The following is a 57,262-nucleotide window of genomic DNA, read 5'->3' as shown; positions in this document are numbered from 1 at the left end:
CCCTGTGCGGTTGGCGGAGGACACGGCAAGGGGTCCGGTAAGCGTCAGGAGGTCCTGCGCGATCTCGTCAGCCGGGATCCGCAGGGCCACAGTCCCCTTGGTCTCGCCGAGATCCCAGTCCAGCGACGGCTGGGCATGCAGGATCAGGGTCAGGCCGCCGGGCCAGAAAGTCTCGGCCAACCGCCGCGCCTCAGCGGGAACTTCCGTGGCCAGACCGTCCAGGGCATTGAGCCTGGGGATCAGCACGGGCGGCGGCATCTTCCGGCTCCGGCCCTTGGACGCGAGCAGCAGGGTCACGGCCAGGGGTGAAAAGGCGTCGGCGGCAATGCCGTAGACCGTGTCCGTGGGGAAGACCACGCACTTGTTCTCACGGATGGCCCGCTGGGCATGTTCGAGTCCTGCGGCGCGCTGCTCAGCTGCCGTGCAATCGTAGCTAGTCGTCACTGGCCTATTCTTTCATCACTTGTCACACGATTCGGACGGTGTCCGCCGACGCTGTCAGATCTGACACTGTCAGCACAGCACTGGTCGCACGGTCCTTGCCATTGAGGTCCCGGTGCGTCGTCACCTCGGACCATTTCCCGGTGCGGGTGAGCATCCCGGCGATCCATTCCGACTGCACTTCAGCGTGCTCCATCACGAAGTAGCCGCCGGGGACCAGCAGCCGGGCAGCCGAGGCGGCCGCCGCCGTCGGAAGTTCCATGCCGTCCGCTCCCCCGCCGTACAGCGCCTCGGGCGGGTCGTGCAGCGCCACTTCCGGTTCGTTCGGGATCGCTTCAGCGGGAATGTAGGGCGGGTTGGAGACGACGACGTCGAACGTGCCGTTGTGTTCCGGCAGCGCGTCGCGCAAGTCGCCGCGGACGAGGTGGACGCCAAGGGGAGACAAGTTTTTCGCCGCCCAGGCGTGCGCGAAGACGCTATATTCCACCGCATGGACCTCGGCGCCGGGGATCTCGTGCGCGATCGAGCCTGCGATCGCACCGGATCCGGTGCCCAGGTCCACCACTTTGGGGTGCGCCATGCCCTGCAGCCGGTCAATCACCAGTTGCACCACGGATTCGGTTTCCGGCCGCGGAATGAAGACGCCGGGGCCGACGGCGAGTTCGAGGTAGCGGAAGTGCGCCACGCCGGTGATGTGCTGCAGCGGTATCCGTTGCGCCCGTTCGGCGACGAGGTCGGCATACCCCTCCGGTGCCGGGGCGTCGCCGAGCATCAGTGCGCGCAGCCGGCCGAGCCCGACGCCGAGCAGGTGCTCGGCCAGGAGCTCGGCGTCAACGCGCGGGCTGGGCACGCCGGCCGCGGCCAGGACCTCGGTCGCCTCGCGGACGGCCTCCGCAAGGCTGGGACCATTGCCTGCTGTCATCACGTGGTGCCCCGGGGCCTATTCGCCGATGGCGTCGAGCCTGGACTGCTCGTCCAGTTCGATGGCCGACTGGATGACCGGTTCCAGGTCACCGTTCATGACCTGGTCCAGGTTGTAGGCCTTGTAGCCGGTGCGGTGGTCCGCGATCCGGTTTTCCGGGTAGTTATAGGTGCGGATGCGCTCGGAGCGGTCCATGGTGCGGATCTGCGACTTGCGCTGGGCCGAGTTCTCGGCGTCGATCAGCTCCTGCTGGTGCGCCAGGATGCGGGCGCGCAGCACGCGCATGCCGGCTTCGCGGTTTTGCAGCTGCGACTTCTCGTTCTGCATGGCCACGACGATGCCGGTGGGAAGGTGGGTGATGCGCACGGCCGAGTCGGTGGTGTTCACGGACTGCCCGCCGGGACCGGAGGACCGGTAGACGTCGATCTTGAGGTCGTTCTGGTTGATCTCGAGTTCCTCGGGCTCGTCCACTTCGGGGAGCACCAGCACGCCGGCGGCCGAGGTGTGGATGCGGCCCTGGGACTCGGTCACGGGGACGCGCTGGACCCGGTGGACGCCGCCTTCGAACTTGAGCCGCGCGTACACGCCCTCTGCGGGGTCGTTCGAGTTGCCCTTGACGGCCATCTGGACGTCCTTGTAGCCGCCAAGGTCCGATTCCGTGGCGGAGATGATCTCTGTCTTCCAGCCGCGGGATTCCGCATAGCGGCTGTACATCCGCAGGAGGTCCGCGGCGAACAGGGCAGCCTCGTCGCCGCCTTCGCCGCCCTTGACCTCAAGGATCACGTTGCGGGCATCGTCCGGGTCGCGCGGGATCAGCAGCCGGCGCAGTTTGGCCGCAGCCGTCTCCAGCGCAGCCTCCAGCTCGGGTACCTCAGCGGCGAACTCGGGGTCCTCGTCCGCCATTTCCTTGGCAGCGGCCAGGTCATCGCGGATGCCCTCCCAGCGGTGGTAGGCCTCCACAATGCCGTTCAGCTGAGCAGAACGCCGCCCCAGTTTCCGGGCCAGCCGCTGGTCAGCATAGACAGCAGGATCCCCAAGCTGGGCCTGGATAGCGTCATGCTCATCCAACAGGCCCTGTACGGACTCAAACATTTTCAAAACCTCTTTCGACTCTCTCAAGTCTAGTAACGCGACAGCGAAGGTGGGCAAACAGCGAAGCCGTTCGGTTTTGCCGCCACAGTGAGCGGGCGCATCGGCCCCTGCGCCGCGCGGGTTTTCCGCCCCGGGAGTGGCATCGGGCCTGCCGAAGCGTGGAGGCTCAGATCCGCAGGATCGAGCCTCCACGCGAAGGGGCGGGGGCGGAAAACCCGCGCGGCGAACCACGCGAGGAATCCACTCCCCGCCCCTACGTCAACTACTTGTCGTTATCGGACTTCGCACCAAGCGTCGTCTTCTGCACCTGCATGAGGAACTCGACGTTGCTCTGGGTCTCCCGGATCTTGTTGGTCAGCAGCTCAAGGCTCTGCTGCGTTTCGAGTCCGGAGAGGACGCGGCGCAGCTTCCACATGATCTTGACTTCCTCGGGGGAAAGCAGGTTCTCTTCGCGGCGGGTACCGGACGCGTTGACGTCCACGGCCGGGAAGATGCGCTTGTCAGCCAGCTGGCGGGACAGGCGAAGTTCCATGTTGCCGGTGCCCTTGAACTCTTCGAAGATGACCTCGTCCATCTTGGAACCGGTCTCGACGAGAGCGGTGGCCAGGATGGTGAGCGAGCCACCGTTTTCGATGTTGCGGGCTGCACCGAAGAAACGCTTCGGCGGGTACAGCGCTGCGGAGTCCACGCCACCGGACAGGATGCGGCCGGAGGCCGGTGCTGCCAGGTTGTAGGCGCGGCCCAGACGGGTCATGGAGTCCAGGAGCACAACGACGTCCATGCCCATTTCCACGAGGCGCTTGGCGCGTTCGATGGAGAGTTCGGCCACGGTGGTGTGGTCGTCGGCGGGACGGTCGAAGGTGGAGGCAATGACCTCGCCCTTGACGGTGCGCTGCATGTCCGTGACTTCTTCGGGGCGTTCGTCAACGAGCACCATCATGAGGTGGACCTCAGGATTGTTGGTGGTAATCGCGTTGGCGATGGACTGCAGGATGAGCGTCTTGCCGGCCTTCGGCGGCGAAACGATCAGGCCGCGCTGGCCCTTGCCGATCGGGGCCACGAGGTCGATGACACGGGGGCCGATCTTCTTCGGGTCCGTCTCGAGGCGCAGGCGCTCGGAGGGGTACAGCGGGACGAGCTTCGCGAATTCGACGCGGTCCTTGAGTTCCTCGGGGGTCTTGCCGTTGACCGAGGTGACGCGGACCAGCGCGTTGAACTTCTGGCGGGCGGACTGCTGGCTGCGGTCCTCGCCTTCGCGCGGTGCACGGATGGCACCGACGACGGCGTCGCCCTTGCGCAGGTTGTACTTCTTGACCTGGGCGAGCGAGACGTACACGTCATTCGGGCCCGGCAGGTAGCCGGACGTGCGGATGAACGCGTAGTTCTCGAGCACGTCGAGGATGCCGGCGACCGGCAGGAGGACGTCGTCCTCCGTGACCTCGACGTCGTCGACGTCCGGTCCCTGCGCACGCCCGCGGCGGCGGTCGTTGCGGTCGCGGAAGCGGTCGTTGCGCGAGGAGTTGTCGCGGCTGTCCTGCTGGCCCTGGCGGTCACCGCGGTCGTTACGGTCACGTCGGTTGCGGCGGTTCCGGCGGCTTCCGCCGTCGGTTTCTTCGCTGTCGCGGGTGTTGTCGCGGGTGCCGGCGGCTTCGCCACGGGTGCGGGTGGTGTCGCGGCGCTGGCCGTCTTCACTGCCCGGCTCGGCCTGGCGCTGTTCACGCTGTTCAGTGCGCTGTTCACGCTGTTCAGTACGCTGTTCACGCTGCTCGGTTGCGGGCTGTTCGGCCTGGACTTCGCCGGCGTTCTGGCCGGCGGCCTCGCTGACCTGGGCTGCGGCTTCGCCGCGGCGGCGGTTGCGGGTGCGCGGCTGCCGCGTGCGGTCGCTGCCTTCCGTTGCGGAAACGGCCGGGCCGGTCTCGGCTGCGCGAATTCCGGCAGTGGGGCTTTCGGCCGCGCCGGGTTCGGTAGAAACCGCAGGGGCTTCTGCCGGAGCCGCGGCGGGTGCCTCTGCGGCGGCCGTCGTGACGACGCCGTCGCTGCCTGCACGGCGGCTGCGGCCGCGGCGGGCCCGGGGGCTTTCCTGGGCCGGGCTTTCCTGGGCGGCGGCCTCGTTGCCGGCGGCGGGCACGGTTACCGGTGCAGCTGCCTGCGAAACGGTGCCGTTGTCGGTCGCCTTTTCAGCAGCACGGGCCGGAGCCTTGCTGACCGGGGTGCCTGCGCGGTGGGCGGAAATGGCCGTGACCAGATCGCCCTTGCGCATGCGGGATCCGCCGGAAATCCCCAGCTGGCTGGCGAGGGCCTGGAGCTGGGCGAGCTTAAGGCCTGCAAGGCCGCTGCTCTTGGCGGGTGCTGCCGTTGATCCGGCAGCAGAAGATGTATCCACAGCCGGAGACAGCTCAGTGGTTTCGGTCACGAAGGATCCTTCCCCCTCGACGGCGTCCAGGCTAAGAGCTGGACGCGGTGATTTGATCTGGGCTGCAGTTCAGATCTGCAGCCGTGATTTCGGCCTTGCCGGATGGATTTCGGCCAGCAGGGCCGGATACTGCTTCACCATGCACGATCCGAGAAATGAGGAACGGCGGGCTGACGATTTCAGGGGGCAGAGCAATTCTGCTGATTCCTGCGTCAGACCGAAAGCAGGTGGCACCGGAAAATATTGCGCAGTGAAAGATGAGAGAGGCTACGTGGCCAACATCGCGGTCTTAGAACGGTTACTAATTTACCGCCTGCGTATTTACCGCCGGTGCACTTCCACTTTAGCACCTTCAACGTCCACGGCCAGTTTCATCACTCGCCAGCCCACTTCCGGCGTGTTGTCCGCCGTGTGGGCGCCGATGAAGTCGACAACCTCGCTGGCTTCGGCTTCCCCGTTGGCCAGGACCAGCACGGTGGGCCCGGCACCGGAGACGACGGCGGCGTGCCCTGCCTGCCGCAGCACGGCAATCAGCTCGGCGCTGGGCCGCATGGCTTCGGCACGGTAGCTCTGGTGCAGGTAATCCTCGGTGCCCGGCAGCAGGAATTCCGGATTGGCGGTCAGTGCGTGGATCAGCAGGGCGGCGCGGCCGGAGTTCATGGCCGCGGCGTGGTGGCCCACCGAGGCCGGCAGAAGCGCCCGCGCGGCTTCGGTGGAGAGCTCGTAGTCCGGAACGGCGACGACGGGAATCACCGAGGGGGCCACAGCAGCGCACGTGCTGCTGTACTGGTCACTGTCCTGCCATGACAGCGCCAGTCCGCCGAAAATGGCGGGTGCGACGTTGTCCGGGTGGCCTTCCATTTCGCTCGTAAGCTGCAGAATCCAGTCGCGGCCGCGCCGGGACGCCTCCGGAACCAGGGCGTTCGCGGCACTGACGGCGGCCACGACGGCCGAGGCCGAGGACCCCAGGCCGCGCCCGTGCGGGTTGACGTTGTCCGCCGTGATCCGCAGGCCTTCGTGCCGGAAACCGAGGCGGTGCAGCGCCTCGGTGAGGGCCTTGACCACGAGGTGCGTGGCGTCGCGGGGCAGCGACTCGGCACCCTCTCCGCTGAGCTCGAATTCAAGTTCACCGCTGGCCAGGGTTTCCACGGTGAGCGTGTCATGCAGCGTCAGCGCCAGGCCGAGGCTGTCGTACCCCGGGCCCAGGTTGGCACTGGTGGCAGGCACCCGCACGGTGACAAGCTGGCCTGCCGGAACGGCGGGAGTGCCTGCCGCTGATTCGGCCGGGACGGTGAGGGTGGTTTCCAACGCTATTTTTCTTCCAGTCCCAGAGCTGCGGCGACGGTGACGACGTCGTTGGAGACCTTGACCGGCTGCACATCGCTGCCGTCCTCGGTGCGCAAGGCCCACTGCGGGTCTTTGAGCCCGTGACCAGTCACCGTGATCACGATCGTCTTGCCGGCCGGAACCTCCCCGGCCGCGTGCTTCTTGATCAGGCCGGCGACACCGGCAGCCGAACCGGGCTCCACGAAGACGCCTTCCCGGGCGGAGAGCCAGCGGTGCGCGGAGAGGATTTCCTCGTCCGTGACGGCCTCGATCACGCCGCCGGATTCATCCCGGGCCGCCACGGCGGTGTCCCAGGAGGCCGGGTTGCCAATACGGATGGCGGTGGCAATGGTGTCGGGTTCGGTGATGGGGTGGCCGGCCACGAACGGGGCAGCCCCGGCAGCCTGGAAGCCCCACATGACCGGGGTCTTCGTGGCGACGGCGGGAAGCGAGCCGGCGGTAGGCGACTCGTACGCCGCGGCGTACTCCTTGTAGCCCTTCCAGTACGCGCTGATGTTGCCGGCGTTGCCCACCGGAAGCACGTGGTAGTCCGGGGCGTCGCCGAGGGAATCGACAACTTCAAAGGCGCCGGTCTTCTGGCCCTCGATCCGGGCCGGGTTGACGGAGTTGACCAGGAACACCGGGTAGGACTCGCCGAGCTTGCGGGCGATGTCGAGGCAGTTGTCGAAGTTGCCGTCCACCTGCAGCAGCGTGGCCCCGTGCGCGATCGCCTGGCTGAGCTTGCCCATCGAGATCTTGCCCTCTGGGACCAGGACCGCGCACTGCAGCCCGGCCGCCGTCGCGTAGGCCGCGGCGGAAGCTGAGGTGTTGCCGGTGGAGGCGCAGACCACGGCCTTGGCGCCGGCCGCCACGGCTGCCGTCATGGCCATGGTCATGCCGCGGTCCTTGAAGGAACCGGTCGGGTTCATGCCCTCGACCTTGAGGTAGACGGTGCTGCCGGTCAGCTCGGAGAGGTGGCGGGCGTGCACGAGCGGGGTGCCGCCCTCGCCCAGGGTGATGACCTTAGTGGCTTCCGTGACAGGAAGACGATCAGCGTATTCGCGGATGACACCGCGCCATTGGTGAGCCACTTAGACCCCTTCTACCCGCAGTACGGATGTGACGGAATTGATGACGTCCAGGCGCTTGACGGCCTCGACGGTTGCTGCAAGTGCGGCTTCGCGTGCACGGTGTGTCACGATCCGCAGCTCGGCAGACTCCACGTTGGAGTCGGCGTCGCGGTGGATGGTCTGCCGCATGATTTCGATGGACACGCCGTGCTCCGCGAAGAGCTGGGCGATCCGGGCCAGGACGCCGGGCTGGTCCGCGACGTCGAGTCCGATGTAGTAGCTCGTGATGGCTGCATCGATGGGCAGTGCAGGCACGTGCCCGGTGGTGGTTTCGGTCCGGCCCGGGCCGCCCAGGACAATGCGGCGGGCCGCGGAGACGAGGTCGCCCAGCACGGCGGACGCCGTCGGGGTTCCGCCGGCGCCCTGTCCGTAGAACATGAGTTCGCCGGCGTTCTCGGCTTCGATGAAGACGGCGTTGAACGCACCGCGGACAGCGGCCAGGGGGTGTTCGCGGGGCAACAGCGTCGGGTGCACGCGGACGGAGACGCCGGTCCTGCCGTCCTCGTCCGTCAGCTTCTCCGCAATCGCGAGCAGCTTGATGACAAAGCCGGCCTCCTTCGCGGCGGCGATGTCCGCCGCGCTGACGGCCGTGATGCCCTCGCACGAGACGTCTTCCAGGGCGAACCGGGTGTGGAAGGACAGCGAGGCAAGGATCGCTGCCTTGGCGGCGGCGTCGTAGCCCTCGACGTCGGCGGTGGGGTCGGCTTCCGCGTAGCCCAGTCGCTGGGCTTCGGCCAGGGCGTCGGCGAACTGCGCGCCGGTGGAGTCCATCTGGTCGAGGATGAAGTTAGTGGTGCCGTTGACGATCCCGAGCACCCGGGTGATCCGGTCGCCGGACAGGCTGTCCCGGATGGGCCGCAGGATGGGAATGGCACCGGCGACGGCGGCCTCGTAGGAGAGCTGCACGCCGGCCTTGTCCGCTTCCTCGTAGAGCGTGGGACCGTCCTGGGCCAGGAGCGCCTTGTTGCCGGTGACCACGCAGGCCCCGTGCCGCATGGCCGTCAGGATCAGGGTCCGGGCCGGCTCAATCCCGCCCATGAGCTCGATCACGAGGTCGGCGTCCTTGACGAGGGTTTCGGCGTCGGTGGTGAACAGCTCCTGGGGCAGATCGACGTCGCGTTCGGCGTCGAGGTTGCGCACAGCGATGCCGCCCAGTTCGAGGCGGGCGCCTGTGCGCGCCGCGAGGGCGTCGGCGTCGTCAATGAGAATCCGCGCAACCTGAGCCCCGACGTTGCCACAGCCCAGCAGGGCCACTTTCAGGGTTCGCAATTCGGTCATTCAGACTCCCATGTCGCGGTTGAGCAGATCTTCTTCGGTTTCCCCGCGGACAATCAGCCGGGCAGATCCGTCGCTGACAGCGACGACGCCCGGCCGGGCCAGATAGTTGTAGTTGCTTGACAGGGCCCAGCAGTAGGCGCCGGTCCCCGGTACAGCAAGCAGATCACCGGCTGCCACGTCCTCGGGCAGATATACATCTCTAACAACTATGTCGCCGCTCTCGCAATGTTTGCCCACTACTCGGGACAGCTGCGGGGCCGCCTCGGAGCTCCGCGAGGCGAGAATTGCCGAATAATCCGCGTCATACAGCACCGGGCGAGGGTTGTCGCTCATCCCGCCGTCCACCGACACATACCGGCGGGGGTACGTAACCTCGTTGCCGACTCCCCCGGCTTCGGAACCCGGGGCGTCCACACGGACGGTCTTGAGCGTGCCGACCTCGTACAGCGTGAACGTCGTGCTGCCGACGATTGCGCGGCCCGGTTCGATCGAGATCCGGGGGGCGGAAATACCCAGCGCGGCGCACTTGGAACGGACGACGGCGGCCATCGCCTGCGCGATCTCAGCGGCCGGGCGGGGCGTGTCAACGGGGGTGTAAGCGATGCCGTAGCCGCCTCCGAGGTCCAGCTCGGGCAGCACGATGGAGTACTTGACCTGCATTGCGGCCAGGAAGTCCAGGAGCTTTTCGGCGGCGAGGGCGAAGCCGTCGGGTTCGAAGATCTGGGAGCCGATATGGCAGTGCAGGCCCAGCAGCTCGATGCTCTCGTGCCCAATGGCCGCGGCCACGGCTTCCTCAGCGGCGGACAGCCCGGCCTGGTCGGTGGAGTCCGGCGCCATGGAGAGACCGAATTTCTGGTCCTCGTGGGCGGTGGCGATGAATTCGTGCGTGTGGGCGTGCACTCCGGGGGTCAGCCGGAGCATGACCTTCGCGGTGTCGCCCCGGTTGGCCGCGATCGCCGCGACGCGTTCGAGCTCGTCGAGGCTGTCCACCACGATCCGGCCCAGTTGCATGTCCAGGGCCCGGTGGATTTCGCCGTCGGACTTGTTATTGCCGTGCAGGGCGACGTCGGCGCCCGGGATGCCGGCGCGGGCGGCGACGGCGAGTTCGCCGCCGGATGCGGTGTCCAGGCGCAGCCCTTCTTCCTCGACCCAGCGGACCACGGAGGTGCACAGGAAGGACTTGCCGGCGTAGTAGACGTCCACTCCCCCACAGATGTCCGCGAAGGCGTCGTTGAACGCGTCGCTGAACGCCCGGGCGCGGGCCCGGAAATCGGTCTCGCTCAGCACGAACAGCGGCGTCCCGTACTCGCGTTGCAGTTCGCTGACCGTCAGCCCCTCGATGGTGAGCTCGCCGGCGTCGTTCCGGGCCACGCCGCCGGCCCACAGCGGTTCGTGGAGGGCGTTGAGGTCGGCGGGGACCTCAAGCCAGCCGGGTGCGAGCGGGGACTGTCCTGTATTTGCGGTCATGACGATTACATCCGTTCCGGCGCCGAGACGCCCAGCAGTTCCAGTCCGTTGGCCAGCACCTGGCTCGTGGCGTCGTTGAGCCACAGCCGGGTCCGGTTGGTGTCGGTGATGGGTTCCTCGCCCTGGGGCGCCACCCGGCAGGCGTCATACCAGCGGTGGTAGGCGCCGGCGATGACCTCCAGGTGCCGGGCCACGCGGTGCGGTTCGCGCAGTTCGGCGGCCTTGGCCACCACCGAGGGGTAGCTGCCCAGGTGCGAGAGCAGCTCGTTTTCGGTGGCGTGGTCCAGCAGGGCGGCGTCGAAGCAGTCTTTGCCGTCGACACGGCGCTCCACGCCGGCGGCCACGGCATTGCGGGCGGCGCCGCGGGAGCGGGCGTGGGCGTACTGGACGTAGAACACCGGGTTTTCGTTGCTGTGCTTCTTGAGCAGCTCGGGGTCCAGGGTCAGCGGCGAATCGGCCGGGAACCGGGCGAGCGAGTAGCGGACCGCGTCCTTGCCGAGCCAGTCGATGAGGTCCTTGAGCTCAATGATGTTGCCGGCACGCTTGGACAGCTTGGCGCCGTTGACGGAGACCAGCTGGCCGATCAGGACCTCGATGTTGACCTCGGGGTCGTCGCCGGCGGCGGCCGCGATGGCCTTGAGCCGGTTGATGTAGCCGTGGTGGTCGGCGCCGAGGAGGTAGATCTTCTCCGTGTAGCCGCGGTCCTTCTTGGACAGGTAGTAGGCGGCGTCGGCGGCGAAGTACGTCGGCTCGCCGTTCGCGCGGATCATCACGCGGTCCTTGTCATCGCCGAAGTCGGTGGTGCGCAGCCACACCGCGCCGCCGTCGTCGAAAACGTGGCCCTGTTCGCGCAGGCGGGCGACGGCGTCTTCGATCGCGCCGGCGTCGTGGAGTTCCTGTTCGGAGAAGAAGACATCAAAGTCGACGCCGAACCCGGCCAGTGTCTGCTTGATGTCGTGCATCTGCGCCTTGTACGCGGCGCCACGGATCACCGGCAGGGCTGCGACTTCGGTGAGTTCACGGATGCCGGGGTGCTCGCTGAGCACCTCATGGCCGAGGTCGGCGATGTACTGGCCAGGGTAACCGCCTTCGGGCACGTCCCGGCCGTGCAGCCTCGCGAACACCGAGTTGGCGAACACGTTCATCTGGGAGCCGGCGTCGTTGATGTAGTACTCGGCCGTGACGTCCGCGCCGGAGGCGCGGAGGACGCGGGCGATCGCGTCGCCGAGGGCCGCCCAGCGGGTGTGGCCGATGTGCAGCGGACCGGTCGGGTTGGCCGAGACGAACTCCATGTTGACCACGTGCCCGGCGAGCGCGGTGTTGGTGCCGTAGTCCGCTCCGGCTTCGACGATCGCCTTGGCGAGGGCGCCGGCGGCCGCGGCGTCCACGGTGATGTTCAGGAAGCCCGGGCCGGCGATGTCCACGGCGGAAACGCCGTCGATCGTTTTCAGCCGGGCGCTCAGGACGGACGCGAACTCCCGCGGGTTGGTGCCTGCCGTCTTGGCCAGCTGGAGCGCGACGTTGGTGGCCCAGTCCCCGTGGTCCCTGTTCTTCGGGCGCTCGACGCGCACCTCGTCCGGGATGTCGGCTGCGGAAAGGGCAATCTCGCCTGCCGCGACGGCGTCCTTCAGGCAGGCGGATATGGCGAGGGAGAGTTCTTCTGGGGTCACAGTTCTAGCCTACCGGTGGGCCCGAGGTGTGGCGGAATCTGGCGCCCGGCATGACGGGCCGGCGGGCAGCTAGTCCGTCTGTCTGTCCCGCGCGTGACCGCGTTCATTGCCTACTCAGCACGGGCTCGGCACGCGCTCTGCACGCGCCCCATGCGCCTCATGGGCGCCGATTTTCCGTTGGAGGCCACCTTCCTGCTAAGCTCTAGGACGTCCCGCCGGAAACGGCAGGATCCCTGACTGCCCTCGTAGCTCAGGGGATAGAGCGTCTGCCTCCGGAGCAGAAGGTCGTAGGTTCGAATCCTATCGAGGGCACAGAAGAATAGGCAGTACAGCAGTCAGACAGTACAGATAGACCCCGTCGTTTCATTGAAACGGCGGGGTTTTTTGTGCCGGGCCTTTTGCACGGAATCCGGCGGAAAGAACGCGCAAAACCAGCGGCTCTCGCCCTGCCGATTGTCGGTGCCGGCTCGTAGGCTGTGTTCATCGGTGGCGGGCTACCGGGCACGCCCCGAAGCATGAAGGGGGTCTCACATGTTCCGTTCCGTCTCTTACCGTTCCGGTGGTTACTGTTCCGGTGGTTACTGTTCCATCGTTCCGCCCTACTTGCTCCGCCGCTTGGCCGCCCAGCAGGAACCGGGGTTCTCCGGCGCTGCAGAGGCTGCACAGAAGGCGCTGCTGCACGTCAAGAGTTTCCAGGCGGCCCGCGCTGAGCTGACCCTGCTGGCGGTCCCCGCCGCACGGGGGCTCAAGCCCGGGGCACCGGAACGCACCATCTATGACGCCCGGTCCCTGGAGCAGTTGCCCGGCAGCCTGGTCCGCAACGAAGGCAAGCCACCCAGCGGGGATCCGGCCGCGGACGAAGCTTACGACGGACTGGGCCACACCCACCGTCTCTACGCGGACGCTTTTGGCCGCGACTCCATTGACGGGAAGGGCCTTCCCCTCGAGGCCACAGTCCATTACGGCAAACGCTACGACAACGCGTTCTGGGACGGCCGGCAGATGGTGTTTGGCGACGGCGACGGCGTTGTCTTCGAACGATTCACGAAGTCGCTCAGCGTGATCGGCCATGAACTCGCCCATGGCGTTACGCAGTTTTCAGGCGGCCTGAACTACCGCAACCAGGCCGGCGCGCTCAACGAATCCCTGTCCGACGTCTTCGGCGCCCTCGTGGAACAGTACGCCAAGCAGCAGTCCACCGCGGAGGCGAGCTGGCTGATCGGCGAAGGACTCTTCACAGACCAGGTTCAGGGTGCCGCCCTGCGGTCCATGAAGGCGCCGGGTACCGCGTACGACGACGACGTCCTCGGCAAGGATCCCCAGCCGGACTCGATGGATTCCTATGTACGGACGAGCGCGGACAACGGCGGGGTGCACATCAACTCCGGCATCCCGAACCGTGCCTTCTGCCTCGTTGCCACGGCCCTCGGCGGCAACGCCTGGGACGCCCCCGCGCAGATCTGGTACGACACCCTGACCGGCGGCACACTGGCGCCGAATGCCACGTTCGGCGCCTTCGCCAAGGCCACTGTCGCCTCCGCTAAGGAGCTTTTCGGGGCGGATTCCAAGGAGCATGACGCCGTGCGGTCCGCGTGGGAAACTGTGAAGGTGAAGCTGTAGCGCAGCGCAATCTAAACGCCGCAGCATCCCAACCCAGCCACCAGGTCGTGAGGATCGCAGACTCATGAAGATAATCGTCCAGCGCAGCGGCGGCGTGGCCGGCATGAAAAGGACATGGACCGTCCGGCCCGAGCCGCCTGAGGACACCGACCGGTGGCAGCCGCTCATTGAGGCATGCCCGTGGGACGACGTCGCCGGGCCCGGCGAGGCCACCGGCCAGCCGGACCGGTTCATGTACAGCATCCGGGCCGATCAGCGCCGGGCGGTCCTGCCGGAGCGTGAGCTGACGGGACCCTGGCGGGACCTTGTCGAGTGTGCCCGGGCTGCCGCCGAGGAGGCCGGCCCGCCGGACCTCACGTAGCCGCCGTCATCCTGTGCTGCCTATGCCGTTGTCCCTGGCGGTGCCGCTTATGCCGTTGCCAGGTGCCCCCGGAACGTGCGCCGGTAGGACTGCGGGCTGGTGTCCAGCGCCTTTGCGAAGTGGTGCCGCAGCAGGACCGAATGCCCGAAGCCGGCTTCCCGCGCGATTTCGTCAATGTTGAGTTCCGTGGTCTCCAGCAGTTCCTGGGCGCGCAGGACCCGCTGCGAGTTGAGCCACGCCGCCGGGGTCGCCCCCGTTTCCGAGCGGAACCGCCGCGCGAATGTCCGCGGCGACATGTGGACCCGGGCGGCCAGCTCGTTGACCGGGTGTTCCTCGTCCAGGTGCCGGACCATCCATTGCAGTAGCTGTTCCATCGGTTCCGAACCGCATTGTGGGATGGGCCGGTCGATGTACTGGGCCTGGCCGCCGTCGCGGTGCGGCGGGACCACCATGTCACGGGCGATGCCGGCGGCCACCTTGGCACCAAATTCAGTGCGGATCAGGTGCAGGCAGGCATCGATCCCCGCGGCCGTCCCGGCACTGGTGATGATCCTGTCGTCTTCGACGTAGAGGACGTTTTCATCCACCAGGACGGCAGGGTACCGGCTGGCGAGTTCCTGTGAGTAGTGCCAGTGCGTGGTGCAGCGGCGGCCGTCGAGCAGCCCCGCCCGGGCCAGGGCAAATGCGCCGGAACAGATGGACATCACCCAGGCACCGCGCGCATGGGCGGCGCGCAGCGCGTCCAGGACGGACTCCGGGACATCCTCGTCCCGGCCGTAGGGCGCCATCACCACCAGGTCCGCGTCGGCAGCGGCTTCCATCCCGAAGTTGACGTGCATGGACAGTCCGGACTTGAGCGGGACGTCCCCGGGCTCCGGGGTACAGACCCGGAAATCGAAAACGGGCACGCCGCTTCCGCGCTCTGAGCGGTCAATCCCGAAGACCTCGAATGCGGTCGCAAACTCGAAGATGGAGAAGTTGGGAACGACGATCATTGCCACTGATTTGATCATGATTCCAGTGTGGCAGAAATTATAGCTTTTTGGTCATTTCTGCCACTTTTTTTCATCTACGGGCGGGAGAACCATGGAGGTATGGAACTCCTCGGAATCGCCCTCATCATCCTGATCATCGCCATCATCACAGCCACCATCGGCGCCCTGCGCAAGGATGGCCTCGGCCACAACCCGCCCGTCCGCTCGGAAGAGTACTGGATGGCCCGGGATCTCCCCAGCGTCAACTACACCCTGCGGATCTTCTGAGTCCGCACACCCGCACTGGGCCCGGCTCCACCAGCCGGGCCCTCACTATGCGCAGGGCCCGGCGGACAGTCCGTCCCAGTAGACTGTCTCCAGCCATGACATTGCATATTTCCTACCCCGCCGAGCTGCCGGTTTCCGAGCGCCGCGAAGATCTGATGGCCGCCATCGCGGCCAACCAGGTGACCATCATCGCCGGCGAGACCGGTTCGGGTAAGACCACCCAGATCCCGAAGATGTGCCTGGAACTCGGCCTGGGCGAGAACGGGCTGATCGGGCACACCCAGCCCCGCCGGCTCGCGGCCCGCACCGTTGCCGAACGCATCGCGGAGGAACTCGGCGTCGAGATCGGCCAGGAGGTCGGCTTCCAGGTCCGGTTCACGGGCGAGGTCAGCCGCTCCACCAAGGTCAAGCTCATGACCGACGGCATCCTGCTGGCAGAAATCCAGCGCGACAAGCTGCTGCGCAAGTACAACGCCATCATCATTGACGAGGCCCACGAGCGCAGCCTCAACATCGATTTCATCCTCGGCTACCTCAAGCGGATCCTGCCGCAGCGCCCGGACCTGAAGATCATCATCACCTCGGCCACCATCGATCCGGAACGCTTCGCCAAGCACTTCGGCAGCGAGGATGAGCCCGCCCCCATCATCGAGGTCTCGGGCCGGACCTACCCGGTGGAGATCCGCTACCGGCCACTCTCCCAGCCCGCCGGCGCGCGCCGGTGCCGGCGCCGAAGACGGAGACGGCGAGGGCTCAGGCTCGGACGACGAACTCGAAGAGGACCGCGACCCGCTCGACGCGGTGTGCGACGCCGTCGACGAGCTCGCCCTGGAAGCCCCCGGCGATATCCTCATTTTCTTCTCCGGGGAACGCGAAATCCGGGACGCGGCGGAGGCCCTCAACGCCCGCATCCAGTCCAACCGGCGGCTGGCCGGCACCGAGGTCCTGCCCCTCTTCGCCCGGCTGAGCCTGCAGGAGCAGCACAAGGTCTTCCACCCCGGCAGCAAACGGCGGATCGTGCTGGCCACCAACGTCGCCGAAACCTCGCTCACCGTCCCGGGCATCAAGTACGTGATCGACACCGGTACAGCCCGCATCTCGCGCTACTCGCACCGCACCAAGGTCCAGCGCCTGCCGATCGAGCGCGTCTCCCAGGCCTCGGCCAACCAGCGCTCGGGCCGCTGCGGCCGTGTTTCGGACGGCATCGCCATCCGGCTGTACTCCGAGGAGGACTTCGAGTCCCGGCCATTGTTCACGGACCCGGAGATCCTGCGCACCAACCTCGCGGCCGTCATCCTGCAGATGACCGCCATGGGTGTGGCCCGCGGACCGAAGGACGTGGAGAACTTCCCCTTCGTCGAACCGCCGGATTCACGCGCCATCAACGACGGCGTCAGCCTCCTGCGCGAACTCGGCGCCCTCAGCCCCGTGCGGACCCAGGGACAAAGGAGCGGGGAGCCGAGTGGCGAGGAGCAAACGGGCGACGGCGGCGGACGCCCGGGCCGCCGACAGGCTGCCGGCCGCGGCGGCGGCAGGAACGGTGGCGGGCTGACCGCCGTCGGGCAGCAACTGGCCCAACTGCCGGTGGACCCCCGTCTGGGCCGGATGATCGTCGAATCCGGCAAGCGCGGCTGCGTCCGCGAAGTCATGATCCTGGCGGCCGCCCTGACGATTCAGGACCCGCGGGAGCGTCCGACCGATAAGCAGCAGCTCGCCGCGGAGAAGCACGCCCGCTTCCGGGACGAAAACTCGGACTTTACCGGCTACCTGAACCTCTGGAACTACCTTCAGGAGAAGCAGCAGGAACTCTCCTCCACCGCGTTCCGCCGGCTCTGCCGGACCGAGTTCATCAACTACCTGCGGGTCCGCGAATGGCAGGACCTCTTCGCCCAGCTGCGCCAGCTCGCCCGGCCGCTGGGCATCAGCCTGGACAACAAGCGACTGGCCGATCCCGTGGGCAACCATGACGGCATCCACATCAGCCTGCTTTCCGGGCTGCTGAGCCACATCGGAATTCTGGATGAGCGCAAGCGCGAGTATGCCGGCGCCCGCGGCAGCCGATTCGCGATCTTCCCGGGTTCGGCGCTGTTCAAGAAGTCCCCCACCTTCGTCATGGCCGCGGAGCTCGTGGAGACGAGCCGGCTCTGGGCCCGCGTCGCGGCGAAGTTCGATCCGCTGTGGGCCGAGCAGGTGGCGCCGGACCTGGTCAAGCGCAGCTACAGCGAACCGCACTGGTCGAAGAAGATGGGCGCGGTGATGGCCCACGAAAAGGTCACTCTTTACGGCGTGCCCATCATCCCGAGCCGGCGGGTCAACTACGGCAACGTGGATCCCGAGCTCTGCCGCGAGCTCTTCATCCGGCACGCGCTGGTTGAAGGCGACTGGCAGACCCATCACAAGTTCTTCCACCGCAACCGCGCCCTGCTCCACGAGGTCGAGGAGCTCGAGGCCCGGATGCGGCGCCGGGACATCCTGGTGGATGACGAGACGTTGTTCGAGTTCTACGACGCCCGGATCGGCAAGGAGGTGGTCTCCGAGCGGCACTTCGACAAGTGGTGGAAGGACGCGCGGCAGCGGGACCCCGAGCTGCTCGACTTCGACCAGTCCCTGCTGATCAGCGAGGACGCCGCGGCCCTGGACGATTCGGCCTACCCCAAGACCTTGCTCCACAAAGGTTTTGAGCTGCCGCTGAGCTACGAGTTCCACCCCGTGGCGCCCGGCTCGGCGCCGAATCCTTCCGACGGCGTCACCGCCGAAGTCCCGGTGCTGTTCCTGAACCAGCTCGACGACGCCGCTTTCCGCTGGTTGATCCCCGGGCAGCGCGTGGAGCTTGTCACCGCGCTCATCAAGTCGCTGCCCAAGCAGATCCGCAAGAACTTCGTGCCCGCGCCGGACGTGGCACGCCAGGCCGTCGCGGCGCTGGAAGCCGACTTCGATCCCGCGGAGGACGAACTCGAGCCGTCGCTCGAACTCGTGCTGCGCCGGATCCGCGGCCAGGTCATCCCGCCGGGATCCTGGAACTGGGACGCCGTGCCGGCGCATTTGCGGGTCAGTTTCCGGGTGGTGGATTCCCGCGGCAAGGTACTGGATGAGGGTAAGGACCTCACTGCGCTGCAGGAGCGGCTGGCACCGGCCACCCGCCGGGCGATCGCGGAATCCCTCGGTGCCACCCCGGCCACGACGGCGCCCGCGGCCAGGGGGAAGGCCGCACCTAAGGGGACGGGCACGTCGTCGGGCGCCTCACGGGCTGCAGGGCCGGGATCGGCCGCACCGGCGGCCGCCGCCTCCGCCACCCCGGGCGGGTTCCGCGAAGTGTCCGGCCTCAAGGACTGGACTTTCGGAACCGTGCAGCGCCAGGTCCAGGGCAACGTCGGCGGGCACACCGTCACCGGTTACCCGGCCGTGGTGGACGAGGGAACATCCGTGGCACTGCGGCTTTTTCAAACCGCATCCGAACAGCAGGAGGCCATGCGGGCCGGCGTCATCCGGCTCCTGGCCCTGAAGGTGCCGCCGCCGGACCGCTACGTCCTGGAACACCTGAACAACACCGAGAAACTGACGTTCAGCCAGAATCCGCACGGCTCCGTGACCGCGTTGATTGCGGACTGTGCCCTGGCCGCCATTGATAAGCTCACCCCGGCCGAGCTGCCGTGGGATGAGGCCTCGTTCAAGGCACTGTACGAGACCGTGCGGGCCGAGCTGATCGACACCGTCTTCACGGTCACCGCCGTCGTCGAACGCATCCTGGCCAGCACGCGCCGGATCGAAAAGCAGCTCAAAGGCACCACCAGCCTTGCCCTGATCAGCGCGCTGAACGACGTCAAGAGCCAGCTTGAGCAGCTTGTCTATCCGGGCTTCGTGGCACGCACGGGCTACGCCCAGCTCAGCCAGCTGCCCCGCTACCTTGCGGCCATCGAGAAGCGCCTCGAGAAGCTGCCGGGCAATGTCCAGCGGGACGCCCAGCACATGGCCGCGGTCCAGGCCCTCGAGGACGACTACGACGACGCCGTCTCCGCGCTGCTGCCCGGACGGCGGGCCGGCGCGGAGTTAACCCACGTGCGCTGGATGATCGAAGAATTCAGGGTGAGCCTCTTCGCCGTCGAGCTCGGGACCGCCTACTCGGTGTCCGAAAAGCGCATCCGGGCGGCGCTTAACAAAGTACTGGCACCGGCGTAGACCCCTTGGGGAGTGCTGCGCCGGCGCCAGCCCGTGATGCATCGGGTGCGCCGGGGTGCCCCCGGCGTGTCTGAACCTAGGCGTCCGGGACGTGCTCCGAATGCCCGGCTTTGCGGAGGCCTTCGCGGAGCTTCTCCGCGTTGGCGTCCAGCTTTGCCGGATCCGGGTGCTGGTCGACCGAGCCGAAATCAAAGTCCGCCATGGAGTTCGAGGGCCACACGTGGACGTGCATGTGGTTGATTTCGTAACCCGCGACGATCAGGCCGGCCCGGGCGGCATCGAAGACGTCCACCTGCACAGCGCCGATCTTGCGGGCGACCTCCATGACACGGCCGAGGACCTCGGGTGAGGCGTCCGTCCAGCGGTCCACTTCCTCGACCGGCACCACGAGGGTATGGCCGTCAGCCAGCGGGCCCACGGTCAGGAACGCCACGACGTCGTCCTCGCGCCAGACGAAGCGGCCCGGGATCTCGCCGTTGATGATTTTCGTGAAGAGAGTGCTCATGCGTCCGCCTTTTCCGCCGGGGACCCCAGGGTGCTGACGTCCAGGACAAAACGGTACTTCACATCTCCAGCCACCATGCGGTCGAAGGCCTCGTTGAGCTGGTCCGCCCCGACCACCTCGACGTCGGACACCACACCGTGCTCGGCGCAGAAGTCCAGCATCTCCTGGGTCTCGGCCATGCCGCCGATCATCGATCCCGCGTACGCGATCCTGCGCCGGATCAGTGCGCCGGGGTTGACGGGCGGCATCGCTTCCGAGGGGAGGCCCAGCTGGAACAGCGCGCCGTCCACGCGCAGGGTGCGGAAGTACGGGTTGAGGTCGTGCGGTGCAGCGACGGTGTCGATGATGACATCGATGCTGCGGTCCGCGGCCTCCATCGCGGCCGGGTCCGTGGAAAGGATGACGTGGTCGGCGCCCAGTTCGCGGGCCGCCTCGAACTTTTGCTCCGACGTCGTGAACACCGTCACCTCGGCGCCCATGGCCTTGGCGATCTTGACGGCCATGTGTCCGAGGCCGCCGAGCCCGACAACGCCCACGACGTCACCTTCCTCAACCTCGAAGTGGTTCAGTGGGGAATAGGTGGTGATGCCCGCGCAGAGCAAGGGAGCGGCGGCGGCCGGGTCCATGCCCTCCGGAACCCGCAGGACGTAGTTGCGGTCCACGACGATCGACGTCGAGTAGCCGCCCTGGGTGATCGCGCCTCCGTTGCGGGGATCCTTGGATCCGTACGTTCCCGTTATGCCGTTTTCGCAGTACTGCTCGAGGCCGTCCAGGCAGCTGTCGCATTCGCGGCAGGAATCGACCATGCAGCCCACGCCCACGCGCTCACCGACCGTGAAATCTTCGACGGCGGAACCGACCCGGGTGACCCGGCCGACAATCTCGTGGCCCGGGATCAGCGGATACGTGTCGCCGCCCCATTCGCCGCGCGTGGCGTGCACGTCCGAGTGGCACAATCCGCAAAATTCGATGGCGATCTCAATGTCGTCCGCCTTCGGCTCCCGGCGGGACACCGTCAAGGGAACGAGTCCGCTGTCCGGCGCGGTGGCGCCATAGGCGGCGACCAGCGTGGCACCGCCGGCGTGTGCGGCGTTGATCGCGGTGGTGTCGGAGGCCTCGGAGTTCGGCAGCGGCTTGGCAAGGGGCGGGGGTACAGGACGTCCAGGTGTCATGTGTCGACGCTACCCCCGGTCCCGGCGACTATTCCACTTTGGAGCGCCAGGCCACACTGCGGGCCGGCTCCTCCGGGAGAACTTCACGGGGTTCAGTCATAGCCACAATGATTCTCCAATCAATCAGCGACTACAGCCCTCCTACACAAACAAGCTGACACCCCCCAGGGCTTCGCTGCTGCGGACGAGCCAAGGCCGCGCATGACTCCCGTGGCTTGTCTACCCGCCTCGGCCCTCATTTTGTCGGTGGTCGACGGGAGACTGGATTCATGGACGGCAAGCAGGGGCCCGAGACGGGGCCGGCAGACACGGCACCGGCAAGTGCCGTGACGGTCGCTGACCTGGCCCGGATCCTGGCCTTCCTCCCGTCCCCGGACAGTGCCGCCGCACTGATCGACGAGATCCGGGATCTGGAGGACCTGAAATCCGCCGCGGCCGCACAACAGGCCCGCCTGACGGTGGCCTTCGATGCGCTTCAGCGCCGCGAGCAGGCTGCCGCCGGGGTCCCGGCCGACAAGCTCGGCGCGGGTGTCGGCGCGCAGATCGCCCTGGCCCGGCGCGAATCCCCCGCCAAAGGCAGCCGCCTCCTGGGCCTGGCCAAAGCCCTCGTGACCGAAATGCCGCACACCCTCACCGCCCTGGAAACCGGGATCCTCAACGAATGGCGCGCCACCTTGCTCGTGCGCGAAACCGCCTGCCTGACCGCCGCCGACCGGGCCGGGGTCGATGAGGAAATGGCCGCCGACACCGGCGCCCTCGCCGGGGCCGGAGATCGGGGCCTGATCGCCGCGGCCCGCACCGCCGCCTACCGGCGCGACCCGCGCTCCGTCACCGACCGCGCCGCGCACGCCGCCACCGACCGGCACGTCAGCCTCCGCCCGGCCCCGGACACCATGACCTGCCTCACCGCCCTGCTCCCCGTCGCCCAGGGCGTGGCCGTCTACAACGCCCTGACCCGGCACGCCGACTCTTGCCGCTCCGCCGGCGATCCCCGCACCCGCGGCCAGGCCATGGCCGACGCGCTCGTCGAACGCATCACCGGCACCCCCGGCGGGATCGCCGGCATCGAACTCCAACTCATCATGACCGACCGCACCCTCCTCCAGGCCGACTCCGAACCCGCCCGCCTCCCCGGCTACGGCACCGTCCCCGACGGATGGGCCCGCAAAATCCTGACACCGGACGAGAACCCAGCCCCGGACATCTGGCTCCGCCGCCTCTACACCCGCCCCGGCACCGGGGACCTCGTCGGGATGGACTCCCGGGCCCGGATCTTCCCCGCCGGGCTCCGCCGCTTCATCCAAACCCGCGACGACACCTGCCGCACCCCCTACTGCGACGCCCCGATCCGGCACCTGGACCACATCATCCCCTGGCACCACGGCGGAGAAACCACCGGCACCAACGGCGCCGGGCTCTGCGAAGCCTGCAACCACACCAAAGAAACCCCCGGCTGGAACGCCCAGCCCCGCCCCGGCCCCAGACACACCATCCAGCTCACCACCCCCACCGGCCACACCTACCAGTCCACGGCCCCGCCGCTGCCGGGCACGCCGCTCAGGACGGAAGCGGCAGAACGGCCACGAACAAGACACCGGCTGCGGCATCGCGCCAAGACCTTCAAGCCCGCACGGCTGGTCGGCGGCTTGTCGGGGGTGACCAAAGTGAGGACAGGTGCACTCAGTGCGTGGACCGGCAAGAAGGAGCTCTAGTTTGAAGCCGCGTCCTCGCCATACGGGGCGGCTCCGGTGATGACCTCGTTCGAGGCGCTGTGGCACCACTCGGAGAACGAACCGGGGTACAAAGCAGCGGGAAAGCCGGCGATCTCAAGGGCGGCGATTTCGTGGGCCGCCGTCACCCCGGAACCGCAGTACACGGCGGTGGGGACGCCTGCACGGTAGCCGAGCCGTTCGAAGCGTTCCCGCAGCTCGGCCGGGGGCAGGAATCGCCCGTCGGGCTGCAGATTCCCGGTGGTGGGGGCACTCACGGCGCCCGGAATATGACCGGCGCGGGGATCCACGGGTTCGACTTCCCCGCGGTACCGCTCCCCCGCCCTGGCATCGAGAAGCAGCCCGCGCCGACCCCAGGAAGCCGCCTGGCCGGCGTCGATCGCGGGCATGGCTCCCCCGGACAGCGTGACGGTCCCCGATGCAGGCTGCTCGGCTCCGGCTACCAGATCGAACCCGGCAGCGCGCCAGGCGGCCAGGCCGCCGTCGAGCATCTGGACGGAACGGAAGCCGGCGTTGCGCAGCATCCACCACAGCCGGGCGGCGGCCATGTTGCCGCTGTCGTCGTACGCCACGACGGCGTCGCCATCGTTGATGCCCCAGCGGCGCGCGGACTCTTGGAACTGCTGCGGCGTCGGCAACGGATGCCGCCCGCGGCTCGGTTCCGCGGGGCCGGCGAGTTCGGTGGCCAGATCCACGAAGATGCCTCCGGGGATGTGTTCGCGCAGGTAGTGGTCGTGGCCGTGAGGGTCACCCAACGCCCAGCGAACATCCAGGAGCACTGTGCGGCGGCCCGTTTCTCGGGCGCTGTCCAACCGGTCTTTGAGGGCAACTGCATCGATGAGGGTGTCCATGCGCCCACTCTATCTTCGGCGTCCCGCCGCCTTCGGTAGGCTGTAGCGGTGAACACCGCGCACCGACACGACCGGGCCTGGGCCGACGAAGCCGTCCGCCGGATCAACGCAGAGAACAACCGATCTGCCGACACCCACCTGTATTCCGTCCCGCTCCCCGAGCACTGGGGCGTGCAGCTGTACCTGAAGGACGAATCCACCCACCGCACGGGCAGCCTCAAGCACCGCCTGGCACGGTCGCTGTTCCTGTTCGGCCTCGTCAACGGCTGGATCCGGGAAGGCACCACGATCGTCGAGGCCTCCAGCGGCAGCACCGCCGTCTCCGAAGCCTATTTTGCGCAGCTGCTCGGGCTGCCCTTCATCGCGGTCATGACCCGGACCACCAGCCGGGAGAAGATCGCCCTGATCGAGCAGTTTGGCGGCTCGTGCCATCTGGTGGACCATGCCTCGGAGGTCTACGATGCCGCCGCCGGCCTCGCCAGCAGCACCGGCGGGCACTATATGGACCAATTCACATACGCCGAACGGGCCACGGACTGGCGCGGGAACAACAACATCGCCGAGTCGATCTTCGGCCAGCTGGCCCTGGAGGAGCATCCGGTCCCCCGCTGGGTGGTGGTCGGGGCAGGCACCGGCGGCACCAGCGCCACGATCGGCCGCTACCTGCGCTATCAGCGCCATGAGACGAGACTCGCCGTCGTCGATCCGGAAAACTCCGCGTTCTATCCGGGCTGGCGGGACAGCCAGTCCGACGGCGGGACCACCGCCGCCCGCGGCACGTCTGCTGCCGGGACGCCGACGGGCCTGCCGTCCCGCATCGAGGGCATCGGCCGGCCGCGGATGGAGCCGAGTTTTGTGCCGGCCGTGATCGACCACATGATCCAGGTTCCCGACGCCGCATCCGTGGCGGCCATGCGCCACCTCAGGGAGCACGCGGGGCTACACGCCGGGCCGTCCACCGGCACCAATCTCTGGGGCGCGTGGCAGCTCATCGCCGGGATGATCGCCGAGGGCCGCCGGGGCAGTGTCGTCACGCTCATGTGCGATGCCGGCGACCGCTATGCCGGGAACTACTACAACGCGGAGTGGCTGGCTGCCCACGATCTGGACCCCGAACCCCACGAGGCCGTGCTGCGCGGCTTCTTCGAGAGCGGTGTGTGGCCGGCCTGAGCCGCCCGGGCGCCCGCGGTGGCTAAACCTCCAACGGGCTAGACCTCCACCGAGTCTCCGCTGGAGAGGTGCCGGTACTCGGTGCCGTATTTCGCTCCGATCCGGGTCACATGCCCTTCTATCAGGCCTCGGCCGGTGTCGTTCAGGAGCGCGTCGTGGACCGGGAACGCCAGCGGCGCGCGGACGCCGATCACAAAGTCCACCACTTCGCCCACCTTGTTCCACGGGGCGTGAATGGGGACCAGCAGCGTCCGGACCTCGACGCCGTCGGGAATCGCGAAGGAGTCCCCCGGGTGGTAGACGTTGGCATCCACGAGGTAGCCCACGTTGGCCACGACGGGAATCTGCGGATGGATGAGGGCATGCTGACCCCCGAAGGTCCGGACCGCGAAGCCTGCCGTCTCAAAGTCCTCGCCGACGACCGCCGCGTGGATGCGGCTCCCGGCGTCGGGCGCCTTGCTGCGGAGCGTGGCGGCCACAGCCTCCGGGGCGAACAGCTCAAGGGCGGTGTTGCCCTGCAGCGCCGCGGCGACGGCGTCGACGTCGACATGGTCCGCGTGCTCGTGCGTGATCAGCACGGCATCCGCCCCGGCCAACGCCTGGTCCGTCTCAGAGAACGTCCCCGGGTCGAGCACCAGCACCCGGCCGTCCTTCTCGAGTCGGACACAGGCGTGGGTGAATTTGGTCAGCTTCATCCGGCCAGCCTAGGCAACACCCGTCACGGTGTCCACGGAGCGCTGCCGGCAATCTTGGACGCTGGTAATCTTGGACATTGCCACCACCCCTCAGCGGGTCCCCCGCGAAACCCCCAAAGCGAAGCGAGTTCCACGATGTCCCAGGGCGCCACCGCCGGCAACAGCCGGATTCCGGCCCCGGCGTCAGCGCCGAGACCCGTCTCGTCAGCGGCACCCGTGCAGGGCAAGGAGCAGCGCGTCACCAAACAGCGTCTCGCCGTCAGTGCCGCCCTGGACGATCTGGCGGACTTCGTCAGCACGCAGGAGCTGCACCGCATTCTCCAGGAGCGCGGGAGCACGGTGTCCCTCGCGACGTCCTACCGCATCTTGCAGTCCCTCGCAGACGACGGGCTGGTGGACGTCCTGCGCAACGCCGACGGTGAAGCCGTGTATCGGCGCTGCGCCGTCACCGGGCACCACCATCACCTGCTGTGCCGCAACTGCGGCAAGGCCGTGGAAGTTGAAGCACCCGCGGTCGAAGCCTGGGCCGCGAGGATCGCGAACGAGCACGGATTCACGGCTGTGGAGCACACCGTGGAAATCTTCGGGCTATGCCCCGAGTGCACGGCGCTGAAGACCGCAAAGTAGCCTCGCCGTCGAAGTTCCCTGCAGCACGACGGCCGAATTTCCCCGCCTTTGACGTGGATCCGCGGCAATCAACCAGCGGGTCGCGGCGCCACGCGGTCGATCCTGCGCAAAGCTGGGGAAAATCGGACGCGGCAGGCGCACGCGCTCAAGCCACCGGCGTCGAGGTAGGGGTCGGCGTGCGGACAACCCGGCCATTAAGTCCCCGCTTCGCCCGCGCGCCGCCGATCACCCGGCAGGCCACGTAGATCAGGAACGACAGCGTGGTGACGTAGGGGCTGATGGGCAGCCGGCCGCCGAGGGCCAGCAGGATTCCGCCGACGGTCGCCGTCATGGCGAAGACGATGCTCAAGGTGACCACCAGCCGGGGCGAGGACGTGACCCGCATGGCCGCCGCCGCCGGCGTGATCAGCAGGGCCAGCACCAGCAGGGCGCCCACAATCTGGATCGACAACGCCACGCTGATGCCCAGCAGCACCATGAAGGCCAGGGACAGGGCCCGCACCGGCACGCCGCGGGCGGTGGCGACGTCTGGGTCCACGCTGGCAAAGGTCAGGGGCCGCCAGATGGCGACCAGCGCCAGCATCACCACGACGGCGGCGGCCGCCAGGACCTGCAGCTGGACCGTTCCGACAGACACAATCTGCCCTGTGAGCAGGCCGAACTTGTTGGCGGCCCTGCCCTCATACAGGGACAGGAACAGGATGCCCAGGCCCAGCCCGAACGGCATGATGACGCCGATGATCGAGTTCTTGTCCCGCGCACGGACGCCCATGAGGCCCAGCACCACGGCCGCCAGCACCGATCCTGCCAGCGAGCCGAGAATGATGTCCGCGCCGATCAGCAGCGCGAACGCCGCACCGGCGAAGGAGAGTTCGGAGATGCCGTGGACCGCGAAGGCGAGGTCGCGTTTCATCACGAAGGTGCCCATGAGGCCCCCCAGCAGCCCGAGGACGGCGCCTGCCCAGATTGAGTTCTGCACCAGGACGAGCAGCTCGCCGTAGTTTTCGAAGTTGAAGATTGAATGCAGCAGGTTGCCCAGATCCATCTAGCCCACCTCTCCCGCGACTGAATGCGCGTCGTGGTGGTGGTGCGTCGTGGCATCGGGCAGCCCCACCACGATCAGCCGGCCGTTGGCCTGAATGACTTCCACGGGGCTGCCATAGAGATCGGAGAGCACCTCGGTGGTCATGACCTCAGCAGGAGTGCCTACCCGGAACCGTCCGCCGGCCAGGTACAGGACGCGGTCCACGTAGTCCATGATCGGGTTGATCTCGTGCGTCACGAACACCACGGCGCTGTCGGCATCGCGGCATTGCTTGTTGATCAAGGCGCTGACGGCCTGCTGGTGCTGAAGATCCAGGGACAGCAGCGGCTCGTCGCACAAGAGCACCTTGGGATCGGTGGCGAGGGCCTGGGCCACGCGCAGGCGCTGCTGCTCACCGCCGGACAGCTGCCCGACCGGCACTTTGGCGTAGTCGCTGGCGCCGACGAGCTCCAGGAGTTCGTCCACCTTCCGGTTCACTTTTGCCCCGCCAAGGCGGATGCCCCAGCGGTGGCCGTCGAGGCCGAGGGCCACGAGGTCGCGGGCGCGCAGCGGCGTGTCGGGGTCGAAAGATTTTTGCTGCGGGACATAGCCGATCCGGCGGCTTCCCCGTTCGACGGGCCGGCCGTCAAGCACGGCCGTGCCCGTGCTCAGCTCCTGCAACCCGAGCAGGACCTTGAGGAAAGTGGTCTTGCCGCTGCCGTTGGGGCCGAGTACGGCAAAGAATTCACCCGGGTTGATGTCCAGGTCCAGGTCCTCCCACAGTGTCCGCTGGCCGAACGACAGGGAGGCGCCGCGGAGGCTCACTACCGGTGTCAAATGAGGTTTCCTCGATTTCCCTACGGAGACAGACGCTTCCGTTGTTGCGATCATCCTAGGGCCTTGCTGATGCTCTCCACATTTGCGGTCATCCATTGCAGGAAGGTCTGGCCCTCGGGAAGGGTTTCGCTAAAGTTCACGACCGGGACGCCGGCGGACGCGGCGGCCTTCTTCAGCGCCAGCGTCTGCGGCCCCTCAGTCTGGGTATTGTAGGCCAGCAGCCGGACGCTCCCCGATCCCACGAGATCGACGGCGGCCTTGAGGACGGCCGGCGGGACATCGGCGCCTTCCTCGATCGCCGCCGTGTACTCGGCGGGGGTCTTGTTCTCAAGTCCTGCATCTTCCAGCAGGTACAACGGCACCGGTTCGGTGACGGCCACGGGCACGTGATCCTTCGAGGACTTCATCGCGGCGAGCTTGGTTTCCAGGCCGCCGAGCGAGTCCTTGAATGCGGCCGCGTTAGTCCGGAACGTCTCCGCCGAGGCGGGTTCCAGCGTGCCGAGTTTGTCCGCAATAGCGTCCGTAAGGCGGGACATGGCCGGCAGGCTGTACCAGACGTGCTCGTTCAGCCCGGTGGCCGCATGGGTGTGGCCGGAGGCCTCGGGGCTCGCCGCTGCCGGGCTTTCGGAGGCAAGGCCGGAGACGTCCACGGCGCTGATCACATTGCCGCGGTCCAGCCCGGTGTCCGTTGCGAGCGTGTCGATGAAGGAGTCGTATCCCCCGCCGTTCTCCACCACGAGTTCGGCCTTGGAGACAGCCAGTTTGTCCTGGGTGGTGGCCTCGTAGGAGTGCGGGTCCTGGCTGGTGCGGCTGATGATCGAGCTGACCCGGACCTTGTCGCCGCCGATGCTGGAGACGATGTCGCCATAGACACTCGTAGAGGCTACGACGTCGACGACGCCGTCGCCCGCGGTCCCCCGGGCGCTTCCCGCCGTCGGAGCGCACGCGGTCAGCAGGAGGCCTAAGCCGGCAAAGCCAGCCAGCACGGCTCGGGCAGCGGGACGGCGCACGGGAAACCTCGGATCTGTTATTGAGAATCAGGAGCAATAGCAACAGCCCGAGTGTATCCCTAAATAGGAATCATTCCTATTTAGGGATACCCGGCGCGGCGCCGTGCCGCCCGTCCGCTGCTGGCAATGCGCTACTGGTCCTGGCCGAGCCTCCGGTAGCCGGTGGCCTGCGTCGCGTCGCGGATCTCGCCCACCAGCTGCTCGATCACGTCTTCCAGGAACAGCACGCCCTGGGTCAGCCCGTCGGGACCGATCACGCGGGCCAGGTGCGAGCCCGTGCGCTGCATGACGGACATGGCCTTCTCGATTTCGTCGTCCATGGCGAGGTTCGCCAGCGACCGGATGCGGCTTTCCGCAATCGCCTGGTGGTATCCGGCGTCGGGGATGGCCAGCACGTCCTTGATGTGGAGGTACCCGGACAGCATGCCGTCGTCGTCGAGCATCGGGAAGCGCGAAAAACCGGTCCGGCTCACTGCCTTTTCGAATTCCGCCGGCGTGGTGGCCGCTTTGAGCATGACGAGCTTGTGCAGCGGGACCATCACGTGGGACGCCGTGTGCTCCGAGAACTCCAGCGCTCCGGTGATGAGCCCGGCGTCGTCATCCACGAGCCCGTGGCGGGTGGATTCCTGCACGATCGACTGCACTTCCTCCAGGGTGAAGGAGGACGTGACCTCATCCTTCGGCTCAATCCGCATCAGCTTCAGGATGTGGTTGGCGGACCAGTTGAGGGCCGCAATGACGGGCTTCACGACGCGGGCAATGAACATCAGCGGCGGAGCCAGCAGCAGCGCCGCTTTGTCCGCGACGGACACCGAGATGTTCTTCGGCACCATTTCGCCAAACGTGACGTGCAGGAACGTCACCACCAGCAGGGCGACGGCGAAGGCCACGAGGTCGGCGGCCTCCATCGGGATGCCCGCCGCTTCCAGCGGCACCGCCAGGAGGTGGTGGATCGCGGGTTCGGCCACCTGCAGGATCAGCAGCGAACAGACAGTGATGCCGAGCTGGGCGCACGCGAGCATGAGGGAGACGTTTTCCATGGCCCGCAGGGTGGTCTGCGCGCGCTTCGAGCCGGCCTCGGCCAGCGGCTCGATCTGGCTCCGGCGGGCGGACATGATGGCGAATTCAGCCGCCACGAAGAAGGCGTTGCCGACCAGCAGGACGGCAAGCCACAGGATTCCTGCCCAGTCGCTCACGCGGCACCTGCCTGGCTGGCGGGCTGGCCGCTGCCCGGGACCCGGGCGGGCCGGAAGCAGATCCGGTCGATCCGGCGGCCGTCCATGCGGGTCACGCTGAGCGTTCCGCCGACGACGTCGACTGTGTCGCCGACTGCCGCGATGCGGCCAAGCTGGCTCATGACGTAGCCTCCCACCGTTTCGTAGGCAGCTTCGTCGGGCACGGTCAGGCCCGGGATCTGTTCGGAGAGTTCATCGGGCCGGAGCAGCCCGGGGAAGTACCAGTCGCCCGAGGCGCTCTGAAGCAGCCCCGGCCGGACTTTGTCATGTTCATCGGCCACTTCCCCGACAATTTCCTCCACGAGGTCCTCCAGCGTGGCGACGCCGGCCGTTCCGCCGTACTCGTCGAGGACGACCGCCAGTTGCAGGTTGCCCTCACGCAGTTCGGCGAGGAGGGCATCCAGGTGGATGGTTTCGGGCACCCGGAGAACATCGGTCATGATGGCGCCGGCCTGCAGTTTGGCGCGGCGGTCCGCGGGAACGGCGATGGCCTTCTTGATATGGACCACGCCGCGGATGTCATCAGACGACTCGCCGATCACCGGGAAACGGGAGTAGCCGGTGCGCTTGGCGGCCTCGACGATGTCCGACACAGGCTGGTCGGCGTCGATGGTCTCCACCCGGATGCGGGGGGTCATGACGTCCGCGGCGGTCCGGCCGGAGAACTTCAGGGTCCGGGCGATGAAGTTGGCCGTTCCGGCGTCGAGCGTGCCCATGGCCGCGGAGCGGCGCACGAGGGAGGCGAGTTCTGCCGGCGTGCGCGCGCCGGAGATTTCCTCCTTGGCCTCCAGGCCGAAGACGTTCAGGACCTTGTTGGAGAAACCGTTCAGTACCACGATTGCGGGCTTGAAGATCGCGGTGAACACCAGCTGGGGCCGGGCAACGGCCTTGCCGATCGGGAAGGACAGGGCGATCGCCATGTTCTTGGGCACCAGTTCGCCGATCACCATGGAGAGCAGGGTGGCGAGCGCCATCGCGAGGATCAGGGAGACGGAGGCGACGGCCGCTGCCGGTACTCCGATGGCCGCGAGCGGGCCTTCGAGCAGCTTGCCGACGGACGGTTCCATGACGTAGCCGGTCAGCAGCGTGGTCATCGTGATGCCGAGCTGGCAACTGGAGAGCTGGGTGGAGAGGGACTTGAGGCATTTGAGCAGAGGCTCGGCGGCGGCGTCTCCGCCGTCGACCGCGCGCTGCACTGTCGTCTGATCAAGGGCGACCAGGGAAAATTCCACGGCAACGAAGAAACCGGTGCCGAGGATGAGCAGGAGCCCTGCTACGAGGAGAAGCCATTCCATTTAATGGCCTGCTTCCGGAGAGGCGGCGCACAGCCGGTGCCGTTGCGGGGTGCGGAGTGGCTGGAGTCGGCGGGCCGGCGGAGGATGGTCGGCGGCAGCCGACCCTGTGTCCTGGAAGGCTCCGGAGTGGCGAATGGCCGGAGAGTGATGGGCGCGTGAACGGGGTTTGCCGGCTCTGCGGGTGGACTGCGCGGGAACGGTTTCCGTTCTTCGCTGACAGCCCCCAGGCCGGCACCTAGATTTACTGTCCATAAGAATTTCAGTCTACAGGAGCAGCCGCCGCCAGCCCCCGAGCTGCGGCGTCACCAGCTTTGCGGGACGGGGCGGCCTTCCTCGTACCCGGCCGCGGACTGAATGCCGGCCACGGCACGTTCGCGGAAGGCGGCGAGATCGGCGGCGCCGGCGTAGCTCATGGAGCTGCGCAGGCCGGCGGTGATCATGTCCAGCAGGTCCTCGACGCCGGGCCGCACCGGATCCACGTACATCCGGGACGTGGAGATGCCCTCCTCGAAGAGGGCCTTGCGGTCCTTCTCAAAGGCGCCCTCGCGCTGGTTGCGGTTCTGCACGGCGCGTGCGGACGCCATGCCGAAGCTCTCCTTGTACTGCCGGCCGCCCGCGTCCAGCTGAAGGTCTCCCGGGCTTTCGTGAGTGCCGGCAAACCAGGACCCGATCATGACCTGGCTTGCCCCGGCGGCCAGGGCCAGGGCGACGTCGCGCGGGTAGCGCACACCGCCGTCGGCCCACACCCGGCCCCCGGCGTCCCGCGCTGCCGCGGAACATTCCAGGACGGCGCTGAACTGGGGGCGGCCCACGGCCGTCATCATGCGGGTGGTGCACATGGCGCCCGGACCCACGCCGACCTTGACGATGTCCGCTCCGGCCTCGATGAGTTCCCGGGTGGCCTCGCCGGTGACCACGTTGCCGGCTACCACGGGCACGCCGGGGTTGAGTCCCTTCACGGCGGCCAGGGCGTCGAACATTTTCTGCTGGTGGCCATGCGCGGTATCGAGGACCAGCACGTTGACGCCGGCGGCCAGGAGTTCGGCCGCCCGCCCGGCCACGTCACCGTTAATCCCGACGGCGGCAGCCACCTTGAGTTTGCCGTCCTCGTCCAGGGACGGGCGGTAGATGGTGGAGCGAAGGGCGCCCTTGCGGGTGAGCACACCGGCCAGGACACCGTCCTGCTGCACCGGCGCATAGTCCGTCCCGGCGGCGTCCATCGCTTCAAAGGCGCGGCGGAGCGACTGGGCAGCGCCGGCAGCATCCGCGGCCGGTCCGCCCGCCAGCGTTCCGTCACCGAGCATCCCGGCATCCAGCACGAGCGGCTGGTGGCGCAGGACGGAGGCCAGCGACGCGAAACGGTCCTGGCTCTCGCAGTCGGCGGCACGGACCACTCCGGTGACGGCGCCCGCCGCGTCCACCACCACCACGGCCCCGTGCGGCCGTTTGCCCATCAAGTGCAGGGCATCGATCACGGTGTCCGTGGGCGCCAGGGTGACGGGGGTCTCGAGGACCGGGTGGCGGCCCTTGATCCAGGCTGCAACGTCCCGGATGACATCGAGCGGGACGTCCTGCGGCAGGACGCCCAGGCCGCCGCGGCGGGCCATCGTCTCTGCCATCCGCTTTCCCGTCACCGCCGTCATATTCGCCGCCACCAGCGGAATTGCCGAGCCGGTCCCGTCGTCGGCCGCGAGATCCACGTCGAGGCGCGAGGTGACATCGGAACGGGACGGAACGAGGAAGAGGTCGGAGTAGGTCAGATCGGTGGTGGGTTCATTCAGGAAACGCACGGCTGCTCCTTAGCTGGCACCTTCGGCACCAAACGGTTCTCCCTCGATTCTAGGGGCGATTTCCGGTGCGGCAGCCGCTGCATCCTCGCCGGTTCCGCACGACATCTTCACGCCAATTCAGCGGCCGCCGGGGCAGATCATGATTTGAGTCACGCTTATTGGCGGTTTGGCAAGAATCGTCACTAGACTGGCATGGGTCTGGGTTCACTGGACGCAGAGACTGGCTCGATCGTTGTGCCGAAGCACCGTGGAAGCCAGAGGGAATCAAACTCATGGAAGAGGCGTATTTCAAGTGCCAGAGCAGCCTAGCCACCGTCTACCAGAGGAATTTGGCGGAAACGAGTGGCTCGTTGACGAACTGTACGAGCGTTACCAGCAGGACAAGAACACGGTCGACGCCAAGTGGTGGCCCCTGTTCGAATCCTTTGCAGCTAGTGACGCCTCTTCCGCCAACGGAACGTCCGGCACAGCAGTCGCTGTGCATCCTGCCACCCGTGAACTTCCCGTTGTAGCGCCTGCTGCCGCAGCGCCGGCAGCAGCTGCGCCCTCCGCACCTGCGCCCGCCGCGCCCGCAGCCCCCGCTCCGGCCCCCGCAGCCAAGAAAGCCCCGGCCACCGTCGCCCGGGACGGCTCCAAGACCTCCGACGCCGGCCCCGGCACCGCACCGATCCCGGCACAGCTGCCCAAGAACGTCAAAGCTCCGACGGCGCCGGAAGAGGACGTCGTCTCCGTCCTGCGCGGCCCGGCCAAGGCCATCGCGTCGAACATGGTCACCAGCCTGGAAGTGCCGACCGCCACGAGCGTCCGCGCCATCCCGGCCAAGCTGCTGATCGACAACCGCGTGGTCATCAACTCCAACCTGGCCCGCGCCCGCGGCGGCAAGGTCTCCTTCACGCACCTGATCGGCTACGCCGTCATCCGCGCCCTGTCCCAGTTCCCCTCGATGAACGTCTACTACGACGAGATCGACGGCAAGCCGGTGGCTGTCCAGCCGGCGCACGTGAACTTCGGCATCGCGATCGACATGCCCAAGCCTGACGGCACCCGACTGCTCATGGTGCCGAACATCAAGAAGGCGGAGACCCTCAACTTCTCCGAGTTCTGGCACACCTACGAGGACCTGATCAAGCGCGCCCGCAACGGCAAGCTGACCGCGGACGACCACTCCGGCACCACCGTGTCCCTGACCAACCCCGGCGGCATCGGCACCGTGCACTCGGTGCCCCGCCTCTCCAAGGGCCAGGCCGCCATCATCGGCGTCGGCGCACTGGACTACCCGGCCGAGTTCCAGGGCGCCAGCGAGAAGATCATCGCGCAGAACGCCATCAGCAAGGTCCTCACCCTGACCTCCACCTATGACCACCGCGTCATCCAGGGTGCCGGCAGCGGCGAGTTCCTCAAGCTTGTGCACCAGCTCCTGCTGGGTGCGCAGAACTTCTACGACGAAATCTTCGAGTCCCTGCGCATCCCGTACGAGCCCGTGCGCTGGAGCCCGGACCTGCAGGTAGACCCTGCCGACGAGATCAACAAGGTCGCCCGGATCCAGCAGCTGATCCACGCCTACCGCGTGCGCGGCCACCTCATGGCGGACACCGATCCGCTTGAGTACGTCCAGCGCAAGCACCCGGACCTCGACGTCCTGACCTACGGCCTGACCCTGTGGGACCTGGACCGCGAATGGCCCACCGGCGGCTTCGGCGGCAAGCCGATGCTGAAGTTCCGGGACATCCTCGGCGTCCTCCGCGACGCTTACTGCCGCACCGCCGGCATCGAGTACATGCACATCCAGGACCCGGCCGAGCGCAAATGGTTCCAGGACCAGATCGAGCACCCGTACTCGAAGCCGAGCCGCGACGAGCAGCTGCGCATCGTCTCCAAGCTCAACGCCGCCGAGGCCTTTGAGACGTTCCTGCAGACGAAGTTCGTCGGCCAGAAGCGCTTCTCGCTGGAAGGCGGTGAGTCCCTGATTCCGCTGCTGGACGCCATCATCTCTGACGCCGCCGACGACGAACTCGACGAAGTGGCGATCGGCATGGCCCACCGCGGCCGGCTCAACGTGCTCACCAACATCGCCGGCAAGACCTACGCCCAGGTCTTCCGTGAATTCGAAGGCACGCAGGACCCCCGCTCGGTCCAGGGTTCCGGGGACGTGAAGTACCACCTCGGCACCGAGGGCACCTTCACCTCGGACAACGGCAAGGAGACCAAGGTCTACCTCGCCGCGAACCCCTCGCACCTCGAGGCCGTCGACTCGGTCCTTGAAGGCATCGTCCGCGCCAAGCAGGACCGCCTGGACCAGGGCGAGGCATTCCCCGTGCTCCCGATCATGGTCCACGGTGACGCCGCTTTCGCCGGCCAGGGCGTAGTGGCCGAAACCCTGAACCTCTCCCAGCTGCGCGGCTACCGCACCGGCGGAACCATCCACATCGTGGTCAACAACCAGGTCGGCTTCACCACCGCCCCGTCGTCCTCGCGGTCTTCCACCTACTCCACGGACGTCGCCAAGATGATCCAGGCGCCGGTGTTCCACGTGAACGGCGATGACCCCGAAGCCGTTGTCCGCATCGGCCAGCTCGCCTACGAGTTCCGCCAGCGGTTCCACAAGGACGTTGTCATCGACATGGTGTGCTACCGCCGCCGCGGCCACAACGAGGGCGACGACCCCTCGATGACCCAGCCGCTGATGTACAACCTGATCGAAGCCAAGCGTTCGGTCCGCAAGCTGTACACCGAATCGCTGATCGGCCGCGGTGACATCACCGAGGAAGAAGCCGAGCAGCTGCTGCGCGACTACCAGGAACGCCTGGAACGCGTCTTCGCAGAGACCCACGCCGCCCAGACGTCCCCGATCCCGATCATCACGGCCGATTCCGCCGCGGTGTCCGATCTCGAACGCCCCATGGCCCAGCAGTCCGATTCCGGCGTGAGCACCCCGACGTCCACCGCGATCTCCGCGCATACCCTGGCCCGCATCGGCAAGGCCCACACCGAGATCCCGGAGGGCTTCACCGTCCACGCCAAGCTCAAGCAGTTGCTGGAGAAGCGCGAGGCCATGTCCCGTGAAGGCGGCATCGACTGGGGCTTCGGCGAGCTCGCCGCGTTCGGCTCGCTCATCATGGAAGGCGTCCCGGTCCGGCTCGCCGGCCAGGACTCGCGCCGCGGCACCTTCGTGCAGCGTCACGCCGTCTTCCACGATCGCGCCAACGGCGACGAGTGGCTGCCCCTGGCCCACCTGTCCGAGGACCAGGCCAAGCTGTGGATCTACGACTCCCTGCTCTCCGAATACGCGGCTATGGGCTTCGAGTACGGCTACTCCGTGGAGCGCCCGGATGCCCTGGTGCTCTGGGAGGCCCAGTTCGGTGACTTCGTCAACGGTGCGCAGACCATCATCGATGAGTTCATCTCCTCCGCCGAGCAGAAGTGGGGCCAGCGGTCCTCGCTGGTTCTGATGCTGCCGCACGGCTACGAGGGCCAGGGCCCGGACCACTCCTCGGCCCGGATCGAGCGTTTCCTGCAGATGTGCGCGGAAGAGAACATGATCGTGGCTAACCCCACGACGTCGGCCTCGCACTTCCACCTGCTGCGCCGCCAGGCGTACAGCAGGCCCCGCAAGCCGCTGATCATCTTCACGCCGAAGCAGCTGCTGCGTCTCAAGGCGGCGGCGTCCTCCGTGGAGGACTTCACCACCGGCTCGTTCCGTCCGGTCATCCCGGAGCACGAGCAACTGCAGGCGGACGCCGTCGAACGCGTCCTGCTGGTCTCCGGACGCCTGTACTACGATCTGCTGTCCACCCGGCAGAAGACCGGGAACAAGACCACGGCAATCGTGCGCGTCGAGCAGCTTTACCCGCTGCCGGCCGCCGAGATCGCCGCGGAGCTGGCCAAGTACCCCAACGCCGAAGTGGTCTGGGCCCAGGACGAACCCGCGAACCAGGGTCCGTGGCCGTTCATCGGCCTGAACCTGCCGGACGCCCTGGACCGCCGGGTCCGCCTCATTTCGCGCCCCGCCTCGGCTTCCACCGCCGCAGGGTCGATGAAGCGCCACGCGGCCGAGCAGGACACCCTGCTCAAGCAGGCATTCGCGCGTAAATAGCGTCATTGCTGCCCGGCCGGAGACTGAAACACAACACTCCGGCCGGGCAGCTCTGTTTAATGGACTGTTAGTGGTCAGCTTGATGGACAGCGTTGAAGTGAAGAGGTAGTCGTGGAAGATCGGAAGCTGCGGATCGCAGCCGTTGGGGACGAGCTGTTGGCCGGGCTCGGTGATCCGCGGGCTCTGGGCTGGTTGGGCCGGGTGCTGGCCCGGACCCCGCAGGACAGCGTCGCCCTGGAGTGCTACCCCCTGCCATGCCCGGAAGAGGGCACCGAAGGAATTGCCGCGCGCTGGCTCGAGGAGGCGGGCCGCCGCTTCGGCAACCACCACGAAAACCGCCTGGTGATCGGCCTATCCGGGCGCGACATCGAATTCGGCTTGTCCACGGCCCGCAGCCGGCTGAACCTCGCCAACATCCTGGACTCCGCCTCGCAGAACAAGATCGAGGTCTTCGTCGTGGGGCCGCCGCCCACCCTCGACCCCGCGCAGAACCGCCGGCTCGGTGAACTCAACACGGCGTTCGCCGACGTCACCACGCGCCGCAAGCACCTCTACGTGGATACCTTCTCGCCGCTCCTGAACCACGAACAATGGCGCCAGGACCTCGCAGCCAACGGCGGCACGCCCGGCCAGGCCGGCTACGGACTCATGGCGTGGCTGGTGCTGCACCGCGGCTGGTTCCAATGGCTCGGCATCGAGGCGCCGGAGTAGCCCGGCCGGCTCTCCCGGGAATTTCGCGATATATCTTGACCCGCCGGAAAGCGCGATATATCGTGACTTCATAGTCGCGATATATCGTTAGTTGTCCAGCCGCTTTTCGCATTTTCCGGAGGAACCATGTCAGAGAACACGTGGACCGTGACAGGCCCGCAGACCATCGACGTCGACGGCGTCCGCTCGCTAAAGCTCGGCATCGTCCGCGGCCGCTTCGACATCGTCACCCATGACGAAGACGTGGCCAGGATCGAAGTCTCCGAAATCACCGGCGACCCGCTCACCATCTCCGTCATCGACGGCCGCCTGGAAGTCCGCCACCAGCTCCACGGCCCGCAGGGCTGGTTCAAAAACCTCATGGGGACCGTCAACAACCACAGCAGCAACTCGGTCGTCATCAGCATCGCCCTGCCCGCCGGCGTCGAGGTGGAGGCCGGAACGGTCAGCGGCGACGGCATGGTCTCCGGGACCAGCGGGCACGCCCGGCTCAACACGGTCTCGGGGTCCGTGCTGGCCGACGGCACGTCCGGGGACCTCTCCGTCAACACGGTCAGCGGCGAAGTGATCGCCCGCAACCACCGCGGCGTCCTGACCGCCAAGAGCGTCTCCGGCGAGGTAACGGCCTCGGGCCATTTCAGCCACATCCGCGCGAACACCGTCAGCGGCGACCTGAGCTTCGACCTCCACGGTTTCACCCAGGATTTCGGCGCCAATTCGGTCTCCGGTGACGTCACCATCCGGCTGCCGCACGACGTCGGCGTGGACATCATCGCCAAATCCGCCAGCGGAGCAGTGGTCATTAACGACCTGAGGTATTCTCAGCCCAACGGCACGGTGCAGACCATTGCGGGCCCGGACGCCAAGCTGATGCTGGTCCGCACCAACTCGGTCTCGGGAAAGACATCGATTTTCCACGGCCACCCCACCGCGGACACCGAACCGGTGCTCTGATGCCTCCCGTCTTCGCCCACGGAGCACTCCGGCTGTACCTGCTCGCCCTGCTCGAATCAGGACCCAAGCACGGCTACGAGCTCATCAAGGCCCTCAGCGAGCGGTTCGGCGGCACCTACTCCCCCAGCGCCGGAACCATCTACCCGCGCCTGGGCAAGCTCGAGGAGGAAGGGCTTGTGGCCACCCACACGGAAGGCCGCCGCACCAACTACAGCATCACCCCGGCGGGGCTCAGGGAACTGAATAGCCGCCGGGACGAGCTCGCCGGCGTCGAAAACGACATCTCGGCCTCGGTCCGCCGGCTCGCCGACAACCTGCGCCAGGACATCCGCGTCAACATGCGCGGCCTCCGGGCCGATCTCGCGGCAACGGCGGAGGCGGCGCGCACCTCGGCCCGTGCCGCAGGGACGGCGGCCGGGACGGGCTCTGCCGGCGTCGCGGGCACGCGGTACTCACCGGAGGGGGAACGGCGGCTGAAGGAGGCCGAATTGCTCGTCCAGGCCTTCCGCGACGACATGCGGGTGGAACTGCGGCGCCACGCCGGGAGCCACCCCGTCACCGCCGTCACGCTCGAAACCGTCAGGACAGTGCTGGATCAGGCCCGGATCTCGATCCGCAACTCACTCGAGGCATGAGCCCGGTCGCTGAGGTCGCCGTGCGGGGCCGCCGGTTCGCGGCGGGTGCCGTGATGTGGGAGACTTGAGGGCAGCTCTTTTGAGTACCAAGATTAAGGAGGCCAGCTATGAGCAAGCGTGCACGTAAACGTCGTGACCGTAAGCGTGGCGGCGCGAACCACGGTAAGCGCCCCAACACCTAAGCCACGGCTAGGATTGAATGCTTTAAGCGAAAGACCCCGGACACCTCACGGTTCCGGGGTCTTTCGCTTTGGGGTCCTTCGCTGTGCGGCTTAGGCTTCCACGGTCCGGATGGAGTGGATCCGGTCCAGGATGGAGTTCTTGAGGTTCTCCGGAGCCGCTTCGGTGCACGAACGCTTGACCATCACGCGGATGACACATTCGAGGTCGTACTGCTCCAGGCACTCCGGGCAACTGTCCAGGTGGTCCTTGATCTCTGCGATGTCTTTATGCGTGAGCGCACCATCCAGATATTCATAGATACGTTGCATCCGGGCGTCGTCGCAATCGCCCAGTCCCTGGCAGTCGCTCATTTCCTGTTCTCCTGTTTGTTGCTGTCGGCCGCGCTGGTTGACTCGGTGGCGGCCCTGAATCCCCGCTCGGCGGCATAGTCCGCAAGCATGTCCCGCAGCATCTTCCGGCCGCGGTGCAGCCGGGACATGACGGTCCCGATGGGGGTGTTCATGATGTCTGAAATTTCCTTGTACGCGAAGCCCTCGACGTCGGCGAAGTACACAGCCAGCCGGAATTCCTCGGGAATCGACTGGAGGGCGCGCTTCACATCGGAATCGGGCAGGTGGTCAAGCGCCTCGGCTTCAGCCGAACGCAGTCCCGAGGACGTATGCGACTCTGCGCGGGCCAGCTGCCAGTCCTCGATCGTGTCCGAATTCGACTGCAGGGGCTCGCGCTGACGCTTCCGGTACAGGTTGATGTAGGTGTTGGTGAGGATGCGGTACAGCCAGGCTTTCAGGTTGGTGCCGGGCTTGTACTGGTGGAAGGCCGAGAACGCCTTCGTGTACGCCTCCTGGACCAGGTCCTCGGCGTCCGAGGGATTCCGGGCCATCCTCATGGCCGCGGAATACAACTGGTCCACGTACTGCATGGCGTCGCGTTCAAAGCGCGCCCGGCGCTCTTCCGCGGACTCGGTGGAGACGTCCAGCGGCTTGCCGTCCACCTCGGTTTCCAGGGCGGCGGCCGCACTGGCATCAGGTGTGGGGGTGGGCGTGGCGTCGTTTCCGGCAACCTCGTGCATGGCCGTAACGGCCGGGTCCATGGTGCTCATTGCGTCCAAGTCTACTGTCACGTTCCGCCGGGCACCCGGAACTCCCGGAAGCGCGACGGTCCACGGCTGCCCGGAACGGGCTTCCAGTTCCGTTCTGTCCAACACTTGCGTCAAATCTCCGCCTTCCTGAGCCGTGCTTAAACCTGCCTTTCACAACCACGTCCGGCAGGCAAATATTCCGCAAAAGTGCAAGACTAGAACCGGTTCTCCCGCAGTGAATCCGCAGTTCGTCCATCCAGGAGGAAATTCATGTCGATTGTCCGCTTTCTCGCCCGGCCCATGCTCGCCTCCAGTTTCGTCCTCGCCGGCGTGCACAAGCTCAAGAATGCGGATGACACTGCGGCACAGCTGTCTCCCCTGCTGCGGCGCACCGCCGACGCACTGCCGTTCCAGGTCAATGAGAAGGTCCTGGCGCGCGCGATTGGCGGAACCCAGGTCGGCGCCGGCGTCTGCTTCGCCCTTGGCAAGTCCGCCCGGCTGGCAGCCACCGTCTTGGCCGTCATTTCGGCCCTCAACAGCTACGTGGAATGGCGCAGCGCGGACATCTCCTCAAAGGAAGCCCGCGACGCCCGCCGCAAGCAGCTCCTGAAAAACGTTTCCCTGACCGGCGGCGCGCTGCTCGCTGCCGTCGACACCGCCGGCAAGCCCAGCCTGGCGTGGCGCGCCGGCACCTTCGCCGCGGACGCGAAGAAGAACGCGAGCCACTTCGCGGCCGATGCCAAGAAGACCACCAACAAGCGGCTGAAGAAGGCCGACAAAGTGGTCCGCAACGCCGTCGACCACAAGGCCGGGGCCTAAGACGGTAATGACTGGCACCACCCCCTCTGCAGCTACCCCCTCCCGCTCAGCCGGCCGCCATGCTGCCGACGCCGCTCCGCACTGGCCCGCGCCGTTCGCGGCACGGCCGGTCGACGCCACCGTCACCGTTCCGGGTTCCAAGTCCCTGACCAACCGGTACCTCGTGCTCGCGGCCCTCGCGGACGGGCCGTCCCGCCTGCGGGCGCCCCTGCACTCCAGGGATTCAGCGCTGATGATTGCGGCCCTGCGGCAACTGGGGGCCACCGTGACGGAAGTTCCCGGCGACGGCGCGTTCGGGCCCGACCTGGAAATCATCCCGATCAGCCTGGACGCCGCCGCGGCGGAAACGGCGATCGACTGCGGCCTGGCCGGCACGGTCATGCGCTTTGTGCCGCCGGTGGCCGCGCTTCGCCGCGGAGAGTCACATTTCGACGGAGACCCGCACGCCCGCAAACGGCCGATGGGCACCATCATCGAGGCACTGGCAGGCCTGGGCGTGGCGGTCAGCGCGCCAGACGGCGGTCCGGCGTCGTCGCTGCCCTTCACCGTGAAGGGCACGGGTGAAGTGCGCGGCGGCCACCTCGTCATCGACGCCAGTGCATCGTCCCAGTTCGTCTCCGCCCTGTTGCTGGCCGGCGCCCGCTTCACCGAGGGGCTCCATCTGGAACACCAGAGCAGGGAATATGCAGGCAAGCCCGTGCCGAGCCTGGACCACATCAACATGACGGTGGCCGTGCTGCGCGGAGTGGGCGTCACGGTAGATGACTCGGTACCGAACCACTGGGTGGTCTCCCCCGGCCCGATCCGCGCGTTCGACCAGCGGATCGAGCAGGACCTCTCCAACGCCGGCCCGTTCCTCGCGGCGGCCCTCGCCACCGGCGGCACCGTGCGGATCCCCAACTGGCCCGCCGGGACCACGCAGGTCGGTGACCTCTGGCGCGGCATCCTGACCGCAATGGGCGCGACCGTGACGCTCGACGCCGGCACCCTGACCGTCACCGGCGGACGCGAAATCAAGGGCGGCGACTTCGACGAAACCAGCGAACTCGCCCCCACCGTCGCCGCGCTCTGCGCCCTCGCCACCGGCCCCTCCCGGCTGAGCGGCATCGCGCACCTCCGCGGTCACGAAACAGACCGGCTCGCCGCCCTCGTCGCCGAGATCAGCCGCCTCGGGGGCGATGCCGAGGAAACAACGGATGGACTCATCATCCGGCCCGCCAAGCTGCACGGCGGCGTCGTGCACAGCTACGCAGACCACCGCATGGCCACGGCCGGCGCCATCCTCGGCCTGGCCGTGCCAGGCGTCGAGGTCGAGGACATCGCGACCACGGCCAAGACGATGCCCGACTTCCCACGGCTCTGGGAAGCCATGCTGGCGCAGGGACCCACCACGGACGAGGACGGCGCCGGTGGCACGCAGCACTGATTCCTGGGACGAGTCCGATGTCCGGATCCGTCCGAACAAGAAGGGCTCCCGGCCCCGCACCAAGGACCGGCCCAGCTACGACGACGCCGTCACGGGCCGCATCATCACCGTTGACCGCGGCCGCTACACCGCCGTCGTCGGCGAAGGCACCCCCGGGGAACGCAAGATCATCGCCGCGCGGGCCCGGGAACTGCGCCGCAATCCCGTGGTGGCCGGCGACTTCGTCTCCCTCGTCGGGGACGTTACCGGTGAACCTGACACCCTCGCCCGGCTGGTGAAGATCCTGGACCGCAAGACGCTGCTGCGCCGCAGTGCCGATGACACGGACCCGATCGAACGGGCCGTTGTGGCCAACGCCGACCAGCTCGTGGTGGTGGTGGCGGCGGCCAATCCCGAGCCCCGGACCGGTTTCATCGACCGCGCGCTCGTGGCCGCGTACGACGCCGGCATTGAGCCGCTGCTGCTCGTCACCAAGGCCGACGTCAAGGATCCCGCCGAGCTGTTGTCCAATTACACGCACCTCGACTTCCCCGTCATCATCTCCAAGACGGCGGACTCCGCCGCATCAGGCATCGACGCCCGCTCCGACGACGGCCTTTCGGCCCGGCTCGACAAGGACGCCGTCTCCCGGCTCCGCGGCTACCTCGACGGCAAGGTCACCGTCATGCTGGGCCATTCCGGCGTCGGCAAATCCACCATGGTCAACGCACTGACCGGGGCCGAACGTGCCACCGGAGGCGTCAACGCGGTGACCGGCCGCGGCCGCCATACGTCTTCCTCCGCGCTGGCGCTAAAAGTCAACGATGCCCCGGCCGGCAGCTGGATCATCGACACCCCCGGCATCCGGTCCTTCGGGCTGGCCCACGTGGATCCGGACCGGATCCTGAGGTCCTTCCCGGACCTGGAACCGGGCACGGACGATTGCGAACGCGGCTGCAAGCACGACTCCACCGCCGTCAACTGCGGCGTCGATGCATGGGTTGCGGCCGGGCATGCGGGTCCCTCCGGGCCGGCAAGGCTGGCCTCCCTGCGCCGGCTGCTGGGCACAGACCCGCGGATGGAAGCGCAGGACACCAAGGAACTCGGCACTGTGTCCTAATCCGGCCCCTCACCGGCCCGCGGCGCAGCACCGCGGCCTCCCGGCGGCCCGCCCGCTTAGACGGTAGTTTGGAACCATGAGCCAAACCGATTCGAGCTACAACGATGACCTGCGCCTTGCCCATGTCCTGGCAGATTCCGTCGATTCCCAGACCATGAGCCGCTTCAAGGCGCTGGACCTTCGGATCGAGACGAAGCCCGACCTCACCCCGGTCACCGACGCCGACAAATCCGCCGAAGAGGCCATCCGCGGCCAGCTCTCCCGCTCCCGGCCGCGCGACGCGGTCCTGGGCGAGGAATTCGGCAGCTCGGGCCACGGCTCCCGGCGCTGGATCATTGACCCGATCGACGGCACCAAGAACTTCGTCCGCGGCGTCCCGGTCTGGGCCACCCTGATCGCCCTCGTTGACGAGGGCGAACCGGTGGTCGGCGTCGTCAGCGCGCCGGCCCTGGGCAAGCGCTGGTGGGCGGCCAAGGGCGCGGGCGCCTACACCGGCCGCTCCCTGGCCTCCGCCACCCGGCTGAAGGTGTCCAACGTTTCCAAGCTCGAGGACGCGTCGCTGTCCTACTCCAGCCTCGGCGGCTGGAAGGAACGCGGAAACCTGGACGAGTTCCTGGGCCTCACCGAGGAAGTGTGGCGCACCCGCGCCTATGGTGATTTCTGGTCCTACTGCCTCGTGGCCGAGGGTGCGGTGGATATCGCCTGCGAACCCGAACTGAACCTCTACGACATGGCCGCCCTCGTGCCGATCGTCACCGAAGCCGGCGGCCGCTTCACCTCGCTCGAGGGCGAGGACGGCCCCTTCGGTGGCAACGCCCTGGCCACCAACTCGATCCTCCACTCAGAAGTGCTCAAGCGGCTCAACCCCGGACTTGACGACCTCCTCTAGGATCGTCCGACCTTTCTCAACAATCGAACAAACGACGGCGGCGGCCCCCATTCCGGGGCCGCCACCGTCGTTTCTTCGGCCGACGTGCGCATTGCAGCGCGCACGTAACAAAACGCTTCACATTCGGAGGCCGCCTTTTCCCCGGCTGCACCGATGTCCTACGCTCGATGCAGGTCACGAGTGCCAGCGCTAAACCCCGGTTTGCTGGCCGGCAACCCTCCAGTCGCGGTGGGGTGCCCCGGGTGACGACCTGGCCGGTCCGGAACGGACCCGGCAAGCGCGGATTCCCACGATGTGGGGTCCTGTTCGAGTGAGGTCCCATGACAACTGCCATTTTCCCCGCCGCCCGCGAAGTCGACGCACGGTTTGCCGCCGCCGCACGCCCGCTCGCCGCCGTCACGGGCGCCGAGATCCAGTCCCCGCTGATCAAGGGCGGCCACGCCCGCTACGCCAACCTCGATTACGGCGCCTCCGCCCCGGCCCTGTCCGTTGTCTCGGCCTACCTGAACGAAATCCTGCCGTACTACGCCAGCGTCCACCGCGGCGCCGGCTACGCCTCCCAGATCAGCACCTCGGTCTACGAGAACGCCCGGGACATCGTGCGGGACTTCGTGGGCGGCCGGCCGGACGATTCCGTCATCTTCACCCGCAACACCACCGATTCCCTGAACCTGCTGGCCGGGTGCCTGCCGTTGCAGGACGGCCGGCCCGCCGGCGAGGTCATCTACCTCGACATCGAACACCACGCGAACCTCCTGCCCTGGCAGAACGTCCCGCACCGCAGCGTCGTGGCCGCGCCCACCCTCGCGGCCACCATCGACCGCTTGCGGGACGAGCTCGCACGCGGCGGTGTGAGCCTGCTGGCCGTTACCGGCGCCTCCAATGTCACCGGCGAGATCCTGCCGATCCGCGCCCTCGCCGCGCTGGCGCACGAGTACGGCGCCAGGATCGTCGTCGACGCAGCGCAGCTGGCGCCGCACCGGCGGATCGATATCGCCGCCGACGACGTCGACTACCTCGCCTTCTCGGGTCACAAGCTCTACGCCCCGTTCGGCACGGGCGTGCTGGTGGGGCGCACGGACTGGCTCGACGCCGGCACCCCGCACCTGGCTGGCGGCGGCGCCGTCCGCGACGCCCGGCTCGACTCCGTCAGCTGGACCACCGGACCGGCCCGGCACGAGGGCGGCTCGCCGAACGTCCTGGGCGCGGCCGCGCTGGCCCGCGCCACCCAAGTGATCGCAGAGCTGGACCCGGCACAGTGGTACGCCCACGAGGACGCCATCCGGTCCTTCCTGGTCGAAGGCCTCCAGCGCATCGAGGGCGTGACCGTACACCAGATCTTCGCCGACTCGTCGTCTGCCGACTCGTCGCTTGCCGACGGTCAGCCGGGCGCAGGCACCATCGGCGTCGTGAACTTCTCCGTGGAGGGCTACGACGCCGGGCTGGTGGCCGCCTACCTGTCGGCCGAACACGGGATCGGCCTGCGCGACGGCCGCTTCTGCGCCCACCCGCTGCTCAAGCGGCTCGGCCTGCCCGCCGGCTCCCTGCGGGCCAGCTTTGGCCTGGGATCCCGACTGGAGGACGCCGAGCGCCTGCTGGCCGGCCTGCGGCAACTGCGGCAAACAGGGCTTGGCTGGGATTACGTGGTGGATGCCGGCCGCTGGGTGCCGGCCAATGACACCCGCAGCTACCCGCACTGGGCGCCGAACACGCCGGGCACTGCCGGCGCCGCGCCCTGCACCCTGGACTAGGCACTGTTTGGACTGGGCACTGCTGACTGGGCACTACTGACCAGGCGCTGGGGATCAGGCGCTGGGGATCAGGCACTGCGCCGGTGCGGTAAATTCGAAAGGTACCTGAACCGGCAGGACCTTCCCCGAAGGAGATCGCACGTTGCACAGCGTGCCCAAAATGCATGGCAGGCCCAAACTGCACGCCGGGCCCAAGCTGCACAGTCAACGGCGCCAGGAACTCGGACAGAGCTTCCAGGACGGCGGAGAGCACTACGACCGCGTCCGCCCGGGCTATCCGCAGGAATCGGCCGACTGGCTGATCCCGGCGGGGGCCAAGGACGCCGCGGACATTGGCGCCGGCACCGGCAAGTTCACCGCCCTCCTTGCCGCACGGGGACTGCACACGGTGGCTGTGGACCCCTCCGCCGACATGCTCGAGCAGCTGCGCCGGGCCCTGCCGGAGGTTACGGCCGTCGAAGGTACCGCGGAGCACACGGGCCTCGAGCCGGGAGCCTTTGATCTCGTCACTGTCGCCCAAGCCTGGCACTGGTGCGATCCCCGCCTGGCCAGCACCGAGATCGCCCGGATCCTCCGGCCACACGGAGTCCTGGGCCTGGTCTGGAACCAGCTGGACACCGCTGTGCCGTGGGTACACCGACTCTCCCGCATCATGCACGCCGGGGATGTCCACAAACCGCACTTCCGGCCGCCCGTGGGCCCCGAGTTCACCGCGTTGGAGAGCCACCTGACCCGATGGGAAGACGCTGTCACCGCGGAGGACATCAAGGAGCTGGCGAAGTCCCGCAGCTACTATCTCGCAGCGTCGGAGGCCACCCGGGCCAAGGTCATGGCCAACCTCGACTGGTACCTGAATGAGCACCTGGGCCATGCCCCCGGCGAGATCCTCCGGCTGCCCTACCTGACGCAGACGTGGCGTGCCATCCGGGCCTGACCCCGGGCCGGATTGCAGGGGAAGGCCATCGGGGCTTATTGTTTCGGTATGCCTAATAATTTCTTGTAGGCTGACAAAACTTTGACGCCGGCCATTTTCCCGCCGGCGCCGGCCGCCGCGTCAACGAGGACGCGCCAATCACGGGAGCTGTCAGTGTTGGACGTAAAGGGACACGAACAACCGCCGCAGGGCGCCCGCACCTATAAACATCCGGGTGCCCACAAGGCGCTGATCGGCCTGCTGGGCCCGGCGTTCGTGGCGTCGATCGCCTACGTCGACCCCGGAAACGTGGCCGCCAACCTGACCGCCGGCGCGAAGTACGGCTACCTTCTGGTGTGGGTCCTGGTGGTCGCCAACATCATGGCCGTCCTGGTCCAGTACCAGTCCGCCAAGCTCGGGGTTGTCACCGGCAAGAGCCTGCCGGAGATCCTGGGCGAGCGGCTCAAGCCGTTCTGGCGCCGCGCCTTCTGGCTGCAGGCCGAAATCGTGGCCGCCGCCACCGACCTCGCCGAGGTAGTGGGCGGCGCAATGGCGCTGTACCTGCTGTTCGGCCTCCCACTCCCCCTGGGCGCCGTGATTGTCGGCGCGGTGTCGATGCTCCTGCTCGCAGTGCAGGCCCGGGAGAAGCAGCGGCCGTTCGAATTCATCATCATGTTCCTGCTCGGCATCATCACCATCGGCTTCCTGGCCGGGCTGATCATCAGCCCGCCCGATCCGAGGGCCGCCCTGGCCGGGCTGATTCCCGGCTTCCAGGGCCCGGACACTGTCCTCCTGGCTGCCAGCATGCTCGGCGCCACCGTCATGCCGCACGCCATCTACGTCCACTCGGCCCTGTCCCGGGACCGGCACCGGCCCGACGAGCACCAGCATGTCCCGCCGTCGGCTGTCGCCCGCCTGGTCCGGGCCACCCGGTTCGACGTCGTGGCCGCGCTGGCCATCGCCGGCATCGTCAACATCGGGATGCTCCTCCTGGCCGCCTCCACTCTCGGCGGCGAGGACGGCACGGACACCATCCAAGGAGCGCACGCCGCCATCTCCGCCAACCTCGGCCCCGTCGTCGGCGTGGTCTTCGCGGTCGGGCTCCTCGCATCGGGCCTGGCGTCCACCTCGGTGGGCTGCTATGCCGGCGGAACCATCATGCAGGGCCTGCTCAAAATCCGGATTCCTGTCATGGCCCGCCGTGTGGTCACCCTGATTCCGGCCGTTGTGCTGCTGGCGGTCGGGTTCGATCCCACGTGGGCACTCATCCTGAGCCAGGTGGTCCTCAGCTTCGGGATTCCCTTTGTCCTGGTCCCTCTGGTGGTCCTGACCAGCAACAAGCCCCTGATGGGCAGGTTTGCCGACGGGTTGGCCCTCCGGATCGCCGCCATCATCAGCGTGGTGCTCGTCGTGGCACTCAACCTGGTCCTGCTCTGGCTCACGTTCTCCGCCCGCGGCTGACGGTAGGCTTGGGTTTGTGAAGACCAGTACGCCCTCCTCCTCGATCGAGGACTACGTCAAGGTCATCTACTCGTTCACCGAATGGCAGCAGAAGCCCATCACCTCCACCCAGCTGGCGCAGCGCCTGGGGGTCGCCAATTCCTCGGTGTCGGAGATGGTCCGCAAGCTCAAGGACCAAGGCCTCGTAGACCACAAGCCTTACAGCGCGGTCACCCTCACCAGCGACGGGGTCCGGCTGGCCCTGTCCATGGTCCGGCGGCACCGGCTGATCGAGACGTTCCTCGTTCAGGAACTCGGGTACCGCTGGGACGAGGTCCACGACGAAGCCGAGCTCCTGGAGCATGCCGTCTCCGACACCTTCATTGACCGGATGGCGGCGAAACTGGGGAACCCTTCCCGGGACCCGCACGGCGATCCCATCCCGGCCGCGGACGGCACCGTATTGATGCCCGCCGCGTTCCGCCTGAGCGAACTCGACGACGGCCACACCGGCCGCATCACCCGGATCAGCGACGAAAACCCGGAACTCCTGCGCTACCTCGCCGCCGAGGACATCGACCTCGACGCCGAAGTGGAGGTTGTGGGGCGGAGGCCGTTCGGCGGCCCGCTCGTGGTCCGGATCGGTTCCGCCGCGGCGCCCCGTGAATTCGATTTCGCCGAGGAAGTCGCCTCGGCACTCTGGGTCCACAGCGACGCCGAGCACGCGGGCTGCAGCGTCCCGGAGCGCTAAGCCGGCTGCCCGTCCGTCACGGGCGGGTTCCGGATCCCGACGGCGGAAATCAGCGCGCCGGCCAGGAACAGCGCCGCTGTCACGGCCATGGTTCGCTGCAGGCCCGCCGTCGTGACCGCCGGTCCCGTGATGACGCCGGCGAACGCGATGGTCAGCAGGCCCGCGATGCGGGCCACCGCGTTGTTCACGGCGGAGCCGATCCCGGCCTCTTCCGGCTCGACGGCGCCCAGGATGGCTGCTGTCAGCGGTGCGACGGTGAGCGACAGGCCGAGGCCGAAGACCAGTAATCCGGCCAGGATCTGGCCGGCATAGTCCAGCGGGATCTCCACGCCCATCATCAGGACGAAGCCGGCGGCGCAGAGCAGGGGTCCTCCCGCCATGAACCAGCGGGAACCGAAGCGTCCGGCGAGGGCGCCCACCCGTGAGGACAGCAGCAGGAGCATCAGCGTCGGCGGCAGCAGGGCGAACCCGGCGGCCGTGGCGCCCAGGCCCGCCACCTGCTGGAGGTAAAGGCCCAGCACAAAGAAGCCCAGCGAGAGCGCGCCGTATATGGCCGTCGTTGCGAGATTGCCCCAGCCAAAATTACGCACGGCGAAGAGCCTCAGCGGCATCATCGGGTACGGGGTCCTTGCCTCGTGCACAAGGAACGCGGCCAGGCCAAGCACCCCGGCAGCCAGCGGCAGCCAGACCTGCGGAGCAGCCCAGCCCTTGCTGCCGGATTCAATGAGGGCGTACACCGTACCGCCCAGCCCTATCACCGCCAGGACCGTTCCGAGCAGATCGATCCGGCTGCCGGGAATCCGCCCGTGGTCAAGACCTCGAAGGCGCCGGAGCACCGGCCACACGGCGATGGCCGGAACCACATTGATGAAGAAAATGACACGCCAGGTGAGCACATCGACCGAAAGGCCGCCTAAGAGAGGCGCGGCAACGATCGCGCCGCTGGTCCAGGCGGACCACCGGCCGATCGCCAGGGCTTGCGCCGGACCGGTGAAGACCGTGACGATCAGGGCGAGCGAGCTCGGCACCAGGAGCGCACCGGCGATGCCCTGCAGTCCGCGGGCGACGATGAGCACCTCGGCGCTCCAAGCGAAGCCGCACAGGACGGACGTGGCGGTGAACCCAGCCAGGCCCCACTGCAGCACCCGGACGCGGCCGAACTGGTCCGACAGCGAACCGGCCACCAGGATCAACGCGCCCAGCGTCAGCAGGTAGGCATCCACCACCCACTGCTGGACGACCAGGCCGCCGCCGAGGTCCCTGCTGATGGCCGGGAGGGCGAGATTGACGACGGACCCGTCCAGGAAGGCCATGAAGGACGCCACGATGGCGACGTAGAGAACGTGCTGCTGTCGGGACACGGCTGCCGCCTTCCTCGCCGTCGGGCCGGGACCTCGACCGCCGGCGGTGTGTCGAGCCTAACACCGGGCCCCTTCGGTGGCTGGGGGCCGCCGTCGTTCCCGTATCGTTGAAGGATGGTTACCCGACGTGAAGCAGCCCAGATCCTCGACATTCCCTTGGAGATGGCGCACCGTCACGGCATCCCGTCCCGCTTGTCCGAGGCCGAGCTCGGTGAGCTGCTGGACCATCCCCCGGCGTGGCTGCTCCAGTCCAAAGCGAACCGGACCGGGAAGCGCCCTGTCTGGGTCCAGCTCACGTGTGCGGTTTGCGGATTCTCTGAGGCGGCCCGGCCCAAGAAATGGTGGCCGGAGTTCACCTACGTCTGTTGCGCCCACCATGAGGCCCGTGAAATCCCGGTCCTCGGGCCCGGGCTCGTGCGCAGCGTGTACGACGGCGTCGGCAGCCGCTTCGCAGGCATCGTGGACGCCGAGGTTCCCGAGGCGTAGCTTAGAAAGAGGGGCTACTCCGGGCCCCTGCCGTGAGGGAGAGCACCATGCCTGACAAGACGCCGCACCAGAGCGTGTCGAAAAAGTCGGTTAAGACGATCAAGGAAAAACGGGCCGAGAAAAAGGCCAAGCATATCGTTGACGCCCACACCGACCCGGTGGCGCACATCAAGAAGCGCTGAACAATGCTGAAGGCCGGAAGCTGTTGCTTCCGGCCTTCAGCATCTCACCCGGCTCGGGTGGTGACGCCCCGGCGGCGGACGGCCACACTAGGACCAGCGCGCCGGACAGCGCGCTCGAACCAGACCGGAGGAATGCCAGTGACAACCACACCGGAGACCGAGGCCCACGGGCCGGTCGACTTCGTACTCCTTGAGTTCCCCATGACGGGACTGACGGGCCGGGCCAGTGAGGAACTCGTCAAACTCGTCGAGCAGGGCGTTATCCGCCTCTTCGATCTCCTCGTCGTCATGAAGAACGAGGACGGCACTGTGGAAGTGCTCGAACTTACCGACCCGGGCGGGCCGGCGGCGGGGTTCTCCTACTTCGAGGGCGCACAGACAGGGCTTCTGGGCGACGACGATATCGCGGAGGCGTCGGCCGCGCTTCTCCCGGGGACGGTCGCCGCGCTGATTGTCTACGAGAACACTTGGGCAGCGCCGTTCGTAGCGGCCGTTCGCGAAAGCGGTGGCGAGCTCGTCGGGAGTACACGGATTCCCGCGCCGGACGTCATGGAGGCGCTCGACGCCCTCGAGGCCCGCGACGCCGCGACGCCAGCAGCCGACGCATAGGCCCTGACGCAGAAGAAATGTGAGAGGAGAGCAATTATGGGACTTCTTAGGGGTATGGCCCGGACGGCCGTGGTTGCCGGGACGGCATCTGCCGTCAGTGGCCGCGTCCAGCGCCGCCAGGCTAACAAGTTTGCCGAGAAGGATGCCGCTACCGCGGCCAAGCAGCAAGAGGCCTACGATGCGCAGATGGCGCAGCAGCAACCGCCGCCCGAGTACCAGCAACCCGTCTATCAACAGCCACCGCCCCCGCCTCCATCAGCCGGCATCACGGACGACGCCATCCAGCAGCTCAAGGAGCTCGGAGCTCTGAAGGAGCAAGGGATTCTCACCGAAGAAGAGTTCGTGGCCCAGAAGGCGAAGATCCTCGGCAACTGAACGATTCTCCGGGCAGTGCTCCGGCCAATTCTCCCGGGCAACAAAAAAGGTGGGGGAAGTGTCAGTAGACACTTCCCCCACCTTTTTTCGGGGTGATGCTTGTGGAGATGGGGGGAATTGAACCCCCGTCCGATGTCGTGTTGTCAGGGCTTCTCCGGGCGCAGTTTGCGTTGGATTTTCTCGGCCCCAGCCATGCTGCAAACAGCTGGCTGATCCGGGCCCAGTCATCTAAGAGTCCCGTTTACCCCGATGACGGAGGTAAACAGCAGTGGCTATCTAAATGACGCCAGGATCCGGGGCAATAGCAACCTCGGGCTGACGGACTGTCTTACTGCTTAGGCAGCGAGAGCGAAGTCAGTGCGTTTTGATTCGGCACTTATTGGTTTGCAGACAGCGTTTACGAGATAATTCTGCATCCTCGGCCCGCTTCACCTGTCGCGACTAACATCGTCGAAACCGATCATCCCCGTATTTTTTTATCAAACCGGACTAGCCTGATGCTGAACCGCTTCGCGGTCCTGCTTCGTTCCTTCCCGGACAATCAATCATAACGCACGACCCCTGGGAAACATTCCCGGCAACGTTCCAGGGGCCCGCCGGCCAGACGGTAGATCGCCCGCTAGCGCCGGTTGCGTTCGCGCATGACCCGCTGGGCCTCGCGCTTGTCCTGCTGTTCGCGCAGCGTCTGGCGCTTGTCGTATTCCTTCTTACCGCGGGCGACGCCGATTTCCACCTTCGCGCGGCCGTCCACGAAATACAACTGCAGCGGCACGATCGTGAAACCCGATTCCCGGATCTTGTGCGAGATCTTCGTGAGCTCCTCGCGGTGCAGCAGCAGCTTGCGGCGGCGGCGTGCGGCGTGGTTGGTCCAGCTCCCCTGGTGGTATTCGGGGATGTGGATGCCCTCCATCCACAGCTCATCGTTATAGAACGTGCAGAAGCCGTCGACCATTGAGGCATGGCCTTCGCGCAGGGACTTTACTTCAGTGCCCATCAGCGCGATGCCGGCCTCGTATGTGTCAAGGATGTGGTAGTCGTGCCGGGCCTTGCGGTTGGTGGCCACTACCTTACGGCCACTTTCTTTGGGCACGGTAGGACTCCTTGGTTGTGGTGGTGATTCACTCCGGCCGGGTGGCGCGGAACCTTTCCAGTTTACGGCAGGGCGGCCGCCGCAGCGGATGGCCCGGGACGGGCTACAGCAGGGTCATGGGGTCCACGGCCCGGCCGTTGAGCCAGGTCTCGAAGTGCGCGTGGCACCCGGTGGAGTTGCCGGTGGTTCCCGAGTAGGCGATCAGCTGCCCCTGTTCAACGTGCTGGCCGACCGAGACCGTCACAGAGGTGTTGTGGTAGTAGATCGTGGTCAGCGAGTTGCCCTGGATGACACCGTGGGAAATCTTCACCCGGTTGCCGCCGCCGTCGTTGCCCCAGCCGGCCGAGAAGACGGTGCCGGCCGCCGCGGCGTAAACGGGGGTGCCGCACGTGGCGCCGAAGTCGATGCCGGTGTGCATATAGCCGCCGGTGCCGTAGAAGTCGATGGTGCCGGGCGGCGTCGCGCGCCAGCCGAATCCGGACGTGATCGGGATGTTGGAAGAGAACGGGTGCCGGAGGCCGAAGGCCGACGGCGGTCCCTGGACCGGAACGTAGGGCTGGACCGCCTGTCCCTGCGCACGGGCGGCCGCGGCCGCGGCCTCGGCGATGCGGCGCTGCTCGGCTTCCCAGGCCTCACGCAGTTTCCGGTCGCGTTCGGCGATATCGGCGGCGACGGCGTCCTGCTGGGCTTTGACCTGGGCGAGCTGGTTCTGGATGCCGGGCTTGGCAGCCTGGAGTTCGGCGTCGATCCTGGTGGTATCGGCGATGAGCTTGTCCACCTGCGCCTTCTTGGCTTCGGCCTCGTCCCGGGCGGCCTTCTCCCGTGCCAGTGCTGCGTCGGCTTTGGCCTTGAGGTCCGTGATTTCGGCCTCGACGGCTGCCAGCCGGGCCTGCGCGTTGACGTTGGTGGCACTCTGCTGCGTGAGCTTGTCCATCGCGGAGTTTTGGCTGCGCAGGGCCTGGTCCGCGAGGTCGATGGTGTCGGTCAGGCTGCCGCCCTGGTTCGAGCCGAAGAACAATGACAGGTTGGACGGTACGCCGCCGGACTTGTAGGCCTGCGTGGCGATCTGCCCGATCAGCTTGCGGGTGTCGGCGATCTTCTGCTTATCGCTCTCGAGCTGCGCGGTGATTTTGGCCTTGTTCTGCTGCGCGAGGTCCACGCGGGCAGCGAGGGCGTCCACCTCCTGGACTGCTCCGGCCACCCGTCCCTGGGCGTCCATGAGGGCCTGCTGGGCGGCGGGGAGCTGGCCCTGGTACAGGACCAGGTCTGCCGCGGCCTGGGCGATCCTGGCATCCACGAACTCCAGGGAGTCCTGGACCTGCGCCGCCTGATCCTTCAGTGCGGCCTGCTGGTCGTCCAGGTTGTCCGCAAATGCCACCGGCGCCGAGGCGCCCAGGCTTCCCGCGAGGACCAAGGCCAGGGTGGCGCTGATCATCCGGCTGCGGCGTCCCACCAGGCGAAGCCGGAGGGGGTGCCGGAGGGGGCGGGGGGCCATCGGTGTCATAAGCATTCCCTTTTCGTTGCGCAAAGCTAGACCCGCAAGTACCGGCGGAGGGTCAGCAGGGAGGAAATTCCGGCCAGGACGACGCCCAGGCCAATCAGGGCAGGTGCCAGCATCAGGGTCTGCCCCGGCGAGATGAAGGCGGTGTCCGGGTACTGCTTGGACAGGACCTCGCCGAGGAAGAAGTGGGCCACGGCCCACAGGGTGCCGGAGGCCAGGGCGGCGCCGATCACCGCGGCGATGACGCCTTCGAGGATGAACGGCAGCTGGATCACCATCTTGGACGCTCCCACGAGCCGCATGATGCCCGTCTCGCGGCGTCGGCTGAACGCGGAGAGCCGGATGGTGGTCGCAATCAGCAGGATGGCGCAAATGATCATGACGCCGGCGATGCTCACCGCCACGAGGGACGCCGCGTTCATGGCCGAGAACAGGCGCTCCAGCAGCTGGCGCTGGTCGATCACGGTCTCCACGCCGGCCTGCGAGGAAAAGGTCTCGCTGATGATCTCGTACTTCTCCGGGTCCTTCATGTTGATCCGGAACGAGGCCGGAAGCTGGTCCGGGGTCACGGAGTCGACGATCGGGGAATTGGAGAACTGTTCCTTGAAGTGCTTGTAGGCGTCGTCTTTGGACTCGTACTGGAAGTCGTTGACGTACTGCGCCACCGCGGGCGACTGCAGGAGCTTGCGCAGGTTGTCTTCCTGCTCCGGGGTGGCAGGCCCAGTGGCGCAGCCGGGCGCCGTCGAACCGTCACTGCACAGGAAGATGGCCACCTGGACTTTGTCGTACCAGTAGCCCTTCATCTGGTTGATCTGCAACTGGAGCATGCCGGCGGCGCCGACGAAGGTCAGGGACACGAAGGTCACCAGGATGACGGAGATCACCATGGACAGGTTGCGGCGCAGGCCGCTGCCGATCTCGCTCAGGACGAATGCAAGCCTCACGCCTGGCCCTCCCCTGCGGTGCGGAGCCCGCGCGCTTCGGCGCGTGTTTCCGCACGGGGGGACGCAGCGGGCGGCTCGTCCCGGCCGCTGGCGTCGCGCAGGCGGCGCGACTGGCCCACCACCGGAATCATGGACGTGTACAGGGCCCTGGCCTCGTCGCGGATCACGACGCCGTTCTTGAGTTCCACGACCCGTTTGCGCATCTCGTTGACGATGTCGTCGTCGTGCGTGGCCATCACCACGGTGGTGCCGTTCTGGTTGATCTTGTCCAGCACGCCCATGATGCCCATCGAGGTGGTGGGGTCCAGGTTGCCGGTGGGTTCGTCGGCCAGCAGGATGCCGGGCCGGTTCACGACGGCGCGGGCGATCGCCACGCGCTGCTGCTCACCGCCGGAGAGTTCGTGCGGGAGCCGGTTTTCCTTGCCTTCCAGGCCCACGGTCTTGAGGACCTCGGGGACGGTGTCGCGGATGACGCTGCGGCTCTTGCCGATGACCTGCATGGCGAAGGCGACGTTGGCGAAGACTGTCTTTTGCGGCAGCAGGCGGAAGTCCTGGAAGACGACGCCGATGCCTCGGCGCAGGCGCGGCACGCGCCAGCTGGAGATGTTGGCGACGTTCTGGCCGGCGACGTACACGGCCCCGGAGGAGGCGCGGTCCTCTTTGAGGACCAGGCGCAGGAAGGTCGACTTGCCGGAGCCGGAGGCCCCGACGAGGAAGGCGAATTCGCCGCGGTCGATCTCAAGGTTGATCGAATCCAGCGCCGGCCGCGCCTTCTGGTCATAGACCTTGGTGACATTTTCGAAACGGATCATGGCCCTTAGTACCCTGCAGGACATGGCCGCGGGGACCCGGTTCTGCTGCCGGCGCAAGGGC

Annotated in this window: 51 protein-coding genes, 1 tRNA gene, 1 other RNA gene, 1 pseudogene and 1 riboswitch (1 of these 55 only partly in view); of the genes and pseudogenes, 26 read left to right on the top strand and 28 right to left on the bottom strand. The window is 67.3% G+C overall.

Going from position 1 to position 57,262, the window contains the following annotated elements; translation table 11 throughout:
* The 9 genes from ACVWZ7_RS17860 to argS form a co-directional block, all read right to left on the bottom strand.
* Positions 1-444: the 5' portion of an L-threonylcarbamoyladenylate synthase gene (locus tag ACVWZ7_RS17860; RefSeq protein WP_116766904.1), read on the bottom strand. 348 nt of this gene lie to the left of the window's left edge; 444 of the gene's 792 nt are visible here — the first part of the coding sequence; its start codon is at positions 442-444; the stop codon falls past the left edge of the window.
* 22 nt (positions 445-466) lie between these two features.
* Entirely contained in the window at positions 467-1,363 is an 897-nt protein-coding gene (gene prmC / locus ACVWZ7_RS17855; protein ID WP_456508628.1) for a peptide chain release factor N(5)-glutamine methyltransferase, read from the bottom strand.
* A gap of 18 nt (positions 1,364-1,381) precedes the next feature.
* Positions 1,382-2,455 carry a peptide chain release factor 1 gene (prfA, locus tag ACVWZ7_RS17850; protein ID WP_091256683.1) on the bottom strand — a complete coding sequence of 358 codons (1,074 nt, stop codon included), beginning with the start codon at positions 2,453-2,455 and terminating at the stop codon, positions 1,382-1,384.
* A gap of 262 nt (positions 2,456-2,717) precedes the next feature.
* Positions 2,718-4,868 carry a transcription termination factor Rho gene (gene rho, locus ACVWZ7_RS17845; RefSeq protein ID WP_456508627.1) on the bottom strand — a complete coding sequence of 717 codons (2,151 nt, stop codon included), beginning with the start codon at positions 4,866-4,868 and terminating at the stop codon, positions 2,718-2,720.
* 321 nt (positions 4,869-5,189) lie between these two features.
* Positions 5,190-6,176, bottom strand: coding sequence for a homoserine kinase (gene thrB / locus ACVWZ7_RS17840; RefSeq protein ID WP_456508626.1), 987 nt, complete (start codon positions 6,174-6,176; stop codon positions 5,190-5,192).
* A gap of 2 nt (positions 6,177-6,178) precedes the next feature.
* Entirely contained in the window at positions 6,179-7,285 is a 1,107-nt protein-coding gene (thrC, locus tag ACVWZ7_RS17835; RefSeq protein WP_091256688.1) for a threonine synthase, read from the bottom strand.
* Complete coding sequence (locus tag ACVWZ7_RS17830; protein ID WP_344368190.1) at positions 7,286-8,602, bottom strand: homoserine dehydrogenase; 1,317 nt, start codon at positions 8,600-8,602, stop codon at positions 7,286-7,288.
* Positions 8,603-10,069, bottom strand: coding sequence for a diaminopimelate decarboxylase (gene lysA / locus ACVWZ7_RS17825; RefSeq protein WP_456508625.1), 1,467 nt, complete (start codon positions 10,067-10,069; stop codon positions 8,603-8,605).
* A gap of 5 nt (positions 10,070-10,074) precedes the next feature.
* Complete coding sequence (gene argS, locus ACVWZ7_RS17820; protein WP_344368192.1) at positions 10,075-11,739, bottom strand: arginine--tRNA ligase; 1,665 nt, start codon at positions 11,737-11,739, stop codon at positions 10,075-10,077.
* A gap of 239 nt (positions 11,740-11,978) precedes the next feature.
* Between argS and ACVWZ7_RS17815 the strand changes: the two genes are divergently transcribed.
* From ACVWZ7_RS17815 to ACVWZ7_RS17805, 3 genes are all read left to right on the top strand, one after another.
* Positions 11,979-12,051: transfer RNA gene (locus ACVWZ7_RS17815), tRNA-Arg, on the top strand.
* A 219-nt stretch (positions 12,052-12,270) separates the two neighbouring features.
* On the top strand, positions 12,271-13,359 hold the full coding sequence (locus ACVWZ7_RS17810) for a M4 family metallopeptidase (RefSeq protein WP_456508624.1): 1,089 nt from the start codon (positions 12,271-12,273) through the stop codon (positions 13,357-13,359).
* Positions 13,360-13,423: 64 nt separating this feature from the next.
* Complete coding sequence (locus ACVWZ7_RS17805) at positions 13,424-13,720, top strand: protealysin inhibitor emfourin (protein ID WP_456508623.1); 297 nt, start codon at positions 13,424-13,426, stop codon at positions 13,718-13,720.
* Positions 13,721-13,767: 47 nt separating this feature from the next.
* On the opposite strand, the gene ACVWZ7_RS17800 is transcribed toward ACVWZ7_RS17805, so the two are convergent.
* Positions 13,768-14,733, bottom strand: a complete 966-nt coding sequence (locus ACVWZ7_RS17800; protein WP_456508622.1) for a GlxA family transcriptional regulator — start codon at positions 14,731-14,733, stop codon at positions 13,768-13,770.
* An 81-nt stretch (positions 14,734-14,814) separates the two neighbouring features.
* Here ACVWZ7_RS17800 and ACVWZ7_RS17795 point away from each other — a divergent pair, with 81 nt between their 5' ends.
* The 3 genes and pseudogenes from ACVWZ7_RS17795 to hrpA all read left to right on the top strand — a co-directional run bounded on the left by ACVWZ7_RS17795 (position 14,815) and on the right by hrpA (position 19,158).
* Positions 14,815-14,982 (top strand): hypothetical protein, encoded by a 168-nt coding sequence (locus tag ACVWZ7_RS17795; protein ID WP_456508621.1) that lies wholly within the window; start codon positions 14,815-14,817, stop codon positions 14,980-14,982.
* 47 nt (positions 14,983-15,029) lie between these two features.
* Positions 15,030-15,518: pseudogene (locus tag ACVWZ7_RS17790) on the top strand (DEAD/DEAH box helicase); the annotation flags it as partial.
* 94 nt (positions 15,519-15,612) lie between these two features.
* Positions 15,613-19,158 (top strand): ATP-dependent RNA helicase HrpA, encoded by a 3,546-nt coding sequence (hrpA, locus tag ACVWZ7_RS17785; RefSeq protein ID WP_456508620.1) that lies wholly within the window; start codon positions 15,613-15,615, stop codon positions 19,156-19,158.
* Positions 19,159-19,234: 76 nt separating this feature from the next.
* On the opposite strand, the gene ACVWZ7_RS17780 is transcribed toward hrpA, so the two are convergent.
* Together ACVWZ7_RS17780 and ACVWZ7_RS17775 are read right to left on the bottom strand one after the other, a co-directional pair.
* Positions 19,235-19,663 (bottom strand): HIT family protein, encoded by a 429-nt coding sequence (locus ACVWZ7_RS17780; protein ID WP_456508619.1) that lies wholly within the window; start codon positions 19,661-19,663, stop codon positions 19,235-19,237.
* Complete coding sequence (locus ACVWZ7_RS17775; protein ID WP_456508618.1) at positions 19,660-20,835, bottom strand: NAD(P)-dependent alcohol dehydrogenase; 1,176 nt, start codon at positions 20,833-20,835, stop codon at positions 19,660-19,662. Before ACVWZ7_RS17775 ends, ACVWZ7_RS17780 begins: the two co-directional genes overlap by 4 nt.
* Before the next feature lie 269 nt (positions 20,836-21,104).
* On the opposite strand from ACVWZ7_RS17775, the gene ACVWZ7_RS17770 reads away from it, so the two are divergent.
* Positions 21,105-22,547, top strand: coding sequence for a DUF222 domain-containing protein (locus ACVWZ7_RS17770; RefSeq protein WP_456508617.1), 1,443 nt, complete (start codon positions 21,105-21,107; stop codon positions 22,545-22,547).
* Here the strand turns inward: ACVWZ7_RS17770 and ACVWZ7_RS17765 are convergent.
* Positions 22,544-23,416 (bottom strand): sulfurtransferase, encoded by an 873-nt coding sequence (locus tag ACVWZ7_RS17765; RefSeq protein WP_456508616.1) that lies wholly within the window; start codon positions 23,414-23,416, stop codon positions 22,544-22,546. The genes ACVWZ7_RS17770 and ACVWZ7_RS17765 overlap by 4 nt on opposite strands.
* 48 nt (positions 23,417-23,464) lie before the next feature.
* Between ACVWZ7_RS17765 and ACVWZ7_RS17760 the strand changes: the two genes are divergently transcribed.
* Positions 23,465-24,586, top strand: a complete 1,122-nt coding sequence (locus ACVWZ7_RS17760) for a PLP-dependent cysteine synthase family protein (protein ID WP_456508615.1) — start codon at positions 23,465-23,467, stop codon at positions 24,584-24,586.
* A gap of 38 nt (positions 24,587-24,624) precedes the next feature.
* On the opposite strand, the gene ACVWZ7_RS17755 is transcribed toward ACVWZ7_RS17760, so the two are convergent.
* Complete coding sequence (locus ACVWZ7_RS17755; RefSeq protein WP_456508614.1) at positions 24,625-25,281, bottom strand: MBL fold metallo-hydrolase; 657 nt, start codon at positions 25,279-25,281, stop codon at positions 24,625-24,627.
* A gap of 135 nt (positions 25,282-25,416) precedes the next feature.
* Here ACVWZ7_RS17755 and ACVWZ7_RS17750 point away from each other — a divergent pair, with 135 nt between their 5' ends.
* Entirely contained in the window at positions 25,417-25,908 is a 492-nt protein-coding gene (locus tag ACVWZ7_RS17750; protein WP_456508613.1) for a Fur family transcriptional regulator, read from the top strand.
* Between the two features lie 145 nt (positions 25,909-26,053).
* On the opposite strand, the gene ACVWZ7_RS17745 is transcribed toward ACVWZ7_RS17750, so the two are convergent.
* The 6 genes from ACVWZ7_RS17745 to guaB1 all read right to left on the bottom strand — a co-directional run bounded on the left by ACVWZ7_RS17745 (position 26,054) and on the right by guaB1 (position 33,099).
* Complete coding sequence (locus tag ACVWZ7_RS17745) at positions 26,054-26,953, bottom strand: metal ABC transporter permease (RefSeq protein WP_456508612.1); 900 nt, start codon at positions 26,951-26,953, stop codon at positions 26,054-26,056.
* Complete coding sequence (locus tag ACVWZ7_RS17740; RefSeq protein ID WP_344367340.1) at positions 26,954-27,769, bottom strand: metal ABC transporter ATP-binding protein; 816 nt, start codon at positions 27,767-27,769, stop codon at positions 26,954-26,956.
* Between the two features lie 50 nt (positions 27,770-27,819).
* The gene (locus ACVWZ7_RS17735; RefSeq protein ID WP_456508611.1) at positions 27,820-28,779 is read right to left on the bottom strand and encodes a metal ABC transporter solute-binding protein, Zn/Mn family; all 960 of its coding nucleotides are present in this window, start codon (positions 28,777-28,779) and stop codon (positions 27,820-27,822) included.
* A gap of 131 nt (positions 28,780-28,910) precedes the next feature.
* Positions 28,911-29,975, bottom strand: a complete 1,065-nt coding sequence (locus ACVWZ7_RS17730) for a hemolysin family protein (protein WP_456508610.1) — start codon at positions 29,973-29,975, stop codon at positions 28,911-28,913.
* On the bottom strand, positions 29,972-31,309 hold the full coding sequence (locus tag ACVWZ7_RS17725) for a hemolysin family protein (RefSeq protein WP_456508609.1): 1,338 nt from the start codon (positions 31,307-31,309) through the stop codon (positions 29,972-29,974). The genes ACVWZ7_RS17730 and ACVWZ7_RS17725 overlap by 4 nt, the downstream gene beginning before the upstream one ends.
* A 302-nt stretch (positions 31,310-31,611) precedes the next feature.
* Complete coding sequence (guaB1, locus tag ACVWZ7_RS17720; RefSeq protein WP_456508608.1) at positions 31,612-33,099, bottom strand: GMP reductase; 1,488 nt, start codon at positions 33,097-33,099, stop codon at positions 31,612-31,614.
* 292 nt (positions 33,100-33,391) lie between these two features.
* On the opposite strand from guaB1, the gene ACVWZ7_RS17715 reads away from it, so the two are divergent.
* From ACVWZ7_RS17715 to ACVWZ7_RS17695, 5 genes are all read left to right on the top strand, one after another.
* Positions 33,392-37,192: a multifunctional oxoglutarate decarboxylase/oxoglutarate dehydrogenase thiamine pyrophosphate-binding subunit/dihydrolipoyllysine-residue succinyltransferase subunit gene (locus tag ACVWZ7_RS17715; RefSeq protein WP_456508607.1), complete on the top strand. Its 3,801-nt coding sequence runs from the start codon at positions 33,392-33,394 to the stop codon at positions 37,190-37,192.
* A 111-nt stretch (positions 37,193-37,303) separates the two neighbouring features.
* Entirely contained in the window at positions 37,304-37,903 is a 600-nt protein-coding gene (locus tag ACVWZ7_RS17710; protein ID WP_091249367.1) for a GDSL-type esterase/lipase family protein, read from the top strand.
* A 126-nt stretch (positions 37,904-38,029) separates the two neighbouring features.
* A complete protein-coding gene (locus tag ACVWZ7_RS17705) occupies positions 38,030-38,857 on the top strand; it encodes a DUF4097 family beta strand repeat-containing protein (RefSeq protein WP_456508606.1) in 828 nt (275 codons plus the stop codon).
* Positions 38,857-39,492 carry a PadR family transcriptional regulator gene (locus ACVWZ7_RS17700; protein WP_456508605.1) on the top strand — a complete coding sequence of 212 codons (636 nt, stop codon included), beginning with the start codon at positions 38,857-38,859 and terminating at the stop codon, positions 39,490-39,492. The genes ACVWZ7_RS17705 and ACVWZ7_RS17700 overlap by 1 nt, the downstream gene beginning before the upstream one ends.
* 107 nt (positions 39,493-39,599) lie before the next feature.
* Positions 39,600-39,674, top strand: coding sequence for a 50S ribosomal protein bL37 (locus tag ACVWZ7_RS17695; RefSeq protein WP_369299106.1), 75 nt, complete (start codon positions 39,600-39,602; stop codon positions 39,672-39,674).
* A 90-nt stretch (positions 39,675-39,764) separates the two neighbouring features.
* On the opposite strand, the gene rsrA is transcribed toward ACVWZ7_RS17695, so the two are convergent.
* Together rsrA and ACVWZ7_RS17685 are read right to left on the bottom strand one after the other, a co-directional pair.
* Positions 39,765-40,025 (bottom strand): mycothiol system anti-sigma-R factor, encoded by a 261-nt coding sequence (rsrA, locus tag ACVWZ7_RS17690; protein ID WP_116766878.1) that lies wholly within the window; start codon positions 40,023-40,025, stop codon positions 39,765-39,767.
* A complete protein-coding gene (locus ACVWZ7_RS17685; RefSeq protein ID WP_116766922.1) occupies positions 40,022-40,774 on the bottom strand; it encodes a sigma-70 family RNA polymerase sigma factor in 753 nt (250 codons plus the stop codon). The genes rsrA and ACVWZ7_RS17685 overlap by 4 nt, the downstream gene beginning before the upstream one ends.
* A 249-nt stretch (positions 40,775-41,023) precedes the next feature.
* On the opposite strand from ACVWZ7_RS17685, the gene ACVWZ7_RS17680 reads away from it, so the two are divergent.
* The 8 genes from ACVWZ7_RS17680 to ACVWZ7_RS17645 all read left to right on the top strand — a co-directional run bounded on the left by ACVWZ7_RS17680 (position 41,024) and on the right by ACVWZ7_RS17645 (position 49,841).
* The gene (locus ACVWZ7_RS17680; protein ID WP_456508604.1) at positions 41,024-41,572 is read left to right on the top strand and encodes a DoxX family protein; all 549 of its coding nucleotides are present in this window, start codon (positions 41,024-41,026) and stop codon (positions 41,570-41,572) included.
* 7 nt (positions 41,573-41,579) lie between these two features.
* Entirely contained in the window at positions 41,580-42,998 is a 1,419-nt protein-coding gene (gene aroA, locus ACVWZ7_RS17675; RefSeq protein WP_456508603.1) for a 3-phosphoshikimate 1-carboxyvinyltransferase, read from the top strand.
* On the top strand, positions 42,982-44,097 hold the full coding sequence (rsgA, locus tag ACVWZ7_RS17670) for a ribosome small subunit-dependent GTPase A (RefSeq protein ID WP_456508602.1): 1,116 nt from the start codon (positions 42,982-42,984) through the stop codon (positions 44,095-44,097). The genes aroA and rsgA overlap by 17 nt, the downstream gene beginning before the upstream one ends.
* Before the next feature lie 76 nt (positions 44,098-44,173).
* Positions 44,174-44,986 carry a histidinol-phosphatase gene (hisN, locus tag ACVWZ7_RS17665; protein ID WP_091249348.1) on the top strand — a complete coding sequence of 271 codons (813 nt, stop codon included), beginning with the start codon at positions 44,174-44,176 and terminating at the stop codon, positions 44,984-44,986.
* Between the two features lie 172 nt (positions 44,987-45,158).
* A riboswitch (SAM riboswitch) is annotated at positions 45,159-45,272 on the top strand.
* Between the two features lie 34 nt (positions 45,273-45,306).
* A complete protein-coding gene (locus ACVWZ7_RS17660; RefSeq protein WP_456508601.1) occupies positions 45,307-46,737 on the top strand; it encodes an aminotransferase class V-fold PLP-dependent enzyme in 1,431 nt (476 codons plus the stop codon).
* A 160-nt stretch (positions 46,738-46,897) separates the two neighbouring features.
* A complete protein-coding gene (locus tag ACVWZ7_RS17655) occupies positions 46,898-47,671 on the top strand; it encodes a class I SAM-dependent methyltransferase (RefSeq protein WP_344367401.1) in 774 nt (257 codons plus the stop codon).
* Between the two features lie 153 nt (positions 47,672-47,824).
* Complete coding sequence (locus ACVWZ7_RS17650) at positions 47,825-49,111, top strand: Nramp family divalent metal transporter (protein WP_456508600.1); 1,287 nt, start codon at positions 47,825-47,827, stop codon at positions 49,109-49,111.
* A gap of 16 nt (positions 49,112-49,127) precedes the next feature.
* Positions 49,128-49,841 (top strand): metal-dependent transcriptional regulator, encoded by a 714-nt coding sequence (locus tag ACVWZ7_RS17645; RefSeq protein WP_116766871.1) that lies wholly within the window; start codon positions 49,128-49,130, stop codon positions 49,839-49,841.
* On the opposite strand, the gene ACVWZ7_RS17640 is transcribed toward ACVWZ7_RS17645, so the two are convergent.
* Positions 49,838-51,154, bottom strand: coding sequence for an MFS transporter (locus tag ACVWZ7_RS17640; protein WP_456509142.1), 1,317 nt, complete (start codon positions 51,152-51,154; stop codon positions 49,838-49,840). The two genes, ACVWZ7_RS17645 and ACVWZ7_RS17640, sit on opposite strands and share 4 nt — an antisense overlap.
* A gap of 162 nt (positions 51,155-51,316) precedes the next feature.
* Between ACVWZ7_RS17640 and ACVWZ7_RS17635 the strand changes: the two genes are divergently transcribed.
* From ACVWZ7_RS17635 to ACVWZ7_RS17620, 4 genes are all read left to right on the top strand, one after another.
* Complete coding sequence (locus tag ACVWZ7_RS17635) at positions 51,317-51,688, top strand: hypothetical protein (protein WP_456508599.1); 372 nt, start codon at positions 51,317-51,319, stop codon at positions 51,686-51,688.
* A gap of 47 nt (positions 51,689-51,735) precedes the next feature.
* The gene (locus ACVWZ7_RS17630; RefSeq protein ID WP_018775274.1) at positions 51,736-51,870 is read left to right on the top strand and encodes a hypothetical protein; all 135 of its coding nucleotides are present in this window, start codon (positions 51,736-51,738) and stop codon (positions 51,868-51,870) included.
* A gap of 138 nt (positions 51,871-52,008) precedes the next feature.
* Entirely contained in the window at positions 52,009-52,479 is a 471-nt protein-coding gene (locus tag ACVWZ7_RS17625) for a DUF6325 family protein (protein WP_344367328.1), read from the top strand.
* A gap of 36 nt (positions 52,480-52,515) precedes the next feature.
* Positions 52,516-52,854, top strand: a complete 339-nt coding sequence (locus tag ACVWZ7_RS17620) for an SHOCT domain-containing protein (protein ID WP_456508598.1) — start codon at positions 52,516-52,518, stop codon at positions 52,852-52,854.
* A gap of 99 nt (positions 52,855-52,953) precedes the next feature.
* On the opposite strand, the gene ssrA is transcribed toward ACVWZ7_RS17620, so the two are convergent.
* The 5 genes from ssrA to ftsE form a co-directional block, all read right to left on the bottom strand.
* Positions 52,954-53,322, bottom strand: a transfer-messenger RNA (tmRNA) gene (gene ssrA / locus ACVWZ7_RS17615).
* Positions 53,323-53,473: 151 nt separating this feature from the next.
* Positions 53,474-53,944, bottom strand: coding sequence for an SsrA-binding protein SmpB (gene smpB, locus ACVWZ7_RS17610; protein WP_091249322.1), 471 nt, complete (start codon positions 53,942-53,944; stop codon positions 53,474-53,476).
* Positions 53,945-54,047: 103 nt separating this feature from the next.
* Positions 54,048-55,448: a peptidoglycan DD-metalloendopeptidase family protein gene (locus ACVWZ7_RS17605; protein WP_116766867.1), complete on the bottom strand. Its 1,401-nt coding sequence runs from the start codon at positions 55,446-55,448 to the stop codon at positions 54,048-54,050.
* Between the two features lie 26 nt (positions 55,449-55,474).
* On the bottom strand, positions 55,475-56,389 hold the full coding sequence (ftsX, locus tag ACVWZ7_RS17600; protein ID WP_091249317.1) for a permease-like cell division protein FtsX: 915 nt from the start codon (positions 56,387-56,389) through the stop codon (positions 55,475-55,477).
* Complete coding sequence (gene ftsE, locus ACVWZ7_RS17595) at positions 56,386-57,201, bottom strand: cell division ATP-binding protein FtsE (RefSeq protein WP_116766866.1); 816 nt, start codon at positions 57,199-57,201, stop codon at positions 56,386-56,388. The genes ftsX and ftsE overlap by 4 nt, the downstream gene beginning before the upstream one ends.
* Positions 57,202-57,262 lie beyond the last annotated feature (61 nt).

It is taken from the genome of Arthrobacter sp. TE12232, from assembly GCF_054062615.1.
Note: the sequence above shows the minus strand (reverse complement) of the source record. Positions and strands in the feature narration are given on the sequence as shown.

Bases quoted from the DNA above. Each gene is read 5' to 3' on its own strand.
- prmC (WP_456508628.1), bottom strand. From the start codon at position 1,363: ATGACAGCAGGCAATGGTCCCAGCCTTGCGGAGGCCGTCCGCGAGGCG.
- prfA (WP_091256683.1), bottom strand. From the start codon at position 2,455: ATGTTTGAGTCCGTACAGGGCCTGTTGGATGAGCATGACGCTATCCAG.
- ACVWZ7_RS17830 (WP_344368190.1), bottom strand. From the start codon at position 8,602: ATGACCGAATTGCGAACCCTGAAAGTGGCCCTGCTGGGCTGTGGCAAC.
- lysA (WP_456508625.1), bottom strand. From the start codon at position 10,069: ATGACCGCAAATACAGGACAGTCCCCGCTCGCACCCGGCTGGCTTGAG.
- ACVWZ7_RS17810 (WP_456508624.1), top strand. From the start codon at position 12,271: ATGTTCCGTTCCGTCTCTTACCGTTCCGGTGGTTACTGTTCCGGTGGT.
- ACVWZ7_RS17805 (WP_456508623.1), top strand. From the start codon at position 13,424: ATGAAGATAATCGTCCAGCGCAGCGGCGGCGTGGCCGGCATGAAAAGG.
- ACVWZ7_RS17800 (WP_456508622.1), bottom strand. From the start codon at position 14,733: ATGATCAAATCAGTGGCAATGATCGTCGTTCCCAACTTCTCCATCTTC.
- ACVWZ7_RS17795 (WP_456508621.1), top strand. From the start codon at position 14,815: ATGGAACTCCTCGGAATCGCCCTCATCATCCTGATCATCGCCATCATC.
- hrpA (WP_456508620.1), top strand. From the start codon at position 15,613: ATGAGCCCGCCCCCATCATCGAGGTCTCGGGCCGGACCTACCCGGTGG.
- ACVWZ7_RS17780 (WP_456508619.1), bottom strand. From the start codon at position 19,663: ATGAGCACTCTCTTCACGAAAATCATCAACGGCGAGATCCCGGGCCGC.
- ACVWZ7_RS17775 (WP_456508618.1), bottom strand. From the start codon at position 20,835: ATGACACCTGGACGTCCTGTACCCCCGCCCCTTGCCAAGCCGCTGCCG.
- ACVWZ7_RS17770 (WP_456508617.1), top strand. From the start codon at position 21,105: ATGGACGGCAAGCAGGGGCCCGAGACGGGGCCGGCAGACACGGCACCG.
- ACVWZ7_RS17765 (WP_456508616.1), bottom strand. From the start codon at position 23,416: ATGGACACCCTCATCGATGCAGTTGCCCTCAAAGACCGGTTGGACAGC.
- ACVWZ7_RS17755 (WP_456508614.1), bottom strand. From the start codon at position 25,281: ATGAAGCTGACCAAATTCACCCACGCCTGTGTCCGACTCGAGAAGGAC.
- ACVWZ7_RS17750 (WP_456508613.1), top strand. From the start codon at position 25,417: ATGTCCCAGGGCGCCACCGCCGGCAACAGCCGGATTCCGGCCCCGGCG.
- ACVWZ7_RS17745 (WP_456508612.1), bottom strand. From the start codon at position 26,953: ATGGATCTGGGCAACCTGCTGCATTCAATCTTCAACTTCGAAAACTAC.
- ACVWZ7_RS17725 (WP_456508609.1), bottom strand. From the start codon at position 31,309: ATGGAATGGCTTCTCCTCGTAGCAGGGCTCCTGCTCATCCTCGGCACC.
- ACVWZ7_RS17705 (WP_456508606.1), top strand. From the start codon at position 38,030: ATGTCAGAGAACACGTGGACCGTGACAGGCCCGCAGACCATCGACGTC.
- ACVWZ7_RS17700 (WP_456508605.1), top strand. From the start codon at position 38,857: ATGCCTCCCGTCTTCGCCCACGGAGCACTCCGGCTGTACCTGCTCGCC.
- rsrA (WP_116766878.1), bottom strand. From the start codon at position 40,025: ATGAGCGACTGCCAGGGACTGGGCGATTGCGACGACGCCCGGATGCAA.
- ACVWZ7_RS17685 (WP_116766922.1), bottom strand. From the start codon at position 40,774: ATGAGCACCATGGACCCGGCCGTTACGGCCATGCACGAGGTTGCCGGA.
- ACVWZ7_RS17680 (WP_456508604.1), top strand. From the start codon at position 41,024: ATGTCGATTGTCCGCTTTCTCGCCCGGCCCATGCTCGCCTCCAGTTTC.
- aroA (WP_456508603.1), top strand. From the start codon at position 41,580: ATGACTGGCACCACCCCCTCTGCAGCTACCCCCTCCCGCTCAGCCGGC.
- hisN (WP_091249348.1), top strand. From the start codon at position 44,174: ATGAGCCAAACCGATTCGAGCTACAACGATGACCTGCGCCTTGCCCAT.
- ACVWZ7_RS17660 (WP_456508601.1), top strand. From the start codon at position 45,307: ATGACAACTGCCATTTTCCCCGCCGCCCGCGAAGTCGACGCACGGTTT.
- ACVWZ7_RS17655 (WP_344367401.1), top strand. From the start codon at position 46,898: ATGCATGGCAGGCCCAAACTGCACGCCGGGCCCAAGCTGCACAGTCAA.
- ACVWZ7_RS17640 (WP_456509142.1), bottom strand. From the start codon at position 51,154: ATGGCCTTCCTGGACGGGTCCGTCGTCAATCTCGCCCTCCCGGCCATC.
- ACVWZ7_RS17635 (WP_456508599.1), top strand. From the start codon at position 51,317: ATGGTTACCCGACGTGAAGCAGCCCAGATCCTCGACATTCCCTTGGAG.
- ACVWZ7_RS17630 (WP_018775274.1), top strand. From the start codon at position 51,736: ATGCCTGACAAGACGCCGCACCAGAGCGTGTCGAAAAAGTCGGTTAAG.
- ACVWZ7_RS17620 (WP_456508598.1), top strand. From the start codon at position 52,516: ATGGGACTTCTTAGGGGTATGGCCCGGACGGCCGTGGTTGCCGGGACG.
- ACVWZ7_RS17605 (WP_116766867.1), bottom strand. From the start codon at position 55,448: ATGACACCGATGGCCCCCCGCCCCCTCCGGCACCCCCTCCGGCTTCGC.
- ftsE (WP_116766866.1), bottom strand. From the start codon at position 57,201: ATGATCCGTTTCGAAAATGTCACCAAGGTCTATGACCAGAAGGCGCGG.